This window comes from Petrocella sp. (genome assembly GCF_059865615.1).
Genome location: NZ_JCBCDA010000106.1, coordinates 1 through 41,504, shown reverse-complemented (window position 1 = coordinate 41,504; position 41,504 = coordinate 1). Strand labels below are relative to the sequence as shown.

General features: G+C 35.7%; 34 protein-coding genes, 1 other RNA gene, 2 pseudogenes and 1 riboswitch. Of the genes and pseudogenes, 30 read left to right on the top strand and 7 right to left on the bottom strand.

All coding sequences use genetic code 11. From position 1 onward, the window contains the following. The first annotated feature begins 55 nt into the window (after positions 1–55). Positions 56–156: riboswitch (purine riboswitch) on the top strand. A 217-nt stretch (positions 157–373) separates the two neighbouring features. From AC6F8J_RS11625 to AC6F8J_RS11585, 9 genes are all read left to right on the top strand, one after another. Continuing rightward, positions 374–946 carry a xanthine phosphoribosyltransferase gene (locus AC6F8J_RS11625; RefSeq protein WP_500723495.1) on the top strand — a complete coding sequence of 191 codons (573 nt, stop codon included), beginning with the start codon at positions 374–376 and terminating at the stop codon, positions 944–946. A gap of 166 nt (positions 947–1,112) precedes the next feature. Beyond that, the gene (locus AC6F8J_RS11620) at positions 1,113–2,255 is read left to right on the top strand and encodes a BMP family ABC transporter substrate-binding protein (protein ID WP_500723494.1); all 1,143 of its coding nucleotides are present in this window, start codon (positions 1,113–1,115) and stop codon (positions 2,253–2,255) included. Positions 2,256–2,325: 70 nt separating this feature from the next. Then, on the top strand, positions 2,326–3,852 hold the full coding sequence (locus AC6F8J_RS11615; RefSeq protein WP_500723493.1) for an ATP-binding cassette domain-containing protein: 1,527 nt from the start codon (positions 2,326–2,328) through the stop codon (positions 3,850–3,852). 2 nt (positions 3,853–3,854) lie between these two features. Next, positions 3,855–4,913, top strand: coding sequence for an ABC transporter permease subunit (locus tag AC6F8J_RS11610; protein ID WP_500723492.1), 1,059 nt, complete (start codon positions 3,855–3,857; stop codon positions 4,911–4,913). Next, positions 4,914–5,834 (top strand): ABC transporter permease subunit, encoded by a 921-nt coding sequence (locus AC6F8J_RS11605; protein ID WP_500723491.1) that lies wholly within the window; start codon positions 4,914–4,916, stop codon positions 5,832–5,834. A 47-nt stretch (positions 5,835–5,881) separates the two neighbouring features. Continuing rightward, positions 5,882–6,221: RNase P RNA component class A (gene rnpB, locus AC6F8J_RS11600), an RNA gene on the top strand. A 373-nt stretch (positions 6,222–6,594) separates the two neighbouring features. Beyond that, the gene (locus tag AC6F8J_RS11595; protein ID WP_500723490.1) at positions 6,595–7,332 is read left to right on the top strand and encodes a hypothetical protein; all 738 of its coding nucleotides are present in this window, start codon (positions 6,595–6,597) and stop codon (positions 7,330–7,332) included. 163 nt (positions 7,333–7,495) lie between these two features. Next, positions 7,496–7,930, top strand: coding sequence for a hypothetical protein (locus AC6F8J_RS11590; RefSeq protein WP_500723489.1), 435 nt, complete (start codon positions 7,496–7,498; stop codon positions 7,928–7,930). 205 nt (positions 7,931–8,135) lie between these two features. Further along, positions 8,136–8,357 carry a type II toxin-antitoxin system RelE/ParE family toxin gene (locus tag AC6F8J_RS11585; protein ID WP_500723488.1) on the top strand — a complete coding sequence of 74 codons (222 nt, stop codon included), beginning with the start codon at positions 8,136–8,138 and terminating at the stop codon, positions 8,355–8,357. Positions 8,358–8,707: 350 nt separating this feature from the next. Here the strand turns inward: AC6F8J_RS11585 and AC6F8J_RS11580 are convergent, their stop codons facing one another. Further along, on the bottom strand, positions 8,708–9,331 hold the full coding sequence (locus tag AC6F8J_RS11580; RefSeq protein ID WP_500723487.1) for a hypothetical protein: 624 nt from the start codon (positions 9,329–9,331) through the stop codon (positions 8,708–8,710). A gap of 396 nt (positions 9,332–9,727) precedes the next feature. Here AC6F8J_RS11580 and AC6F8J_RS11575 point away from each other — a divergent pair, with 396 nt between their 5' ends. Then, positions 9,728–12,037 carry an AAA family ATPase gene (locus tag AC6F8J_RS11575; RefSeq protein ID WP_500723486.1) on the top strand — a complete coding sequence of 770 codons (2,310 nt, stop codon included), beginning with the start codon at positions 9,728–9,730 and terminating at the stop codon, positions 12,035–12,037. Between the two features lie 415 nt (positions 12,038–12,452). Here the strand turns inward: AC6F8J_RS11575 and AC6F8J_RS11570 are convergent. Beyond that, positions 12,453–12,851: pseudogene (locus AC6F8J_RS11570) on the bottom strand (transposase); the annotation flags it as partial. Between the two features lie 340 nt (positions 12,852–13,191). On the opposite strand from AC6F8J_RS11570, the gene AC6F8J_RS11565 reads away from it, so the two are divergent. The 9 genes and pseudogenes from AC6F8J_RS11565 (at position 13,192) to hcp (ending at position 22,615) form a co-directional block, all read left to right on the top strand. Next, a complete protein-coding gene (locus AC6F8J_RS11565) occupies positions 13,192–13,725 on the top strand; it encodes a lecithin retinol acyltransferase family protein (protein ID WP_500723485.1) in 534 nt (177 codons plus the stop codon). Between the two features lie 601 nt (positions 13,726–14,326). Next, positions 14,327–14,511, top strand: a pseudogene (locus AC6F8J_RS11560) (group II intron reverse transcriptase/maturase); the annotation flags it as partial. 88 nt (positions 14,512–14,599) lie between these two features. Next, the gene (gene gnd / locus AC6F8J_RS11555; protein WP_500723496.1) at positions 14,600–15,541 is read left to right on the top strand and encodes a phosphogluconate dehydrogenase (NAD(+)-dependent, decarboxylating); all 942 of its coding nucleotides are present in this window, start codon (positions 14,600–14,602) and stop codon (positions 15,539–15,541) included. 8 nt (positions 15,542–15,549) lie between these two features. Next, a complete protein-coding gene (gene zwf / locus AC6F8J_RS11550) occupies positions 15,550–16,995 on the top strand; it encodes a glucose-6-phosphate dehydrogenase (protein WP_500723484.1) in 1,446 nt (481 codons plus the stop codon). Between the two features lie 13 nt (positions 16,996–17,008). Then, the gene (locus AC6F8J_RS11545; RefSeq protein WP_500723483.1) at positions 17,009–17,626 is read left to right on the top strand and encodes a cyclase family protein; all 618 of its coding nucleotides are present in this window, start codon (positions 17,009–17,011) and stop codon (positions 17,624–17,626) included. A gap of 245 nt (positions 17,627–17,871) precedes the next feature. Further along, positions 17,872–19,116, top strand: a complete 1,245-nt coding sequence (locus AC6F8J_RS11540) for an ABC transporter substrate-binding protein (RefSeq protein WP_500723482.1) — start codon at positions 17,872–17,874, stop codon at positions 19,114–19,116. Next, a complete protein-coding gene (locus AC6F8J_RS11535; protein WP_500723481.1) occupies positions 19,113–19,817 on the top strand; it encodes a GTP-binding protein in 705 nt (234 codons plus the stop codon). Before AC6F8J_RS11540 ends, AC6F8J_RS11535 begins: the two co-directional genes overlap by 4 nt. Further along, positions 19,810–20,829, top strand: coding sequence for an ATP-binding cassette domain-containing protein (locus AC6F8J_RS11530; protein WP_500723480.1), 1,020 nt, complete (start codon positions 19,810–19,812; stop codon positions 20,827–20,829). Before AC6F8J_RS11535 ends, AC6F8J_RS11530 begins: the two co-directional genes overlap by 8 nt. 163 nt (positions 20,830–20,992) lie before the next feature. Next, the gene (gene hcp / locus AC6F8J_RS11525) at positions 20,993–22,615 is read left to right on the top strand and encodes a hydroxylamine reductase (RefSeq protein WP_500723479.1); all 1,623 of its coding nucleotides are present in this window, start codon (positions 20,993–20,995) and stop codon (positions 22,613–22,615) included. A 116-nt stretch (positions 22,616–22,731) separates the two neighbouring features. Here hcp and AC6F8J_RS11520 read toward each other — a convergent pair whose 3' ends face one another. Then, positions 22,732–23,448, bottom strand: coding sequence for a 1-acylglycerol-3-phosphate O-acyltransferase (locus tag AC6F8J_RS11520; RefSeq protein ID WP_500723478.1), 717 nt, complete (start codon positions 23,446–23,448; stop codon positions 22,732–22,734). Positions 23,449–23,469: 21 nt separating this feature from the next. Next, positions 23,470–23,922 carry a diguanylate cyclase domain-containing protein gene (locus tag AC6F8J_RS11515; RefSeq protein WP_500723477.1) on the bottom strand — a complete coding sequence of 151 codons (453 nt, stop codon included), beginning with the start codon at positions 23,920–23,922 and terminating at the stop codon, positions 23,470–23,472. 768 nt (positions 23,923–24,690) lie between these two features. Here AC6F8J_RS11515 and AC6F8J_RS11510 point away from each other — a divergent pair. Continuing rightward, positions 24,691–25,404, top strand: a complete 714-nt coding sequence (locus AC6F8J_RS11510; RefSeq protein ID WP_500723476.1) for a DUF554 family protein — start codon at positions 24,691–24,693, stop codon at positions 25,402–25,404. 15 nt (positions 25,405–25,419) lie between these two features. On the opposite strand, the gene AC6F8J_RS11505 is transcribed toward AC6F8J_RS11510, so the two are convergent. Further along, entirely contained in the window at positions 25,420–26,226 is an 807-nt protein-coding gene (locus tag AC6F8J_RS11505; RefSeq protein WP_500723475.1) for a hypothetical protein, read from the bottom strand. Between the two features lie 439 nt (positions 26,227–26,665). On the opposite strand from AC6F8J_RS11505, the gene AC6F8J_RS11500 reads away from it, so the two are divergent. Together AC6F8J_RS11500 and thrC are read left to right on the top strand one after the other, a co-directional pair. Continuing rightward, on the top strand, positions 26,666–27,445 hold the full coding sequence (locus AC6F8J_RS11500; protein ID WP_500723474.1) for a cell wall hydrolase: 780 nt from the start codon (positions 26,666–26,668) through the stop codon (positions 27,443–27,445). 172 nt (positions 27,446–27,617) lie between these two features. Beyond that, the gene (thrC, locus tag AC6F8J_RS11495) at positions 27,618–29,108 is read left to right on the top strand and encodes a threonine synthase (RefSeq protein WP_500723473.1); all 1,491 of its coding nucleotides are present in this window, start codon (positions 27,618–27,620) and stop codon (positions 29,106–29,108) included. A gap of 75 nt (positions 29,109–29,183) precedes the next feature. Here thrC and AC6F8J_RS11490 read toward each other — a convergent pair whose 3' ends face one another. After that, positions 29,184–30,065: a cation diffusion facilitator family transporter gene (locus AC6F8J_RS11490; protein WP_500723472.1), complete on the bottom strand. Its 882-nt coding sequence runs from the start codon at positions 30,063–30,065 to the stop codon at positions 29,184–29,186. A gap of 372 nt (positions 30,066–30,437) precedes the next feature. Here AC6F8J_RS11490 and AC6F8J_RS11485 point away from each other — a divergent pair, with 372 nt between their 5' ends. Further along, positions 30,438–31,562, top strand: coding sequence for an HD domain-containing phosphohydrolase (locus AC6F8J_RS11485; RefSeq protein WP_500723471.1), 1,125 nt, complete (start codon positions 30,438–30,440; stop codon positions 31,560–31,562). 88 nt (positions 31,563–31,650) lie between these two features. Here AC6F8J_RS11485 and AC6F8J_RS11480 read toward each other — a convergent pair whose 3' ends face one another. Next, positions 31,651–32,883 carry a diphosphate--fructose-6-phosphate 1-phosphotransferase gene (locus AC6F8J_RS11480; protein WP_500723470.1) on the bottom strand — a complete coding sequence of 411 codons (1,233 nt, stop codon included), beginning with the start codon at positions 32,881–32,883 and terminating at the stop codon, positions 31,651–31,653. 268 nt (positions 32,884–33,151) lie between these two features. Here AC6F8J_RS11480 and AC6F8J_RS11475 point away from each other — a divergent pair, with 268 nt between their 5' ends. From AC6F8J_RS11475 to leuS, 7 genes are all read left to right on the top strand, one after another. Continuing rightward, positions 33,152–33,697, top strand: a complete 546-nt coding sequence (locus AC6F8J_RS11475) for a hypothetical protein (RefSeq protein WP_500723469.1) — start codon at positions 33,152–33,154, stop codon at positions 33,695–33,697. A gap of 8 nt (positions 33,698–33,705) precedes the next feature. Continuing rightward, a complete protein-coding gene (locus AC6F8J_RS11470; protein WP_500723468.1) occupies positions 33,706–34,395 on the top strand; it encodes a response regulator in 690 nt (229 codons plus the stop codon). Continuing rightward, positions 34,385–35,890 carry an ATP-binding protein gene (locus tag AC6F8J_RS11465; protein ID WP_500723467.1) on the top strand — a complete coding sequence of 502 codons (1,506 nt, stop codon included), beginning with the start codon at positions 34,385–34,387 and terminating at the stop codon, positions 35,888–35,890. Before AC6F8J_RS11470 ends, AC6F8J_RS11465 begins: the two co-directional genes overlap by 11 nt. A gap of 21 nt (positions 35,891–35,911) precedes the next feature. After that, positions 35,912–36,871 (top strand): D-2-hydroxyacid dehydrogenase, encoded by a 960-nt coding sequence (locus AC6F8J_RS11460; RefSeq protein WP_500723466.1) that lies wholly within the window; start codon positions 35,912–35,914, stop codon positions 36,869–36,871. A gap of 87 nt (positions 36,872–36,958) precedes the next feature. Continuing rightward, positions 36,959–37,804, top strand: coding sequence for a DegV family protein (locus AC6F8J_RS11455; protein WP_500723465.1), 846 nt, complete (start codon positions 36,959–36,961; stop codon positions 37,802–37,804). 304 nt (positions 37,805–38,108) lie between these two features. Further along, positions 38,109–38,819, top strand: coding sequence for a hypothetical protein (locus AC6F8J_RS11450; RefSeq protein WP_500723464.1), 711 nt, complete (start codon positions 38,109–38,111; stop codon positions 38,817–38,819). A 55-nt stretch (positions 38,820–38,874) separates the two neighbouring features. Continuing rightward, positions 38,875–41,286, top strand: a complete 2,412-nt coding sequence (gene leuS, locus AC6F8J_RS11445; RefSeq protein ID WP_500723463.1) for a leucine--tRNA ligase — start codon at positions 38,875–38,877, stop codon at positions 41,284–41,286. The last annotated feature ends 218 nt before the right edge of the window (positions 41,287–41,504 follow it).

Genomic DNA, 41,504 nt, shown 5'->3' with positions numbered 1-41,504 from the left:
ACATATAGCTTGACTTTTAAAGAATATTATAATAAAATAACATGGATATGTAAATGAAAAATGACATGCAAAAACTCGTATAATTCAGCAATATGGGCTGAAAGTTTCTACAAACTACCGTAAATAGTTATAGCTATGAGTTCCTAAATGATGCAAACGTATCGCTTATTTTTGGCACTCGCCAAAGGAAACGATTTGTTGCGATATTTATTGAACTCTGCTTATGCAGAGTTTTTGTTATTTCAAAGGGAATGGTTACTTTCCTTTTGATACAAGATTTAATTAGCGTATGGTTTACATTTGCGCAAGGAAGACGGACTTCATTTTATGGTCAACCAGATAGAAATATGTTAGAGCAGGAGAATAGAATAGAATGGACTTACTTAAACAACGTATTTTAGAAGAAGGCAGAACCATCGGTGAAGAGATTATAAAAGTAGACTCCTTCCTGAATCATCAGATTGATGTCGGTCTTTTTGTTGAAATGGGAAAAGAGTTTAGAAGGTTGTTTGATAGTACTAAAATCACTAAACTGCTAACCATAGAGGCATCAGGTATAGCGATTGCTTCTATTGCAGCTTTAGAGTTTAACGTTCCTGTCGTATTTGCGAAGAAGGCCCAGTCTAGGAATTTAGATAAAGAGATTTATACAAGTAAAGTTTACTCATTTACAAAGCAGGTCACCTATGATGTTATGGTTTCAAAACGATATTTATCAAGTAAGGATCATGTATTGATATTAGATGATTTTCTAGCGAATGGTAAAGCAGCTCTTGGCTTAATTGACATAGCAAGACAAGCCGGTGCAACTGTAGAAGGGGTTGGCATTGTTATTGAAAAAGGTTTTCAATCCGGAGGACAGTTACTTAGAGAACAAGGTATTAAGGTAGAATCATTAGCAATTATAGATCGGATTCGGGACGGAAAGGTTACTTTTTTAGATTAAAGAAATACCCAATGCAAAAGGATGACAATATAAATAAATCATCTGATTGTATAATTATAAGCTTATTTCTGAAAGGAGGATTAAATACCAGTATATATTTAACGGTAACTGCTTCAGGGGGCATAAAAAGAAAACAAAAAGCATATTATTTATTAGGAGGAAAAAAATGAAAAAAATATTAGCATTACTCATGGTACTAACACTTGTTCTATCGCTTGTAGCGTGTGGTGGAAAAACATCAACTGAAGAAACATATGGTGAAACAGCAAGTGAAACAGAAGTTACAGAAGGCATGGACACTGAGGCGGCAACAGGTGAGGATGTTACAGTTGGATTTATCTATGTCGGACCAATTGGTGACGGTGGATGGACATATGCCCATGATCAAGGTCGTTTGTTCTTAGAAGAGGAACTGGGTGTTAAAACCATTTACAAAGAATCCGTTCCAGAAACTCAAGACGTTGAACAAGAGATGCGTAACATGATAGACCAAGGTGCAACCATTATATTTGCAACCAGCTTCGGATATATGGATTTTATGGAAAAACTATCCGGTGATTTTCCGGAAGTTGCTTTTATGCATTGTTCAGGTTATAAAACAACCGACAATATGGCAAATTATTTCGGAAGAATTTACCAAGCAAGATATTTATCCGGTATTGTTGCAGGTATGAAAACCGAAACCAATAAAATCGGTTATGTAGCTGCTTTCCCAATTCCAGAAGTAATTCGTGGTATCAATGCATTTACACTAGGAGCACAATCTGTTAATCCGGATGTAGAAGTAGAAGTTGTTTGGACATCTACATGGTATGATCCAGCTAAAGAAAAAGAGGCAGCGATTGCAATATTAGATAGCGGAGCAGATGTTATAGCTCAACATCAAGATACAGCAGGTCCGCAACAAGCTGCTGAAGAACGCGGAGTATGGTCAGTTGGTTACAACACAGATATGAGCGCGATGGCACCAAAAGCATATATGACAGCGCCTATTTGGAACTGGGGACCCTATTATGTAGAACAAGTTCAAGCAGTTATTGATGGTACCTTTGCTTCTCATGCTTACTGGGGTGGTATGGAGGATGGTATCGTAGCTCTTGCACCATTAACTGAGAATGCACCTGAAGGCGCTCAGGAAGCAGTAGATGCTGCAACCGCTCAAATTCTTGACGGATCTGAACTTGTATTTGATGGTCCTTTGACCAATCAAGCTGGTGAAGTTGTTGTTGCAGAAGGTGCGGCTATGACAGACGGCGAAATGCTAAACATGATGTGGTTTGTTGAAGGTGTTATTGGTAATGTTGAATAGAATGGTTTAGGTGTAAAAACTTAGTTTTGACCTTGTACCATAAAATATTAAGTCATTAAAGGAGTTTGCCATGAAGGATCAAGTTTTTGTAAAAATGGAAAACATATGCAAAACCTTTGGTACAGTTAAGGCAAATGATCATATTAATTTTGAAGTGAATAAAGGTGAAATACATGCGTTACTCGGTGAGAATGGCGCTGGTAAGAGCACATTAATGAACATGCTGTCAGGTATCTATAAACCTGACAGCGGTTCTATTTATATTCACAACACGCCTACTAAAATCGGTAGTCCCAAAGAATCCATCGAAAAAGGCATTGGTATGATTCATCAGCATTATAAACTGGTCGAGGTTCAAACAGCAAAAGAGAATGTTATTATGGGCCAAAAAGGGTCCTTTTTTTTACATCGCAAGAAATTATCAAAAGATCTCAAGGAAATCATCGACCAATTTGGTTTGACGGTCAATCCTGATCAGAAGATCTACGATATGTCCATCGGTGAAAAGCAAGCTGTTGAAATCTTGAAAGTACTCTACAGAGGTGCGGATATATTGATTATGGATGAACCGACTGCGGTTTTGACACCTCAAGAAACGAAAAAGCTATTTAAAATTATGAAAAATATGGCAAAAGAAGGTTGTGCCATTATCATTATTACCCACAAGCTGAATGAAGTTATGGAAATATCAGATAAAGTTACAGTCCTTAGAAAAGGAACGACAGTTGGAACGCTTATTACCAAAGAGACAACACCTAGAGCGCTTACTGACTTGATGGTAGGTAAGTCGGTCAATCTATCAATCGAACGTCCTTTGGTAAAGAGAGGCAATCAATTGCTTAAAGTGGATAAATTAAATGCCATAGATCAAGAACATGTTAAAGTACTTAAAGACATTTCCTTTGAACTTTATGAAGGCGAGATTCTAGGTGTCGCAGGTGTGTCCGGTAGTGGGCAGAAAGAATTGTGTGAAGCCATAGCTGGTTTATATCCGGTTCATTCTGGTGAAATTATTTATAAGGAAGAAAGCCTCATTGGTAAATCCCCAAGAAGTATTATAAAGAAGGGGATTAGTATGAGTTTTATACCGGAAGATCGCTTGGGTATGGGGCTTGTTGCTTCCATGGATATGGTGGATAATTATCTCTTAAAAGAACATCATAATCAAAAAGGTATCATGATTAAGAGAAAACCAATAGAAGAAATCTGTGAGAAAATGATAGAAACCTTAGAAATAAAAACACCAGGCGTACATCATCCGGTTAAACAATTATCCGGCGGCAATATTCAAAAAGTACTAATCGGACGTGAAATTGATACTAATCCCAATGTTCTAATTACGGCCTATGCTGTTCGGGGTTTAGATATCGGAGCAACCCATACAATCTATGATTTGGTCAATGAACAGAAGAAAAAAAACGTTGGTGTTTTGTTCATTGGTGAGGACTTGGATGTTCTTCTAGAGCTATGCGATAGAATTATGGTGATTTGCCAAGGTGAAATAACCGGTATCGTATATGCTGAACGAACAACAAGAGAAGAAGTAGGACTTATGATGGCAGGTGAACGTATAGAAGGGTTGGTGAGGGCACAATGAGAATGGTAAAGAGAACAGATATGACCAGTAAGAAGGCAGCCGCCATACGCATTCTTTCAATAATATGCGCATTTTTACTAACGTCTTTTTTTATCGGTGGGCTTGGTCACAATCCGATGAATGTTTACTTGTCTATGGTAGAAGGTGCTTTTGGTTCGGCTCATAGAATTCGTGATACCTTAACCATAACCATACCTTTGGTGGTTACATCTATTGGTATAATGATTGCGTTTAAGATGAAATTCTGGAATATCGGTGCAGAAGGGCAAATTATTGTAGGCGCTTTAGCTGCCAGTAATTTAGCGCTTAACTATAACCATTTACCTAAGATGCTACTGTTGCCGGCAATGTTTCTAGCTGGTTTTATAGGCGGTGGCTTGTGGGCACTTATTCCGGCATTTTTTAAAGTTCAATTTGGCACAAATGAGACGATTTTTACACTGATGATGAACTATGTTGCTTTAAAGTGGGTTACTTATCTTCAGTACGGTCCATGGAAAGATCCCGGTTCTTTAGGATTTCCCAAAATTGCCAATTTTATGGATTCAGCCATTATGCCAAAGCTTTTTGGTGTACACATAGGATGGGTGATAGCTATTTTTTTAGTCATCATTATAGCTGTTATGATGAATTACTCAAAAGCAGGTTATGAGATTGCTGTGGTGGGAGAAAGCATGGATACAGCAAAATATGCCGGTATGAATGTGAAAAAGGTTATTCTATCGGCTTTATTCATTAGTGGTGGTATTGCAGGTATTGTCGGTATGATGCAAGCCTCAGCGGTAAATCAAACCTTGTCAACGCAAGTTGCCGCCGGCTATGGTTATACGGCTATTATTACGGCATGGCTGTCTGGACTAAAAGCGGCAATTATTATACCGGTTTCCCTTCTTTTTGCAATTATGATTAAAGGTGGCAGCTTTATTCAAACCGCATATCAGATTCCCCAATCGGCAGCAGGTATTTTGCAAAGTGTAATTTTATTCTTTGTAATTGGCAGTGAGTTTTTTATTCAGTATAAGTTGGTAAGAAATTCCGTCATGGAAAAGGAGGTGGCTTAAATGACATCCTTTTTATTTGCTATGATTATTGCAGGTACGCCTTTGCTCTTTGCTACATTAGGTGAAATGCTTACAGAAAAATCAGGCAACCTAAACTTAGGTGTAGAGGGTATGATGCTTATAGGTGCGGTTGCAGGATTTGGAATGGGTTTTTATTCTGGTAGCGGTATTATAGCCATAGTCGGTGCAGCGATTGCGGGCGCTCTTGGAGCACTTATATATGCTTTTCTTACTGTAAGTTTAAGAGCTAATCAAGTTGTTTCGGGATTGGCATTAACCATATTTGGAACGGGTATTGCCAGTTTTGTAGGCACGCTATTTATTGGTCAAAAAATGCCAGATAGAGTCATTGATTCTTTTGCTAAGGTAAAGATACCTTTATTAAGTGATTTGCCCTTTATTGGACCGATTTTATTTCGACATGATTATTTTGTATATATCGGATATATAATGGCCATCTGTTTAGGCATATATTTTTATAAGACTCGATTCGGCTTGAACTTAATTGCCATTAGTGAGAACCCAAGTGCAGCAGATGCATCTGGTATACATGTCAATCTATACAAGTATATACATATCTTATTTGGCGGTGCCCTTTGTGGCATGGCAGGTGCCTATTTATCAGTTGTTGATGTGCCACAGTGGCAAGATAACATTACAGCCGGAAGAGGATGGATTGCTATTGCTTTAGTTATTTTTGTGAAATGGAACCCTGTAATGGCTTTGTTTGGTGCCTATCTGTTTGGAGGGTTAAGCATTATTGGTTTTAGATTACAACATCTTAGTATTTCTCAGAACCTACTGGATGTTCTGCCATACGCAGTTACGATCATTGTATTGATTCTTAGTTCCATTAGAAAGTCTAAAGAAGATGCACCGCCAAAAGGACTTGGTGTACCCTATTTTAGAGAAGATCGCTAAAGGAATCTGGATTGCATATTTATATAAGCTATGGTATAGTACCAAGGTGAGTAAGCTAGACGGTCGCACTTAGAGCAATCTAGGTGAGGAAAGTCCGAGCTCCATAGGGCAGGGTGCCAGTTAACGGCTGGTGGAGGCGACTCTAAGGATAGTGCAACAGAAATAAACCGCCATGTTTCATTACATGGTAAGGCTGGAAAGGTGAGGTAAGAGCTCACCGCTTTCTTGGTAACAAGAGAGGCATATGTAAACCCCACTCGGTGCAAGACATTAAAGTGTGATGGCGGCCCGCTTAGCACTTGGTTAGTCGCTTGAGCTTATTGGTGACAATAAGACTAGACAGATGACCGTTCACGACAGAACTCGGCTTATCGGCTTGCTCACTTTTAAAGAGACCCTTATAGGGTCTTTTTTTGATTTATGGTTAATAGGGGTCCTGTGAAAACCCTTCTACTGTTTATATGACTACGGCCTCCAGCTGGTACGTCCTGCACTAAAAGTCGGCGGTCAGCTCTTGTTGTCTTGTATATTTCATAAGAAAGTTTTCGTTTTTGCATCATGTCTTGAAGACTAACATGATGTGATAGGTTAATTTCTTATGAGCCTATTCATATACACAGTTCCAGGAACTTCATAGTCGATGTTGGTATTAAAAAGTCTTATGAAACCCTGGTTTTTATTCTATGAAACAGAGGGCATAGATGCTATAATTATCATAGATGCGCCTGTTAACAATTAAACAGGTTAAGGGGGTAGTTTTATGAATTGTAGTGAATGCAATGCGCCAATAGAAGAAGGCAACTTGTTTTGTAAAAACTGTTGCTCACCGGTTATAACTGATCCTATAATAAGCAAAATTAATTATAAGCATCAAGATATGCCGGATGATACTGCTGTGGTTGTGAACGGAGAAGGTCTCATGAGATGGGCTTATGACATGAACATGTGGAAGAATCCTACCATACTAATAACGGTTTGGAAAGTACTGATGTTAAGTGCTATGGCTCCGGCATTGCTTATGTTTTTTCTAAGCCTAGAAGAGGGCTTTATTGAAGCCGGTGCCATATTTTTCAAAGTGATTGTGGTGGTGGTTGCCATTGTAACAGTCTTGATGTTACTTGCCTACCCACTGGTGGCTATTATGAATGGCGGCAGGTATTGTGTTGTCTTTGAAATGAATGGCATGGGTGTGAACCATATTCAGCTGGATAAGCAGTTTAAGAAGAGTCAAGTCTTGTCTATGATTGGTATTCTAGCTGGAGTAATGGCTGGTAATCCTCAGACGACAGGGGCAGGGCTTTTGGCTGGAACCAAACAAAGCACTTACAGTACTTTTTCCAAAGTAAAAACAATAGTAGTGAATAAACGACTACACGTCATTTATTTAAAGCAGAACTTAATACATAATCAAATCTATTGTGAAGCGCAGGATTTTGATATGATTTGTGAATATATTTGCCAATATTGTATGAAGGCGAAGGTGACATATAAGAACTAAGTGAGACTAAGTAAGAGTAAGTAAGACGGTTTTATTCTTAGAACTACGAAGCCGGAATATTTATGCCCTTAACAGTCCTTGTTTCAATGCGTAAAACACTACCATACATATTTTTGACATATGTTTTCATGACTTTGATTTTTTACCTGATAATTTATCTAGAATGGTATTACTTTTCATTAGTCATAGATACACTTTTGAAGCAGTTTTGCCAGATGTTAATCTTGACGATTATGTAGATTTGATGCCTGTTGATATTAGGGAGAAATATTTCAATTCGAGAGATAAGGATAACATAACTGAGCAATTGCTTGTCTATTCTGAGGCAGGATTTATGAATGAACTTCAGATAGCATTTCAGATTTTGGAACAGAGGGTTTGTGAGATTAAGCCAAGAGATGAAGTTGAGATAAGTAATTCGATTTCCGGCATGGTTGTACGAGTTATGAGGGTTAGATTTGGGATTGAGACCACTCGTGAGATGACTATAGGTAGAGCTAATAAGAAGCTTGGAGAAACCGACCTATACTTTTATTCAAGTTGTAAGGAAAATCGTAAAGACATAACAATTATTGAGAATAAATATATAGAAGATTAATCGGAAGATTACCACACATCGCGGGTCTTTGACAGTTGCATAATCAAAAAAACGCTGAAAGCCTTGATAGGGCTTATTTTTTTGTCAAATTTTGGAATTAATAGTTGCGTAATATATCGTAATGTATTATAATATCTGGTAGAAGAGATATATGTGATGGTAAATTTATATCTCACGAAGAAGCAAAGAAAAGGCTACTTAAATCATGAGATTATCGTGGAGAGAGAGGGCTCTTGACGATGTCGAGAATTTAAGAGATTACATAGCTAGTGATAATACCTTTTATGCTGAAGTATTTATTAATAGGATTATTGATGTAGCCGAAAAGCTAATAAAATATCCAAAAATGGGGAGAATCGTACCAGAGTATGGTGACGATAATATCCGAGAGTTCTATACAGAGATTATAGAATTATATATGAGATAATGAATGGGGAGCTATATATTGTTACAGTAATTCACGGATCAAGGAGACTTGATTTGTAATTTCAAGGCCCTAGTTTATCACTAGAGGTCTTTTTTATTGGCTACTTCGCATATTACTTCTCATAACAGCGAGTTGACGATATGGGCTTTGAACAAGGATGGATACCACACATCGTCAACTCACAGGATGTTAGAAGACATATTATACTAGTTTTAGGAGAGAACAATGGAATTTGATTTATTAGTTAATAGTTGCTTAAGGTGTCAAAAGTATATAGTTGAACTTTTGCATGCAATATATAGTTATGAATGCATCAACGTAATCTATATATGGTTTAATAAATGCAATAATTAAGCTTCTTCACCATCACGCCAAGCTTCGAATTTTTTTATGGTTAGATCTAATGTTTCTTTACTAAGAGATGGAAGTTCGCCGCCCCATATGGTCTCAGCTTCTTTATAGCCGGCTTTGACTGCGTCAAGCAACATATCTGCTTTGGCGGGGTCGCCGCCGGACAGGGCCATAGCAAATTCAAGGAAACGATCTGAAGTAGCATTTGCACCCCAGTATCCATCTTCAGCAACATCTGCTTTGGCTTTGTCAATAGCATCTGGTGTAATCTCGATACCAAGTTCAAGGGCAAGATCATCTTCGGTAGAGTCGCCGTTAATAAGTCTTTGTAAATAGCCTCTAAGTCCGCCCATTTGCTTAAGGGCTCCGCCTTTTACCGTGTTTCTAAACAAATCAATTAATCGTTGGTCGGTTTCTTCCTTCATGGCACGAACTTTATCCATATCCGGTTTATAGTTGGCTTTGGGGGTGTTCTCTTTGTTAGTATACTTAACTGCGTTTGTTTCAGACTTTACTTGAGGTTTGTCTTTTTCTTCTACTGTTCTCTTGTGTCTATTATTTTTATTTAGTTCTGCTAAGTCCCTATTATTTTGTGGGTTGTTGATATTTTCGATTATATTCATAAGTCTTCCTCCTTGAAATATGATACCTATCCGTAGGTTTAATAGTCATCTCCTAGAGTATATCGACATAAAAGCATAAAGAGTTAATGGTTTTATTGTTGATTATAAAGCCAACTCAAATTTGAATAAATTATGAATAATCTATTAGAAGTTTATTATAAAAGCTTCATTATATGGACTTATGAAGGTGGGTGTGATAAGTTTATACTACAAAGAATAATTAAAGTGTCAAAAGTATATAGTTGAACTTTTACATACAATATATAGTTTTGAGTGTATCAACGTAACCTATATGCGGTATATAAATTAGAGAAACTTAGTTTTGACACTTTAACCAAGAATATAAAAATAAAACAATAAGACCAAGGATATAGATAGAGTTTGGAGTTGATAGATATGAAATGTTCAATGTGCCGTGTAAACACAGCAATTGTATTTGTAACAAAAATGGAAAACGGTATAGCAAAGCGAGAAGGGCTTTGTATTCCTTGCGCTCAAAAGCAAGGACTAGCACCTCTTGATGCAATATTGCAACAAACAGGTATGTCACAAGAAGAGTTCGATAATATCAGTGAGCAAATGACAGATATTTTTGAAGATGTGGATATGGACCAACTTACAGAAAGTTTTACAAAACCGGACGAGCACGGTAAAAATCATATATCGAATTTATTTAATTCGGCCTTTTCTAAGAATAATAAAGACGAGGATATGACCTTTAAACAAGCGGAACAAGAAACTCAGGACGGAACGGTTAAAACAAAGGTTAAAAAGACGGGTTCTCTAAAAAGAAAAAATCTTGACGCATATGGAATTAATCTTAATGAGAAAGCAATTAATCATGAAGTAGATCGTATTATTGGTCGTCATAGAGAAATTGACAGGGTTATCCAAATATTAAATCGTAGGACCAAGAATAATCCGGTGCTTATTGGTGAACCGGGTGTCGGTAAGACCGCGATTGCGGAAGGTCTAGCTGTTAGAATCGTTGAAGGTCAAGTACCGACGAAGCTTCTAAATGTGGAGGTCTATTTATTGGATTTGACATCTGTTGTAGCAGGTACACAATTTAGAGGTCAGTTTGAGACGCGTATGAAAGCGATATTAAAAGAAGCAACAACAGAAGGTAATATTATTCTGGTTATAGATGAAGTCCATAGTATAGTGGGTGCAGGTGAAGCAGAAGGCGGCACCATGAATGCCGCCAATATATTAAAGCCAGCTCTTGCTAAAGGAGAGGTTCAGATTGTTGGTGCAACGACCCTTGAGGAGTATCGAAAGCATATTGAAAAGGATTCTGCTCTTGAAAGACGTTTTCAGCCTGTTATAGTAGATGAGCCTTCTATTGAAGATTCTATTGAAATCATAAAAGGAATTAAAGATTATTATGAAGACTATCATAAAGTGCATATATCAGAAGCAGTCATTATTAAGGCGGTTATGATGTCGGAACGTTATATCAGTGATCGATTTTTACCTGATAAAGCCATAGATGTTATTGATGAAGCAGGCTCAAGAGCAAACCTACTAAATGAAGGCCTTGTAGAACTGGAAGCTTTAAAAAATGAGTTGCAAAAAATTGTAATAGATAAAGAAGATGCAGCTGCCAATGATGATTATGAAAGGGCTGCAGATTGCAAAGTTGAAGAGCTAAGACTTAATGATAAAATTGCCAAGATTGAAAAAGAATGTAAAAATGTTGCTATAACTGAGGAAGATATTGCCTATGTTATAGAAGCTTGGACAAAAATTCCGGTAAAATCCATTGCAGAAGATGAAGCTTATAAGCTTATCAATCTTGAAGAACGCCTTCACAGAAGAATTATTGGTCAAGAAGAAGCGGTCAAAAAACTTTCAAGAGCGACGAGGCGAAGTCGATCCGGATTCAGCCGAAGGAAGAAACCATCATCCTTTGTTTTTGTGGGTCCGACAGGCGTTGGTAAGACGGAATTATCGAAAGCACTTGCGAGTGAACTATTTGGTAATGAAGAGGCACTCATTCGTTTTGATATGTCTGAGTTTATGGAAAAGCATACCGTATCCAAACTAATAGGTGCACCACCAGGTTATGTTGGGTATGATCAGGCCGGCCAATTAACAGAAAAAGTACGAAGACGACCCTATTCTGTCTTGTTGTTAGATGAGATAGAAAAAGCCCATACGGATGTGTTCAATCTATTACTTCAAATACTTGAAGACGGACGTTTGACTGATGGACAAGGACGTACAGTGAATTTTGAGAATACGGTTATAATTATGACTTCAAATGCTGGAACGAGTCATAAAAACAATGGTATTGGTTTTGGCAATGGGTCCTATGCATCCTTAGAGCAAAAGACTAAAGATGCTTTGAAGGAAGTATTTAAGCCTGAATTTCTTAATAGAATCGATGAAACCATTGTTTTTACAGAACTTAGTAAAAACGAATTAAAAGACATTATTGAACTGATGTTGAAAGATGTATTAAACACAGCAAAAGATAAGCGCATGTCTCTCACTGTAGATCAAGAGGTTAAAGCCTTTATCTTAGAAAATGGTTATGACCCCAAATTTGGTGCAAGACCACTTAGAAGAGCTATTCAGCAATATGTTGAGGATGAGTTAGCTGAGTGTTATATTAAAGGTATAATTAAAGAAGGTGACCATATTGAAGTCTATATGGGTGAAAATGAGCCAAAGGTAAGAGTTCAAGAAAGTAATGGATAAGCCTTTCAATTTTAACAGTTGGGTTACATAGATTTGTGAAGAAGAAGTGATATCTCATTAGCGATGGGACGTTGCTTCTTTTTTATTTTCTAGAAAAAATGTTAATCAAATATAGTTAAAGGGTCAAAACTAAGTTTTACTAAATTCACATATCATATAAAGCCTAGATTCCCAGAATTTATAACGAGGGATATTCAACCCCTAGTTTAATAAATAGATCTTTCTGCTCCTGCAAGGTGAATTTTTCAAATAATTTTGCATCTTGCATCTTCTTTTTGATGTATAATAAGAAAATTGAAGCTATAAATTCGACAACTCTGTTACAGTAAAATATTTCGTGTAATCCTTTGTATAATAATCTTTACGAGTATTATTTACTAAATCGTTATAATCTTGGTTAGATGATCGTTGAAATCTATCTGATTTTTTGCAGCCTTTTCGGCATTATAAAACAAATGTAGATAAGCTCTGCGATTGCTTTTGAGAGTATCATTTTTGTAAGGACGTTTCTGCTCACAATCCCAGTCAATTGTTTTACAAATCTCATGGTTACCAAACTGAGGATAAAAATCACTTCATTGTTGTATATTATTTTTTTTTGCTCATGTATTGTTTTAACATATTTCAGTTCAAATTTCACACCTATGATAAATTTCTGGTGGTTTTTATATAAAAAATCAATGTTCTTTTTACTGTAGAATCCTCTGTCTAAAACAACTTTTACTTTCTTATAACCCATAATATCGAATTCTGTCATCAATTGCTTTACAATCTTTACATCTGTTATATTTTCTGGAAGCTTACGATAATAAAAGGGAAGTCCTGATTCTTATCCAAATAGTAAGGCCAGATTATCCACTTTTCCCAGTAATTTACGTTTAGCCTTAGATTGCTTTTTATCAGAATCCCAATAAGCTTCATTTTGATACGCATACGTTATACCCGTTTCTTTATTTGTTTGTTAAACAATAGCCATAGTTAAACACCTTCCTCGTTAAATATTATAATGTATAAAGAGGTAAGACGCCTTACCCAAATATTAAATTTTATACTTTTTATTGACATAATGCACAAAAGCATATACATTTATTATAGTGTTAGTATTTGGTAAAGATTGTTTATCAAGAAATGGATATTAATAATGGGAGGCTATAATGTTTGGAGACATTATTTATGTTGAGAGAAAGCCCATACTTCTTGGGTCAACTAAGGAGCGTGAAAACAAAGATTCTAGATGGATTGACAAGCTGATATTCAGAACGATGAATTATCGACATTTCGGTGTTGAAGTTGAGAACAATTGTGTAATCCACTTTCATGCCAATAGCTTTCATATGAGAAAACATGCCGAAATCAAAAAGGTATCTATGAAAACTTTTTTATTGGGCGGGGAAAAAGTGGTCTTACACCATATTAAAGATAGTTTTAGAAGAGATCTAATTGTTTCAAGAGCTTATAGTGCATTAGGGAAAAGAGAAGAATGTTATAGCATCAAAAAGAATAATTGTGAACACTTTGTTTATTGGTGTGCTACAGGTAATCCTCATTCAACACAAACCTACTTTATAAATAAGGGGCAAGATGTTTGGATGCTTAGAAAAAAAGTGGTCCCCTTCACACTCAGGACAAAAGATAGAACTTTAAGACTAAGCATGAATATTTATAAAAAAATTCTAAAAAGAGCATAAAGATTCTAGAAAGTTATTACATTGTAATAACTTTCTTTTATGTGTGCCAGGTATGGCACTAATCTAGCTGGTGAAAGTCTAGCCATGGGTATTAACCGTCAAGTGTAGCGAACCACAAGTTGGTATTAGTAATGATAAAGATGAAGGAAGTGATGTAGCAAAATTCTTGAGCCTACGAACAGAAACTTGATAAGGCGGTTAGGTGGGTGAGGTTGCATAACAAACTAAAGCCCAAAAGGTAAACGTAAATCGAAGTTGTAAATCAAGAGGTTGTGGATAGAAAGATTAGTGTCTTACCCTGGGAGACCCTACCCACATATCAAAAGATATGGTAGAAAAAGGTTTGGGGAGGGAGACAGATGAAGTTAAAGCAGGTGTAATAACCGAAGGACTGAAACGATTTATAGACAAATCGTTATTCATAATATAATACATAAGCCAGAAATCGGATGGATAAGAAAAGTGGGAACGTAACCGAGGAATATTATCTATATCTAGAGGGACGATGTGTATAAATTTTATAATAAACAGAGGAGTAACAACAATGAACTTAATTGAAATGATTACTACATAAGAGAACTTAAATCGAGCGTACAGGAAGATTGTTGAAAATAAAGGTGCAAGTGGGATTGATGATATAAGGGTAGAGGAACCAGGGGATTACATTAAGACTAATAGAGATGACATTGTAAACGCCATTAGAACAGAACCTACTTTCCAAAACCGGTGCGAAGAGTATATATACCAAAAAGCAATGGTAAAATGAGGCCATTGGGAATTTCAACTGCCCTATATAGAAGTTAAGACATATGGTATTGACTTTTATATTGATAAAACTTATCATTTACAAAAATGGAACTTATGATATACTAGTATTAAAGATTGGCAGAATATAAATACTTGTTCAAGGAGGTCGAATATGAAAATTGGTTTAATAGGACTAGGGAAAATGGGTTATAATTTAGCGTTGAATATGCATGATAAAGGACTAGATGTAGGTGCTTACAACCGTAGTAAGGCGCCGAGAGAAAGAATTAAAAATGAAGGTATTAGAACTTTTGAAGAAATAGAAGATATGATTGACGCTCTAGAATCTCCTAAGGTGGTTTGGATTATGGTTACAGCAGGTCCGGCGACAGAGGCCATTATTGAGCAGGTTGCACCCTTATTGTCACCAGGTGATATCATAGTGGACGGTGGTAACTCTAGGTACTCGGACACCCTTAGAAGAGGTGATCTACTAGAAGAAAAGGGTATCTACTTCGTGGATGCTGGAACGTCAGGTGGAACAGATGGGGCAAGATATGGGGCTTGTATGATGGTTGGTGGGGACAAAAGAGCGATTGCGATTTTGGAGCCATATTTCAAAGCCCTTAATGTTGAAGAAGGTTATCTGCACTGTGGAAAACGAGGATCAGGCCATTATATTAAGATGGTACACAATGGTATTGAATATGGAATGATGCAGGCCGTTGGAGAAGGACTAGAGATTATTAGAAGGTCTGAGTTTGATGTAGATTTTGAAAAGGTTGCTAATGTATGGAATCACGGATCTATAATTGCGGGGTACCTTATGCAAATGACGAAACAGGCTTTTGCAAATAATGGTATGTTAGAGGATGTTATTCCTCGTATTGATGCCTTAGGAGAAGGACAGTGGACTGTTGAGGAAGCCATAAGACTTGGTGTTTCAGCACCGGTTATTACTCAATCTCTATTTATAAGAAATGCATCTAAGGATGATGGTAAGTTCTCAGATCGTGTAGTTGCTGCACTTAGAAATGAATTTGGTGGTCATGAATTACATAAAAGGTAGGTGAACGTATGGAAAATCAAAAGGTAATATTTACCATATTTGGTGGTACAGGCAATTTGACATATTATAAACTGATGCCAGCTTTTTATCAACTATTCCTAGGTGGTCGTTTATTAAATGATATGACCATTATTGTACTTGGACGTAAAGATAAAGATACATCAATGTATAGAGAAGAAGTTAAAGACGTTCTTATGAAAAAAGTTTCAAACTTTAATGAAAGTGTATTTGTAGCCTTTAGTGCTATGCTTCAATATTACCAAATGAATTTCGAAAAGGCGGAAGACTACACAGAGTTTTACACCTTTATGCAGACTCAAAACTGTCCTAATCGAATTTTTTATTTGGCGACCGCACCTAATTTTTTTCCTATTATATCAGAACAGCTCAGGGATAAAAAACTATTAGATGTAAAAGGGTATGTTAGGGCCGTTTTTGAAAAGCCATTTGGATATGACCTTGATTCGGCAGAAAAAATTAATGATATTATATCTGATATCTTTGGAGAAGATCACATATATAGAATTGATCATTATCTTGGAAAAGAAATGATTCAAAATATTAATACCGTCCGATTCTCAAATCAAATATTTAGTGCAGTTTGGAATAAAGACTCCATTGACAATGTTCAGATTACGGTTAAGGAAAAAGATGGAGTAAAAGACAGAGGTGGTTATTATGATCAAGCCGGGGCTCTAAGAGACATGATACAGAATCACCTAATTCAGATATTGGCTCTTGTAGCCATGGAACCACCAAAGCGTCTAGATAATTATAGTATTAAGGAAGAAAAAGTCAAAGTCATTCAGAACCTAAATGTTCAAATGGATTTGGAAAGTCATAATGGACTTATATTTGGCCAATATGAAGGGTATAGAGAAGAAGTTAAGGTGGATCCGAATTCAAATACGGAAACCTTTGTTGCAATGAAATGCTTTGTAAATAGACCCAGATGGGAAGGTGTACCTTTTTACTTAAGGACTGGTAAAGCACTTGATGGCGGTGAAGCAAAGATTGTTATTGAATTTAGAGTGGATGGATTTGATACCCCTAGCAATACCGAGAGAATACCCAACTTATTAGTCATAAAAATACAACCGGATGAAGGTGTATATTTACGTATTAATACGAAGGAACCAAGAAGTGAAAGCAATCTATTATCCGTTAATCTAAGCTACTGTCAATCTTGTGATATTTTTTATAAATCACCGGATGCATATGAACGTTTGTTATTAGATATTTTAAACGGTGATACGGCTATGTTTACAGGATGGGAAGAAGTAAAAAGTGCTTGGAAACTCATTTCAGAAGTTACAGATAAATGTCCCACTAAATCTCCCTATTTGGATACTTATCCTAGGGGTTCAGATGGACCTGTGTCAGCCCATAATATGTTAAAAATGGATGGTCGACATTGGTGGCGCTTAGATGATCTGAATAATGATTTTGATTAGGATTGGAGATAAAATGAAGATATTTGATATATCTATGACCATAGAACCGAATATCATGGTTTATAAAAATTATGAAAGCAAAAAACCGATTTTTAGCAATGCTTCCAATTTCAACACCGGAAGCCACTATGAAACAGATCTTAAAATGAACCTTCATACAGGTACGCACATTGATGCACCATTGCATATGATTAGAGATGGTCTAACTATGGAACACTTTAACCTTAATCGCTTTATGACTAAGGTCAAGGTTCTTGATTTGACCATTGTATCGGATATGATCAAAACAGTGGATTTGAAAGAAAAAGAGTTAAAAAAAGGTGATTTCCTTCTGTTTAAGACAAAAAATTCATTTGAAGAACACTTTAATAAAGAATTTATATCTTTATCAGAGGATGGGGCAGCCTATTTGGTTGAACTGGGTATACAAGGTGTAGGGACAGATGGCCTAGGTATCGAGCGAGACCAACCGGAGCATGGCACCCATAAAAAACTTTTTAATGCGGATATCATGATTATTGAGGGACTGAGACTAAGGGATATTGAAGAAGGTATCTATGACATGATAGCCTTACCTCTTAAGCTTGCAGATGTTGAGGCATCACCTGCAAGAGTCGTTCTAATGAAGTAAAATAGATATATATCAAAACATAAAAGCGTCGGGCTTTCAATCATTTTTGTAAGCCGGATGCTTTTATATTTTGATGTCAGTGGTAACTAATGTTACAGATTAGTAAAGGAAGATAGATTATAATCATGATTAAAGGATTAAACTGAGCTATACTCCATTCACATAAATAGTAAGTGAAAGTTTAACGATATAGTTTAGGTGCCTCAACCATATATACACTATCACAAAGAAAGAAGGCGAGGATTATGAATACATATTTTGATATAAAAGATACCGTTTACAACATAACCCAAAAATATAAAGAAGCCATAACTTTATTGGTGTCAGTCGGTATTGAGCAAATGAAAGATATTGTCCAAAGAGAAACCATAGGAAAAACCATTAGCCTTGAGATGGTATTGCAATTAAAAGAAATCGATGTTAAAACTTTTGAGGAAAGATTGGTTGAAGCCATAGAAGAAAACCGCAAAGGTGTAGATCAAGGTCTAAACAATAGAGAAGTAAAAGATAATCCTATGATAAAAGTTGAAGGCGTTTTGCCCTGTCCTGTAAAAATACCTTTGTTAGAAGGATTAGAAAGTTGGCTAGGTAGTCAAGATGAGCAATGGGTCAAGGGGCTTGATTATAACTTTAAAGCTGCCTCTATGGGTGTTGACTGGCTTAAAGCCGCACTAGAAGCATCCACTTCTATTGATACAATTTCAGACTTATTTATATCGGCAGGATTTGACTTGTTTTTTGATCGACGATTGATGGGCAAATATAGAGCAGAAAATGCCTTTAAAGACTATACACCAATAAAGGCATATAATAAAGATTTTAATCATGAGGGGCTGAGGCTGAAAGATCCGGCAGGTCATTATGCCATGTTGGGAGTTGTACCGGCCATTTTTTTGGTGAATACATCAGAATTGGGGACAAGAAAAATACCAACGTCATGGAAAACGTTGTTAGCCCCGGAATATGAGAACTCTGTCTCTTTACCTATTGGCGACTTTGATCTTTTCAATGCTATACTGTTAAATATATATAAGAATTATGGTGAAACAGGCATACAAAAACTGGGAAAATCCTTGTTGAAAAGCATGCATCCATCCGAAATGGTGAAATCTCATAAAAAGAAATCCAATCGACCGGCTATTACAATTATGCCTTATTTCTTCACGAAGATGACAAAAGCAGGTGGGCCGATGGAGGTGGTATGGCCAAGAGATGGTGCAATAATTAGCCCGATTTTTATGCTGTCAAAGACACGTAAACAAAAAGAGCTTCAACCGATTATAGACTTCTTTTCATCCAAAGCGGTGGGAGAGATCCTCTCACATCAAGGTCGATTTCCAAGTGTACATCCTGAGGTAGATAATATGGTGCCAAAATCCAACCCATATATGTGGTTGGGTTGGGACTTCATCAATGACAATGATATAGGTCAACTTATAAAGAAACTTGAACAGCTATTTGATCATAATAGTGGTAGGAGGCAATTATGAATCTAGTAACCATATCAGGACCACCTTCATCAGGTAAGACATCCATTATATTAAAAACAATTCAAGCGGTTCAAAATCGGGGTCTAAAAGTAGGCGTGGTAAAATTTGATTGTCTTTATACAGATGATGATCAATTGTATGAAAAGGTAGGTGTACCTGTAAAAAAAGGACTCTCTGGCGCTTTATGTCCGGACCATTTTTTTGTCAGTAATATAGAAGAAGTCGTTCAATGGGGCAGAAGACAAGCCTTGGATTTGTTGATTACTGAAAGTGCCGGTCTTTGTAATCGATGTTCCCCCTATATCAAAGAGATTCAAGGAATTTGTGTTATCGATAATCTGTCGGGTATAAACACACCTAAAAAAATCGGACCGATGTTAAAATCAGCAGATATTGTTGTAATTACAAAAGGGGATATTGTTTCTCAAGCAGAACGAGAAGTGTTTGCCTCAAAAGTAAGTTCTGTTAATCCACAAGCCATCGTCATGCATATAAATGGATTGACCGGCCAAGGTGCTTATGAACTAAGTACACTCTTATATGATGAAAAAGAAGATGTACTCACAGTCAAAGGTAAAGAATTAAAATTTTCTATGCCTTCTGCTTTATGCTCTTATTGTTTAGGAGAAACACGTATTGGTGACGATTATCAACTAGGCAATGTAAGAAAAATGGAATTGGGTGATCAAAATGATGGATGAAAAGAAACTTAAGAATATGACTTTGGATGATTTATTTCTTCGTTATCCATTTGTAGGAACATATTTTGAAAATAATAAGTTGGATATTGAAGGTTTTGGTACAATGACCTTTGAAGAATATTTAGACCAATTTGATGAGGAATATATTGAAACATGGGCAATGGATAAAGAAAAGATTGAGAATGATCTTTTGGCCTACATTCTTCAAATGCTTAGTTTTTTAGGTTTAAAAGAAGAACAAAAAGTTAGGTCGATTACTATTTTGCCCGGGCAGGATAAAGTCGGTCAGAAAGAAGCGTTTAAACCCATCACGATAAGAAGTGGTGACATTGTTTCAATCGTTGGGCCGACCGGTTCCGGAAAAAGTAGATTACTTGCAGATATTGAATGGACGGCCAATTACGATACACCTACAAAAAGAGGTATATTAATTAACAATGAAGTAGCAGATACTAAATGGAGATTTTCTTCTAGCAATAAACTGGTAGCCCAATTGTCGCAGAATATGAATTTTGTCATGGACTTAACGGTTGAGGAATTTCTTGAGCTTCATGCAAAAAGTCGTATGGTAGAAAATGTGAATCAGGTTATTAATACCATATTAGAATCAGCTAATCAGTTAGCAGGAGAACAATTTATGAGGACAACACCGGTTACTGAACTTAGTGGTGGACAGTCTCGAGCCTTAATGATAGCAGATACGGCCATACTCAGTACGTCGCCCATTATACTGATTGATGAAATAGAAAATGCAGGCATTGATAGAAAAAAAGCGCTTAAGCTTTTAGTGAACAGTGAGAAAATTGTTCTTATAGCAACCCATGATCCTACATTGGCTTTGATGGCTGATCAAAGAATAATAATAAAAAACGGGGGAATACACAAAATCATATCAACGGATGATGAAGAGAAAAGAATCCTATCCGAGCTTGAAAAGCTAGATAAAATCGTTGGTAATCTAAGACATAATCTTAGATTGGGTAATAGAATTGACCAAACAATGTTTGTATAGTGAGAACACATAAAAGACAAAGTAGAAGTTTACACTATAGATGGTAACATAAGATACCGATTAATGTGTTTGGGTAGGTTATAATTTTATCAGAGTTAATCATGACAGATGGTTAAGGATTAACAAATCGGTAATAATAAATCAATTATATGGAGGTATTCTAATGAGTATGTTTTGTTATCAATGTCAAGAAGCAGCAAAAGGAACCGGATGTGAAGTTATAGGTGTCTGTGGTAAGGATGAGGAAGTATCAAATCTTCAGGATCTTTTAATCTATTCGACAAAAGGTATTGCAGATATAGTTGTAAAAAGTGGACTAGATGTGGCAAGCCTTGGAAAGATCAATAAGGTAGTAATAGATAGTTTGTTTAAGACCATTACCAATGCCAACTTTGATCCGGAAGCAATACGTGAACAAATAAGAGAAAATCTAGAAATAAGAGATGAATTAAGAAATGTAGTTAAAGCAGATTTCCACGATGCGGCCACTTTTACAGTAACAACAGACGCATCCATGGATGCTAAGGCGGTTTCAGTGGGTGTCTTAGCAACTGAGAATGAAGATGTAAGATCACTAAGAGAATTAATTATTTATGGATTAAAAGGGTATGCAGCTTATACCCAACATGCTTTAAACTTAGGTAAAGAGGATAATGATCTGTATGCATTTACATATGAGGCATTAGCAGCAACACTTGATGACACTTTGACAGCGGATGAATTGGTGGCATTAACAATGAAAACAGGAGAATATGGTGTGAAAGCTATGGCTCTTTTAGACGCGGCCAATACAACAGCTTACGGTAACCCGGAATTATCTAAAGTAAACATAGGTGTTAAAGACAATCCTGCAATTTTGATTTCCGGTCATGATTTAAACGACTTGGAGATGCTACTTGAGCAAACAAAAGGAACGGGTGTTGATATTTATACCCATAGTGAGATGTTGCCGGCAAACTATTATCCAAAGTTTAAAGCTTATGAGAACTTAGTAGGTAACTATGGTAATGCTTGGTGGAAACAAAAAGAAGAGTTTGCATCCTTTAATGGTCCAATCCTATTTACAACCAACTGTATAGTACCACCCAAAGGTGAAACTGTTAAGCGAATATTTACAACCGGTGCAGCAGGATTCCCAGGATCTACACATATTCAAGAAGATGAAAACGGCCAAAAAGACTTCTCACAAATCATAGAAATGGCAAAAACACTCCCATCACCTACAGAAATTGAAACAGGAGAAATCGTGGGTGGATTTGCACATGCGCAAGTATTTGCTCTTGCAGATAAAGTTGTGGATGCAGTCAAATCAGGTGCAATCAAAAAATTCTTTGTTATGGCAGGTTGTGATGGCCGTATGAAAGATAGAGATTATTATACTGAGTTTGCAAATGAGCTACCCAAAGATACAGTCATTCTTACAGCCGGATGTGCAAAATATAGATATAATAAACTACCACTTGGTGATATCGGTGGTATACCAAGAGTATTAGATGCCGGTCAGTGTAACGACTCGTATTCACTTGCGGTTATAGCTTTAAAGCTTAAAGAGATTTTTGAGCTTAATGATATTAACGAATTACCGATTGCTTATAACATTGCATGGTATGAGCAAAAAGCAGTCATTGTATTATTGGCACTTTTATCTTTGGGTGTTAAAAATATTCACCTAGGTCCTACATTACCGGCCTTTCTTTCTCCTAATGTTGCAAAAGTTCTTATTGATACCTTTGGCATAGCAGGTATTGGTACAGTTGAAGAGGATATAAAAATGTTTATGGCATAATATATCAAAGCCAGTATTTTATTCCTATAGGATGAATTTCAAAACAAAGCGCCAATTCATTTAAGTGAATTGGCGCTTTGTAAAATAGCGGATTACAAATTATCTTATAAGTGGCTCTATTGTAAATCAGCTATAGGTGTAATAATAATGCGCCGCACTGTTTCAGATAGATTATCCTGTTCTTCTTTGCTTAGCTGATTGGGATAGATTGGATCATGAACGATGATACGAACATGGTCTTTTGTGATGGCCTTTTTCGCCTCATACATCTTAAAAGACCCATCGATGGTGATAGGTACGATAGGAACACCGGCTTTAATGCCAAGCTTCAGACTGCCTTTTTTGAAATCGCCCATCTTATAATTTTTTGATCGTGTTCCTTCTGGGAAAATGACCAAAGTTTTACCATTTTTTAGATCCTCAACACCCTGTAATATGACTTTTAGAGACTGTTTTAAGTTACCACGGTCTAAGAAAAGACAACCCATAACACGCATCCAATGGCTAATGATTGGTACCTTTGATAATTCGATTTTTGCTACATAGGCTTTGGGCTTTGGCAAATATCCAAGTAATAAAGGAATATCATAGTTACTCTGATGGTTACTAACGTAAAGAACATTACCTTCCGGTATTTTTTGAAGATTCACTAATTCAACTTTACTCGAAGAAAGTGCAACCATAAAACGACCCCAAGATGCGGTCGTTTTATGAATATAGTCGTTTTGATGCTTTTTACTAAAAAGACCAATTAAGAGGTACCAAAGATAAGCAAATCCTGAAAGAAGAAGATATGAAACAAGTACGAAATAAAAAAAGTAAGTTCTAATCATGTTGTCCTCCAATAAAAGTTATTAAGCATTTGTACGATGAAGTGATAAATCCAATTCTGCTGCCTTAATGACCTCAGTTAGATTATTATAATCAAAATTCGCCTTGCCGACAAGTAAAGACAAGTCGCTTTTTTCATAATGGGTAAGCAATTCTTCGAAAGCATTCTGAATGCGCAGTAAAAAAATATTGACTTGACTTAGGTCAGTATGGTTTAAAAGCAGTAAAAAGGTATTGCCGCCATAACGAAAACACAAGTCATTGGATCTTGTATTGTTTTTCACAAGATGAGCTAAGGTTTTAATAAATGTATCCCCTGCCAGAACACCGTTTTTTTGATTAAAAGCTTTAAAATGATCAAGTTCAATTATAATTAATGTATGCTTATCCAGTTGATCATGCTGTATTTCATATAATCCTTGTAGTTGTTTGAGGCCGTATGATCGGTTGAATAAACCGGTCAATTCATCATACATGCTTTTTCGATTATAACTTCTTGTGACTTCAAAGTAGTTGGAAAAGAGGATATAAAAAATGACCAGGACTAATAAAATAACGATAAAGTATCTTAAGAATGTAAGCATATAACTAGAAGGACTATCATAGATTAAAGTGAAGGATAAAGGCCATCTGACCTTAATATACATAAGTATTACGGCATAAATTAGAAAAAGTGTAGGTAGAATGAACTCGCTTCTATACTCTACGAGTAGAAATGTAATTACTAAAAACAAGATACTAGAATAAGGCATAATCTTAAAGGCATTAATGGACGTCATCCATGCTATGGGAAAATATATAAAATCTAAAAAAAGAATAAATATGATTTTAATATAGAGGGGGTGTTGAACTTGATTTAAGAGTATAAAACAAGTTGGGCAAAATACAATAAAAACTATTGAAACAACTGTGGCGAGAGGTTCATAACCCCAAAAAATGCCTAAAAACAGAACTAAAAACCCTAGAAAGGAGAAGGCAATCAAAAGAAAACGAAGGACAACATACTGAATCTTTCCGTGTTTTTGGACACTAAAAAAAGAATTGTCACTATTCATATTATCTGACCCCCTTGTATCTATCTATAGTGAGAAGCATATATCTTACAAAAAGTTTATATCCTAATCATTATACCATAGTATAAAAAAGCTGCATATCCAAAATAGGCCTCAGATAAAAGAAAAATCATTGGCCATTTTATATGATTATGTGTATAATAGTTTAAGAATAAAGGTGAGGAGAAAAAAATGTTAGGAACTTATGTAAATGCGGGTGTCATTTTACTGGGAAGCATTATAGGCATCTTAGTGAAAAATGGACTTAAAGATCGTTATAAATGGATTGTTATGCATGGGGTCGGTTTATCGGTTTTATTTATCGGGATTGCAACAACCTTAAATGGAATGATGAATGGTGGGGAACCGATATTGTTTATTGTCAGCCTTGTCATAGGTGGTATATTTGGGGAGTGGGTTAATTTAGAAAAAAGATTAGAGCAACTCGGTCTCTTCCTGCAGAGTAAAGTCGGTAATGGTGAACACAATATTGCCCAAGGTTTTGTTACGGCAAGCCTTTTGTTTTGTGTTGGTACGATGGCTATATTAGGGTCACTCGAGAGTGGACTTAGAGGCAATCACGATATGCTATACGCCAAATCCGTACTAGACGGTGTCACCTCGATTATTTTAACATCTTCTCTTGGAATTGGAGTGATCTTCTCATCCCTATCCGTTTTGTTGTACCAAGGTGCGATTGTTTTATTTGCATCTCGATTAGAACCTGTATTGACAGGTGAAGTTATTCGAGAGATTTCCATTATTGGAGGTATATTGATTTTTAGTTTGGGTCTAAGTCTTTTAGAAGTAAAAAAAGTAAAAACGGCTAATTTGCTACCTGCAATTCTTGTTCCTCCAATATACTTTATGCTAATTTTACCATTAATTAAGTTGATTTTATCATAATGGCTGACCGTAAAATTATTTAGTACTGGACTTTTTTAAGTTCAGTATTTTTTTGCTTATTTTCACTTTTTTGTATATGGCTTCATAGGTTTCTTGATCCATATCAGAGATATAATTTTTAGGAAAATCTTTATGGACAATACCATTTTTGTGAAGGTACTCTATCGCCTTGTTATAAGCAATTGCTGCAGTTTCCATGTCTTTATAACGTCCAATAACATAATTTCCATGAATATTAAGAGTGGACTTGTAAGTGGGAGCAACCAAGGGACGCTCTAGTACGACACCGTAATATGGATTGATGATTTGTATATTATCATACCTTAAGTTATGACTATCACCATCTACAAAACGATGGTCACGACCAAGGACACTATGATTTTTAACACCATAGCGAGTCATTATATTGACTTGCATGCCATAATCATTAACAAAATAATAACCTTGACGTTTATGAATTTTATGATTTGCATAGTAGAAAAGATCTTGAATATCAAAAAGAAGCTCCTCGGAGTAGGAAATAAAATATGAAAAATAGTTTTTATGCATATAAATGGGTGTGGAAAAGTAATAATGATGATCTCTATAGTTCATAAGCACTACCCATTTGTGGAAATCTAAACACATATCTTCTTCATAGTCGTAAAGAGATAAACTTGGTGTATTAATAATTTCTTTGGCAAGTAAATAGCCATTATGGGCCTTGAAAGGGCATTCATAGCTACCAAGACTTATATGTCTTCCGCCATAAGTGATAGATGAACGGTAATAAATTTGACCATTTTTTTTAAAACTTTTATAAACACCTGTTAAAGATTCCATAGGCTTACTCCTTAGAAAATGGGTTAAATGCATTATAACATAATTTGATAAAGTTATTATTTAGACATATAAAAGACATGTATGAATGTCATAATGCCATTTTAACCATAATTAATGTAAAAAAAAAGAGAGAAAAATATGAAAAAACCTTGTTGATCATTTAATGAATGGTTTTATTGCGCTATAAATCAAGGACAAATTTAACAAAAAAAAAAAAACATATGTAAAACATACCAAAAATAATTAAATAATGCTTAAAAATTATTGTTTATGCACAGTTTAAATAACAGAATATTCTGAAAAATACAGGATAACCACCAAATCGATACTTATGATATTGACTATCAAAGTGAGGTCACCTATAATTCAGTAGTCACATCAATATAACACACTGACACTATTATTTCGATTATTAAGAGAAGTACAAAAGGAGTCTATTATGTTTAAACTGAAACATCTATTTGAAAGCATGTGGTTTGGCCACAAAAGCATTTCAAAAAAAGTATATACAACTGGCCTTATGATTTTTTCGGGCGTATTTGTTGTAGCGGTGGTGATGTTAAGTGTTAATGGATTTGCGAAGACAAAAACGATTGATCATATTGTTTTATATGAGACAGAAGACGATGATCAGAGTGAAGATAGGATTGAAGAGACAATAACTGTAGCTGAAACTTCAGAAGAATCCTCGTACGAAACCTTCGCAAGGTCCAGTGACAATGATGCATTACAAAATGAGGCCGAAGAGGCTGTAACCCTTGCGAAAGAAGATGAGCAAGACCGAGTATTTCAAACAGCAACAAATAACTTAGAAGAAAGTCAAATTAATTTGTTGAATCTGAAAGATTACACGGCTTTGATAAGGATTGTTGAAGCAGAAGCAACCAGTGAAGATTTAAAAGGGAAAATATTAGTTGCGAATACTGTAATGAACAGAGTTGCAAGTAGAAGGTTTCCAAATACTATCTATGAAGTTGTACATCAGAGAACAGGAAATAGAGCACAATTTTCCCCGATTGATGACGGTAGATATTTTAGAGTAACAATAAAAGATTCTACAGTCAAGGCTGTTGAACAGGCACTTAAGGGCGTAGATTATTCTAATGGTGCCTTGTTTTTTGTGTCGAAGTCATTGGCCAGTGAAAATGCCAGCAGCTGGTTTGATGATAATTTGACTTTTTTATTTCAACATGGTAGCCATCACTTTTATAAGTATTAGATAAAACTTAAACAGGATATCCTTAGGTGCGATTAGCCTATGGATATTTTTTAATACTTAAAAAGGCCTATTTTTCTACTATAAATATATGTCCGCAATAGGCAAACAATTGTCTTTTTGAGTTAAGTGTGATATAATCACTAAAAAATGAAATAAGGATGGATGAATAGAGATGGATAAGCTTTTATATAAGAGCACAAGAGGACTTGAAAAAAATATTTCAGCATCATATGCAATAGTAAAAGGTTTAGCAGAAGATGGTGGTCTGTATGTACCTTCATATATTCCAAAAATGAAAAAAACTATGGCAGAATTATCAGAAATGAACTATCAAGACATTGCTTATGAAGTTATGTCACTTTATTATCTAGATTTTACAGAAGAAGAGCTAAGAGCATGTATCTATAAGGCCTACGACCATAAATTCGATACAACAGCCATTGCACCTACAATCAAAGTAGGGGATGTATATATGTTGGAATTATTTCATGGTTCTACCATAGCATTTAAAGATATGGCTTTGTCCATATTGCCTTATTTAATGAAGACCGCTGCCAAAAAAATAGGCATAGAAAAAGACATTGTTATTCTAACAGCGACATCAGGTGACACAGGTAAAGCTGCTTTAGCTGGCTTTGCTGATGTTGAAAATACTAAGATTATTGTTTTCTATCCAAAAGATGGCGTTAGCCCCATTCAAAAGAAGCAGATGGTGACACAAAAAGGTGATAATACATTTGTTGTCGGTATAGAAGGTAACTTTGATGATGCACAAAATGGTGTCAAACGTATTTTTTCTGATACTACTTTTAACCAAGAACTAGAACGTGGCGGTTTTCAATTTTCCTCCGCGAACTCAATAAACATCGGTCGGTTGATACCTCAAGTTGCGTATTATTTTTATACTTATGCAACACTGGTAAGACAAAAAGAAATTCGAGAAGGGGAAACCATTAATGTAGCGGTTCCAACAGGTAACTTTGGAAACATTCTTGCGGCTTATTATGCTAAAGAAATGGGTTTGCCTCTTGGAAAGCTTATTTGTGCATCGAATGATAATAAAGTACTTTTTGATTTTATTCGAACAGGTAAGTATGATCGACAAAGACCATTTATGCTTACGATTTCCCCTTCTATGGATATCTTGATTTCTAGTAATTTAGAAAGATTGATTTATGAAATTGCAGGAGCAGATTCAACGGTAACAAAGGCGTTGATGGAAAGTCTAACTTCTAATGGATTTTATGAAGTGACGGATCAAATGAAAGAGGGTTTATCCGAATTTTACGGCAATTATGCAAATCAAGTAGAAACTCAAAAGACCATTAAAAAAATATTTGAGAAAAACAATTACCTAATGGACCCTCATACAGCAGTAGGCTATGCGGTCTATGAAAAATATATGGCTGAAAGTGGTGATCAGACTAAAACAGTTGTTGTATCAACAGCCAGTCCATACAAGTTCACAAAAAGTACAATGATTTCTTTGGATGAAGAGTATAATCAAATTGATGATTTTAAACTGATTGATAAAATGAAAGAAAAATCAGGTGTAGAAATACCTGGTGCCATTCATGAAATATTAGAAGCAAACGTTCGTCATAATACAATCTGTAAGCATGATGAAATGGAAACCATTATTAAAAAATTCCTAAAAATATAGGAATTAATAAGAAAGCCATGTGTTGTCGTTTTGACAATGCATGGCTTTATGAGTGTGTTTTCTAGCCCTAAAGAATTAAGACATTCGTTCAGGATGAAATTGAGCGGGGTTGACATGTACAACGACCTCTTCGATGTTGTCTATGGATTCTAGCTTTTGGCGTACTTCGCTGGCAATCTCATGGCCTTTATAAACAGTTAGATTTGCATCTATGGATATTTTTACGATTAGAAGAAAATGAAGACCAACAGGTTTAGCAGAGATGGCATCTATATGGTCAACGCCCTCAACTTCTTTTATGATATCCGAAAACTGTTTCATAAGCATGGTATCTATGCTGGTATCCATAAGGACGTTGTAAGCACCTGTGAAGATTTTAAAACCGCTAAAAGCGATCCAGAATGAAATGAGCATACCACCGATACTATCGATGAAATATAGTTCGAAATAGCCGGATAAAATGCTTAATAGTGTAAATGATGTAATAAAAATGTCGTTTCGGTGATCTTCTGCGTTAGCATGGGCCAAGAGGCTGTTATGTATTTTTCCTACACGTCTTGCAAATATATAGAGTATGAACTTAATGACAATGGTTGACAAACCAACAAGTATGAGCCAAATAGAATATGTGAATTCAGAACCGAAAATCAATGTGTTTAAAGATGAACGAAAAATAGAAAAAGCTACAAGCAGTAGAGAAAAGCTAATAATCATGCTGAAAATATATTCAGCTTTTCCATGGCCGTAAGGATGATCATCATCTATAGGTTTGGCAGAAATATGATTGCCGATATAGGTCATAACAGATGAAAAGACGTCTCCGGCACTGTTTAGACCATCGGCAATCATAGACTGACTTCTTGTGGTAAATCCTACAAGGAGTTTGGAAACAAGTAGAGCGATATTGCCTATCAGGCCATAAATGGCTACTTCATTTATTTTTTTATGTCTAGACATGATTTCACCTTTTCTATCAATAATAAGGTTGAGGCGTCAAAACTATATAGTTGGACTTTCACATACCATATATAGTTACGAATGTACCAACGTAATTTATATATGGTATGTGAATTTGGTTAAACTTAGTTTTAACCCTTTTACCACAATATGAGTTAAAGTTTACCATGATTAGAAACAATGTTCAAGGGTTTAGAAGTTTGGATTTTCTTTGAAATAAAGGAGCTGGAATGTAGTGTTGAAATAATAAACATTCTCATATATAATACATAGGTAACATAGATGTTAACAATCTCCAAAAATATGCTGTCATGACATGTTCAGTAGTGAGAGTCGATGACACAAGACAACATTATTGTAAGGAGTTTTAAGATGAGATTTGTTCCGGTTTCAGGACTTGTTGAAGGTATGGTTTGTGGGAAAAAACTATACGACATCAATCACCAGTTGCTATTAAACAGCAACAGTATCATACATATGTCCTATATAGAACGTATTAAAAGCCTTGGTTATCAAGGCATATATATTGAAGATGAATTATCAAAAGACATTATGATTAAGGATGTCATTAGTGACGAGCTTAGAATGTCTGCTATTAAAGCGGTTAAGGATATTTGTATTTATGCAGGCCAATCAAAAAGTGATTCCCAACAATTGATCGATAAAGTGAATCATACCAAAATACTTATTTCTAACATTGTTGAACAGGTTCTTGAGAATAAAGATACGATGGTTAACTTAATAGATCTTAAGTTTTATGATGATTATACCTTTTTTCATTCAGTTAATGTAGCCGTACTATCCATACTCGTAGGTGTAGAGTATGGACTCAGTAAAGCGGATCTTTTTAATGTGGGACTTGCGTCTATTTTACACGATATTGGCAAGATGTTTATCGATAAGGATATTCTTAATAAGCCCGGGAAGCTAACTGATGAGGAGTATGAATCTGTAAAACAACACCCAACTTTTGGATTTAATTACTTGAAAGAGTCATATGATATACCGACAAGTGTTTATGTTTCAGTGCTTCAGCACCATGAAAGATACGATGGTAAAGGCTACCCAATGCAAAAATCAAAAGATCAGATATCTATTATTGCGAGGATAATTGGTGTGGCAGATGTGTATGACGCTTTAACCTCATTACGGCCATATAGAGAGGCGTTATTGCCTTCAGAAGCAATGGAATTTATTATGGCCAACGGAGGAAGTATGTTTGATCTTGAAATCACAAAAATATTTGCAAAAAAAGTGGCACCTTTTCCAATTGGTACGTATGTTGTTTTAAGCAACGGTTTAACGGGCATCGTTGCTTCTAATCATGAGGATGCTTGTATGCGACCAGAGGTGAAAATTATCATGAATGCAAATCAAGAAGTAATAGTACCGTATATACTTGATTTGAGGCGTGATAGGTCCTTGAGATCTGTAACCATAACCGGTGTAAACAGTTTGATGAAGGCAAAAGAAGCAAAAGAAGCAAAAGAAGCATAAGTGCCCCTATAAATATTATAAAGGCCTAACTCCAAGGAGTCAGGCCTTTATAATATTTATAGCTCACAAGAATGTGTCACGAGGTATCTTAGTTTTTTAGATGATGAATATTCATATAATGGGGTAATCCATTTTTATAGGTGAGTAAGGTTTTGCCTTGAATAAGCGGACTTGCATAATCTAAAAACATACTGGTAACATCATCGCCTGTAGTATTAATATAATTTGCTGGGACGGGTTTCTCGCGATTAGCCACTAAGGTAACATCTACAGGTTGGATGATTGTTTCATAAGGCATATCAGTCAATCTTCTAATGGCCATCATTTTACCTGTTAAGCCATTAGTAGCGGCTTCGACAGCTGCTTTTCCAACAGATACAGCTTCATGAATATCAGTGTAAGATGCAATGTGGCCGGCGGATCTTTGTAATACACTGAGTTCAATAGAACGTACTTTACAACCAAGTTGATCAGCAAGTAAGTATTCCAAGGTCTTACCTACGCCACTTAGTTTGGCATGGCCAAAGGCATCATAAGTACCTGAAACTGAGGCAGCGATATAATTACCATCTTTGTCCTTAATACCCTCAGAAACAGCAACAATAATATTTTTTTGAGTTTTTTGTAATGCCTTAACTCGTTCTATAAATGCGTTTACATCAAAAGCCATTTCGGGAAGGTAGATTAAGTCAGGCGCAGTACTGTAAGATGTTCGAGCTAAAGCGGAAGCTGCAGTTAACCACCCCGCATTACGTCCCATGATTTCAACAATAGTGACAGATTTAAGATTATAAATATAAGTGTCGTGGGCAATCTCAAGTAGCGTTGTAGCGACATATTTGGCAGCAGAGCCAAAGCCCGGTGTATGGTCTGTTTCGACCAAATCATTGTCAATTGTTTTGGGAATACCTATTATTTTGACATCAATTTTATGATCTTTAGCATATAGTGACAATTTATGAACTGTATCCATAGAATCATTTCCACCTATATAAAAGAAATAATCGATGTTTTTCTCTTCGAAAAATCGAAATATCTTTTCATAAGGAACAACATTATTTGAATAATGCGGTAATTTATAACGACAAGATCCTAAATACATAGCCGGTGTATGTTTAAGCTGTTCTAGGGATTCATGGTTATGACCAAAGAGGGTTGTCAGGTTCAAGATATTGTTTTCTAAAATACCGACGATACCGTTTAGGGATCCATAAACGATATCGATATTCGGATCATTGAAAGCAGCTTCAATGACGCCGCTAAGTGAAGCGTTTATGGCGGCCGTTGGACCACCGGATTGGGCAACTATGCAGTTTGACATGATATTCCTCCTAAAGGTGTTGGTTTACGGAATAATAGAACCACTAAGGAACAGAAAATCCCGATAAACTTAGTTATAGTTAAGGACTTCAAGAATCTTTTTCTATAGTACCTTAGGCAGATATAAAAATCAAGTTTAAGACTAAGAAAGAACAAATGCTTTTTAATCCGATTTTAATGTTGTACTAAAGCATAAGTAATACTATACTGTTACTATAGGACTATAAGATGATATGGCCTTATGTTAAAGGTCTGAGGAAGTGATAAATATGATAATAACCAGTGAGGATGTCAAAGCCGTACAAGCTCGTATGGATGTAACTTATGAAGAAGCAGAACGCTATTTAGTTAAAGCTAATGGGGACATAGAACTTGCTATATACTTAATTGAAGAAAAGAAGGCATCAAATCTATCTAAGTTTATGACGGAATTAAATCGGATTACCAAAGAATTGATGACCTATTATGTCAAGATTGATAGAAAAAAAGAGGTTCTGTTGAATCTGCCTTTGATCATGATTGTATTATTCCTTGTATTTCTTGAAGTGGAAACAAAAATATGGGTTTTGGTCATTGGCATCGGTGCCATTCTAATAAGTGAGAGCCAAGTGACTATTTACAAGCGTAGTAAAGTTTCTGATGGCATTATAAATCAACCTAAAGTATTAGAAAAAGAAGAGACGGTCTCGTCACATAATAATGAGCAAAGAGCAGCAAAAAGGGGCAATATGACAACCCCTCCAAATAATAAGCCACTAGACTCAGTCGATGAAAACAAAGATGATGACTACTATGAAGTTACCATAGAAAAATAGGGAGAAGTATGAAAGAGAAGATATTGCTTATAGAAGATGAAGTAAAAATTGCAAGATTTATAGAATTAGAACTAAAGTATGAAGGCTATGATGTCGTAGTAGCAAGTGATGGAAGAATGGGCTTGGAAATGTTTAACGAAGGTGGGGCAGATCTTGTTTTGTTGGACTTGATGCTGCCTAGACTGAGTGGCATAGAAGTTTGTAGAAGGATAAGACAAGCCAATACGAATATTCCTATTATTATGCTAACAGCTAAAGATGACGTTTCAGACAAGGTTATGGGACTAGATATGGGGGCCGATGACTATATGACCAAACCATTTGAGATTGAAGAACTATTAGCTAGAATGCGTGTGGCTTTAAAGCGTAAAGATAGCCCCAAAGAAAACCATGTATTAAAAGCCCTTACACATAAAGGATTGGTCGTTAATAAATTAAAGCGAGAAGTCATGTTTAAGGACGAAATCATTGAATTGACAAAAAAAGAATATGAACTTTTAAAATATTTATTAGAAAATAAAAACATTGCATTGGACAGAGAAAAGATACTTGAAAAAGTATGGGGTTATGACTATTATGGTGATACAAATGTCATTGATGTTTACGTAAGATATTTAAGAGCTAAAATTGATCAAAAATATAATGTTGAGATTATAAAGACGGTCAGAGGCATAGGGTACATCATCAATGAAGCCTAACAGAAAAGTTACTAAGCAACGTCCAAAAAGAGCGTTGCTTTTTCCTGTAGGAATATTTAAAGAAATAGGTCATGTGTTTAAATACATATACTTAAGCTTAACACTATCCATGCGTAAAAAGATTTCATTTGATTATGGCATTTTGTATTGGATGGCCACCCTATTGACGATTTTTATAGTATTAGTGGGATTTAGCCTTTATGATATACAACAAAAAAGTGAAGAGATTGTTGAAGGTGTATTTGAAATGGTTGTTCCATTTGAAATGGGGATATATAATATGGATGCCTTAACTTATCAATTAGAATCTATTTCAGCTGAAAATAATATAGGTGTCCAAGTAATCATGTCTAGACAAGAAGGTGAAGATATTGGTTACACTATAACCAGTGACGCCTTTGCACCATCTTTATACCGTCTCTCTTTTATTGATAGGATACCTTTATTATTTAATGAAGGTCTAATCATAAGATCTGAGAATCGATACTATAAAATTAATGACCATTATGAAGTTGATTATAAGATAACAACTATTCATAACATTAAGTCTATGAACAAGAGCAGAATGATATTAGGTGCCTTGGTTCTATTTGGTCAGTTGATTGGTTTTATTCTGATGTCAATTATTGGATCGATTCGTTTAAAACAAGTATTTAAACCTATTTACACTATGACCAAAGCTGCGGAAAAAATATCAATTAACGATGTTGAAGGGAATCTAGATGTATCAAGAGCTAAGTATGAACTTAAAGATCTTGCTCTGACATTTAATGATATGCTAGACCGGATACGTTCAGATTATGATAAACAAAAAAGATTTGTTTCGGATGTTTCTCATGAACTTAGAACACCTATTTCTATCGTAAACGGTTATGTTAGAATGTTGGACAGATGGGGTAAAGAAGATGAAGCCATATTAGAAGAGGCCATTGATGCCATCAAAAGTGAGTCAAAAAACATGCAGGTTTTAGTAGAAAATCTGCTGACACTGGTGCGTTCAGACAATCAAACTCTAAAATTTGAAAAAGAAATATTTGATATTGGCAAACTAGCCACAGAAATCATGAAGGATATGGAGATGGTAGATGAGGGTAATCACACATTTATATGTGATATCCAGATGGATGTGCTTGTGTGTTTGGATTATGCCAAAATCAAACAGACATTTAGAATATTTATTGATAACGCTATGAAATATACACCTGAAGGTGGGAAAATCACGTTTAAACTTAAACAAGAGTATAGTTCGGTTATCATATCTATAATAGATACGGGCATTGGCGTTGAAAAAAATGATTTACCCTATCTATTTGATCGTTTTTATAGATCAGATGAATCTAGGACGAGACAAACAGGTGGACATGGTCTTGGGTTGTCCATAGCTAAAGCCATGATTATTGGGCAAAATGGAATGATACGAGTCAAAAGTAAGGTTCAGGAAGGAAGCGCATTCATCATTAGTTTACCAGTGAATACTTCTGAAACGTGCATATGAAATAATGAAGTGAGGTTTGTTATGAAGATAGTCTTATTAGATCAAAAATCATTAGGAGAAAAATTAGATTTCAAAAAACTAGAATCGATTGGTTCAGTTACTTACTATGATTATACCAATCAAGAACGGATTATAGAACGATGCGCTAAAGCAGAAGTCGTTATAACCAACAAAGGTTATTTTGATAAAAAAACCATTGATTCATTAAAACATCTTAAGCTTATATGTATGACAGGGACAGGCTATGACAAAATCGATATACAGGCTGCAAAATCAAATAAAGTGGGTGTTTGCAATGTCTTAGATTACTGCTCAAACAGTGTTGCCCAACATACTTTTGCCTTAGTTTTACAATTGGTAAACCACATGAGTTATTATGAAAGATATGTAAAAAGCGGCAAGTACATAGAAGATGATGCATTTACACATTATGAGGTGCAAATAAATGAGATTGCTCAAATGACTTGGGGCATTGTAGGAATGGGAAGTATTGGTAGCAAAGTGGCAAAAATTGCCGAATCCATGGGCGCAAAAGTCATCTATTACTCAACAAGTGGTAAAAATCAACTAGATATCTATGAACGAGTTAGCTTTGACGAATTGTTAAGTCGCTCACAAATCATTACCATACATGCACCTTTAAATGAACAGACAAAAAATCTATTTAGCAAAGCGGCTTTTTCTAAGATGAAAAAAACACCCATACTCGTCAATGTTGGTCGTGGAGCCATTGTTAATGAAGAAGCATTGGTGGAAGCCTTAAGTCATAATCGTATAGCCGGTGTGGCTTTAGATGTTTTAAACAATGAACCGATGAGTAAGAACTCCAAACTTATACCCATTTTGGATGACGCCAGACTGGTTATTACCCCACATGTAGCATGGGCCAGCTTTACTGCTAGACAAAAGGTTGTTGATGAAGTGGCACTCAATATAATAGAGTATATAAAAGGAAATAAGTATCAAAGAGTAGATGTTTAAAATATCAGGACTTAGTTGATGTATTTAAAGAGATATGGTATATTATCAATAGTATTCTATGGTTGTTTTCGAGAAAGTAGGTGCCCAGTGGGTATAAAGATTATTGTAGATAGTTCTGCAGATTTACCAAAAGGCATCATTGATAGATACGGTTTCATAATTATACCACTGTCGGTTCATTTTGGTAGTCATACATATCTAGACTCCGTCGATCTTTCGCCGGGCATGTTCTACGAAAAGTTGATTATTTCAGGTGAGATGCCGACAACAAGTCAGATTCCACCGGAACGATTCATCACTTATTTCAAAAAAGAACTGGATAAAGGCCATCAGATTATTTGTATTACTATAGGATCTAATGCCAGTGGGACATGTCAGTCGGCCTACTTGGCAAGGGAAGAATTTAATAAGGAAGATATAACCATTATTGATTCTAATTGCTTGTGTTTAGGTGTGGCATATATTGCAATTGAAGTAGCACGTATGGTTGAAGACAATAAGTCAATTGAAGAGATTCTCATGGCAATTGAACCTTTGACAAACAATGGTATTGAACATCTTTTTTGTGTGGATACATTAGAATATCTAAAGAAGGGTGGACGAATTAAAGCAACCAAAGTAGCGGTAGCAGAGATTCTGAATATTAAGCCAATATTGAATGTAGAAAACGCACTTACACAAATCATCCATAAAGTTAGAGGACGCAAAAAAATCATTCCCTATTATTTAGAACGGATGAAAAAAGATCTGGATTATGAGAGTGACAGAATCATGGTAGCCCATGCTCAAGACTTAGAATTTGCCAATGAGTTAATTGAAATGATTAGGCACGAATTAAAATGGGATAAAGAAATCATAGTGTCTGAAGTTGGGGCAACCATAGGAACACATGCAGGACCAGGCGTTTTGGCATGCTTTTACAAAAAAAAATAAACAAGGATATATAAACAGGATTAAGGTGTCAAAAAAGAGTTTCTCATAATCTATATGACAGTATGGGAAAGTTAGAAGTACACTTCGACAGCTTAGCGGAATATAAACATTATTTTTTTCGACGTCTAATTTGGATTAGGCGTCTTGTTGTGACTTAAAGGTTAATGTGTTAAAACAATACGTTGAACTTTCACAAGAAAAAATAGTTGCGAATGTTTTTACAAAATCTATATATTCTAGTGTATTTAGTGAAACTTTGTTATGTAATTAAGCTTAAAGCTTAATATACATCTGGAGGAAGACAATGAAAAAAAAGATTGTAATAGGATTGATATTCTTACTTGTGCTTATAGGAACAGGCTGTAAAAAAACAGTTACAAATGACATATATTCTGAAACGGATGTGGTCGTAAGCACGAATGGTATTGCAACCACAGACGATCTATACGGTCAATCACCTGTGGAAGAAGAACAACCAACAGACGAAGATACGACGGATATTGGACATGTAACACCGGAGTCGATTGAGAATCAAGACGTTAAGGATCAACTCTTGAGTTTTCTTGAGACATTTCATTATAATATTTTTTTTAGTCAAAGAGATATGACAGAAGGTATTATTGGAAGTGACCGTATAAAGTTTGCAATATCATATATTTATCAAAATGAGTATCAAGAGTTAAGATTTGATACATCTAAGTTTATACTTTATGTTCCCGGACAAAGGGTAGAGGAAATTGTGTATAAGTATTTTGGTGAAACTGTATCGCATCATGAATCATTCGAAGAAGAAAAAATTGTCTATGAAGAAGGCTTTTATCTTATGCCTGCAGTGGACACTGAATGGAATGAAAAGCCTCAAATCTACAGTATTGAGATGAATGAGGATAATTCATATCTGGTCACCATTTCGCTTTATAATAGTGATCTTCAACCAACAAGAGCCTATAGGACAATCGTTGCGGTTGAGAATAACCGATATGTTTTAAAGTCTTATAGCCCGATAATAAATTAATGAGAGAAGCATGGAAAGTAAGTCTTAAAAAAGACTCAATAAAAGGGAGGCAATTATGTCAAAATTGTATAACCATAAAACAATAGAAAATAAATGGAGAAAAAATTGGGAGACAAGCCCTATAAATTTACCAAGTGAAGAAAAGAAAAATTATTATTGCTTAGATATGTTCCCATATCCTTCAGGTAGTGGTTTACATGTAGGCCATTGGCGTGGCTATGTTCTTAGTGATGTTTGGAGTCGCTACAAAATCCTACAAGGTTATCATGTCTTACATCCCATGGGTTGGGACGCTTTTGGGTTACCTGCTGAGAACTATGCAATCACTATGGGTGTTCACCCGGCAAAAGCAACGGCTGAAAACGTAGAAAATTTCAAACGTCAGTTAAAAGAAATCAGTGCTGTTTATAATTGGGATAATGAAGTAAATACCACAGATCCAAACTTTTATAAATGGACCCAGTGGATTTTTGTACAAATGTTTAAAGAAGGCTTGGCTTATGAGAAGGAAATGCCGATTAATTGGTGTCCAAGTTGTAAGACGGGATTGGCCAATGAAGAAGTAAAAGATGGAAAGTGTGATCGTTGTGACGCAGAAGTAACCAAGAAAAATCTTAGACAATGGATGCTGAAGATTACTGCTTATGCAGAAAGGCTGTTAAATGACCTGGATGAGCTGAACTGGCCAAGCAAAGTTAAAAAAATGCAATCGGATTGGATTGGAAAATCTCATGGCGCTGAAGTGGACTTTGAAGTTGAAGGTCATAATGAAAAGATAAAAGTATTCACGACAAGACCGGATACCTTATATGGAGCCACTTTTATGATACTGGCTCCGGAACATGAATTGGTCAAGACTCTAGCGGCAGAGACGCATAACCATGAAGTAGAGGCGTATGTATTTAATGCATCCCTCAAATCCTCAGTAGATCGTTTACAAGAAAAGGAAAAAACAGGTGTTTTTACTGGCAGTTATGCTATCAATCCGTTAAATCACAAAAAAGTACCTATTTGGATTTCGGACTATGTTCTTGCGGACTATGGTACAGGAGCCATCATGTGTGTGCCGGCACATGATGAAAGGGACTTTGCATTTGCCAAAAAATTTGATCTGCCTATTGTTCAAGTAATCGCTAAGGATGGCGTAGAAGTCGATTTAGCTGAAGCCTACTCCGATGTCGGTATTATGATTAACTCAGAAACGTTTAATGGTATACCATCGGATCAGGCGAAAGAAGTGGTAGCAAATTACTTAGAAGAAAAAAATATTGGTGTTAAAACCACGAATTATAAACTTAGAGATTGGGTATTCTCTAGACAACGCTATTGGGGTGAACCGATACCAATCGTACATTGTCCAAAATGCGGTCCGGTACCTGTAAAAGAAGAGGATCTACCGGTAGCTTTACCTGAAGTGGAATCCTATGAACCAACAGGTACAGGCGAATCACCACTTGCAGATATTCATGAGTGGGTTAATACAACCTGTCCTGAATGTGGTGGACCCGGTAAACGTGAGACAAATACGATGCCTCAATGGGCAGGATCTTCATGGTATTTTTTACGTTATGTGGATGTAAACAACAATGATGCTTTGGTTTCAAAAGAAAAGATGAAAGCATGGTTACCGGTCGATATGTATGTGGGTGGTATTGAACATGCTGTTTTACACCTACTGTATTCAAGATTCTATACTAAGTTTCTCTATGATATTGGTGCAGTCGAGTTTGAAGAACCATTTACCCAATTGTTCAATCAAGGGATGATTTGTAAAAATGGTGCAAAAATGAGCAAATCCAAAGGAAATGTTGTTTCTCCTGATGATTTGGTGGAAAACTATGGCTGTGACTCATTAAGACTTTACGAGCTTTTCGTTGGTCCACCTGAATTGGATTCTGAGTGGGATGACCGTGGTATAGAAGGTGTTTATAGATTTATAAATAAGGTTTGGAACCTTGTTATGGATAACAAAGACCGTCAAGTGAAAGTAACGCCTGAGCTTGAGAAAATAAGACATTTATTGATTCATGAGGTTACACAGCGTATGGATTCATTCCATATGAACACGGTGGTATCTGCCTTTATGGAATACACCAATAAGTTGATGTATCAATCTAAGAATAATCAGGGTGTTGACCTAGATACCATAAAAACCCTTATCACCCTTTTAGCGCCTTTTGCCCCACATATGGCAGAAGAATTATGGGAAGTGATTGGTGAAGAAAATACGGTTTTTGACCAGACATGGCCGGTTGCAGATCCAGAAAAAATGAAAGAAGATGAGATAGAGATGCCCGTACAGGTTAATGGTAAGGTTAAGGCAACGGTTACCATTGGTGTTGAAGAGGCAAAAGATTCAGTTCTTGAGAAGGCTAAGTTAGCGGTTGAGAAAGTCATTCGTGGTCAGTCTATTGTTAAAGAAATCTATGTTCCTGGTAGAATCATTAATATTGTAGTTAAAAATTAATACTTTTAATGAATAGGGAAGGTCTCTAAGTATAAAAAGCTTAGAGATCTTTTTTTATTCTCTTGAACTTCATAATTTCTTAACAGAATATTTACATATTACATACATAAAGATAATTAGTTAGCAATAGTGTGCATAATCTGTGGATAATGTGGAAAAATAAAAATAAATTAAAAGAAGATAAGTAAAATATCAGTTAATTTTGTCTATTTAACCTG

What these genes read in the sequence shown, in the direction of transcription:
- AC6F8J_RS11620 (WP_500723494.1), top strand. Translation starts at nt 1,113, where the DNA reads ATGAAAAAAATATTAGCATTACTCATGGTACTAACACTTGTTCTATCG.
- AC6F8J_RS11515 (WP_500723477.1), bottom strand. Translation starts at nt 23,922, where the DNA reads ATGTATGATGAATTGACCGGTTTATTCAACCGATCATACGGCCTCAAA.
- AC6F8J_RS11625 (WP_500723495.1), top strand. Translation starts at nt 374, where the DNA reads ATGGACTTACTTAAACAACGTATTTTAGAAGAAGGCAGAACCATCGGT.
- AC6F8J_RS11505 (WP_500723475.1), bottom strand. Translation starts at nt 26,226, where the DNA reads ATGGAATCTTTAACAGGTGTTTATAAAAGTTTTAAAAAAAATGGTCAA.
- AC6F8J_RS11470 (WP_500723468.1), top strand. Translation starts at nt 33,706, where the DNA reads ATGAAAGAGAAGATATTGCTTATAGAAGATGAAGTAAAAATTGCAAGA.
- AC6F8J_RS11530 (WP_500723480.1), top strand. Translation starts at nt 19,810, where the DNA reads ATGGATGAAAAGAAACTTAAGAATATGACTTTGGATGATTTATTTCTT.
- AC6F8J_RS11520 (WP_500723478.1), bottom strand. Translation starts at nt 23,448, where the DNA reads ATGATTAGAACTTACTTTTTTTATTTCGTACTTGTTTCATATCTTCTT.
- AC6F8J_RS11500 (WP_500723474.1), top strand. Translation starts at nt 26,666, where the DNA reads ATGTTTAAACTGAAACATCTATTTGAAAGCATGTGGTTTGGCCACAAA.
- AC6F8J_RS11450 (WP_500723464.1), top strand. Translation starts at nt 38,109, where the DNA reads ATGAAAAAAAAGATTGTAATAGGATTGATATTCTTACTTGTGCTTATA.
- AC6F8J_RS11595 (WP_500723490.1), top strand. Translation starts at nt 6,595, where the DNA reads ATGAATTGTAGTGAATGCAATGCGCCAATAGAAGAAGGCAACTTGTTT.
- AC6F8J_RS11490 (WP_500723472.1), bottom strand. Translation starts at nt 30,065, where the DNA reads ATGTCTAGACATAAAAAAATAAATGAAGTAGCCATTTATGGCCTGATA.
- AC6F8J_RS11565 (WP_500723485.1), top strand. Translation starts at nt 13,192, where the DNA reads ATGTTTGGAGACATTATTTATGTTGAGAGAAAGCCCATACTTCTTGGG.
- AC6F8J_RS11580 (WP_500723487.1), bottom strand. Translation starts at nt 9,331, where the DNA reads ATGAATATAATCGAAAATATCAACAACCCACAAAATAATAGGGACTTA.
- leuS (WP_500723463.1), top strand. Translation starts at nt 38,875, where the DNA reads ATGTCAAAATTGTATAACCATAAAACAATAGAAAATAAATGGAGAAAA.
- AC6F8J_RS11535 (WP_500723481.1), top strand. Translation starts at nt 19,113, where the DNA reads ATGAATCTAGTAACCATATCAGGACCACCTTCATCAGGTAAGACATCC.
- AC6F8J_RS11480 (WP_500723470.1), bottom strand. Translation starts at nt 32,883, where the DNA reads ATGTCAAACTGCATAGTTGCCCAATCCGGTGGTCCAACGGCCGCCATA.
- AC6F8J_RS11545 (WP_500723483.1), top strand. Translation starts at nt 17,009, where the DNA reads ATGAAGATATTTGATATATCTATGACCATAGAACCGAATATCATGGTT.
- AC6F8J_RS11540 (WP_500723482.1), top strand. Translation starts at nt 17,872, where the DNA reads ATGAATACATATTTTGATATAAAAGATACCGTTTACAACATAACCCAA.
- AC6F8J_RS11465 (WP_500723467.1), top strand. Translation starts at nt 34,385, where the DNA reads ATGAAGCCTAACAGAAAAGTTACTAAGCAACGTCCAAAAAGAGCGTTG.
- AC6F8J_RS11590 (WP_500723489.1), top strand. Translation starts at nt 7,496, where the DNA reads ATGGTATTACTTTTCATTAGTCATAGATACACTTTTGAAGCAGTTTTG.
- thrC (WP_500723473.1), top strand. Translation starts at nt 27,618, where the DNA reads ATGGATAAGCTTTTATATAAGAGCACAAGAGGACTTGAAAAAAATATT.
- AC6F8J_RS11585 (WP_500723488.1), top strand. Translation starts at nt 8,136, where the DNA reads ATGAGATTATCGTGGAGAGAGAGGGCTCTTGACGATGTCGAGAATTTA.
- zwf (WP_500723484.1), top strand. Translation starts at nt 15,550, where the DNA reads ATGGAAAATCAAAAGGTAATATTTACCATATTTGGTGGTACAGGCAAT.
- AC6F8J_RS11460 (WP_500723466.1), top strand. Translation starts at nt 35,912, where the DNA reads ATGAAGATAGTCTTATTAGATCAAAAATCATTAGGAGAAAAATTAGAT.
- AC6F8J_RS11485 (WP_500723471.1), top strand. Translation starts at nt 30,438, where the DNA reads ATGAGATTTGTTCCGGTTTCAGGACTTGTTGAAGGTATGGTTTGTGGG.
- AC6F8J_RS11615 (WP_500723493.1), top strand. Translation starts at nt 2,326, where the DNA reads ATGAAGGATCAAGTTTTTGTAAAAATGGAAAACATATGCAAAACCTTT.
- AC6F8J_RS11605 (WP_500723491.1), top strand. Translation starts at nt 4,914, where the DNA reads ATGACATCCTTTTTATTTGCTATGATTATTGCAGGTACGCCTTTGCTC.
- AC6F8J_RS11575 (WP_500723486.1), top strand. Translation starts at nt 9,728, where the DNA reads ATGAAATGTTCAATGTGCCGTGTAAACACAGCAATTGTATTTGTAACA.
- AC6F8J_RS11510 (WP_500723476.1), top strand. Translation starts at nt 24,691, where the DNA reads ATGTTAGGAACTTATGTAAATGCGGGTGTCATTTTACTGGGAAGCATT.
- AC6F8J_RS11475 (WP_500723469.1), top strand. Translation starts at nt 33,152, where the DNA reads ATGATAATAACCAGTGAGGATGTCAAAGCCGTACAAGCTCGTATGGAT.
- AC6F8J_RS11610 (WP_500723492.1), top strand. Translation starts at nt 3,855, where the DNA reads ATGGTAAAGAGAACAGATATGACCAGTAAGAAGGCAGCCGCCATACGC.
- hcp (WP_500723479.1), top strand. Translation starts at nt 20,993, where the DNA reads ATGAGTATGTTTTGTTATCAATGTCAAGAAGCAGCAAAAGGAACCGGA.